This is a genomic window from Bacillus sp. AY2-1, assembly GCF_008368965.1.
Taxonomy (GTDB): Bacteria; Bacillota; Bacilli; order Bacillales; family Bacillaceae_G; genus Bacillus_A; species Bacillus_A thuringiensis_S.
Window position 1 is genome coordinate 1 of the sequence record NZ_QPEL01000105.1, and the last position, 40,912, is coordinate 40,912.

Sequence of the window (40,912 nt, forward strand, 5' to 3'; positions counted from 1 at the left end):
AGTTATATTTAGTTATAATTAGTTATAATTAGTTATATCAAAACGAAAGGGGATTTTTTTATGAATAAATTTACATTACGTTCTATTGGGGCACTTATACTTTCTTTCCTTCTTATATTTAGTGCTGCTTGTACAAGTGGGGAAAAGAATACAAAGTCAGCTGCTAAAGAAGATAAAACAGTTGAACTGACTATCTCAGCTGCTGCAAGCTTACAAGATGCATTAAAAGAAATTGAAAAACAATATAAAGAAAAAGAGCCAAATATCAAACTTTCTTTTAACTTCGGTGCTTCTGGAGCACTTCAACAACAAATTGAACAAGGTGCACCTGCTGATTTATTCTTCTCTGCAGCAGAAGATAAATTCCAAACCCTTGTAAAGAAAGGATTCATTAATGAAAAAGAAGGGAAAAATCTTCTTGGAAATGAACTAGTTCTAGTCATCCCTAAAGATAGTTCTCTTACAAAATTTCAAGATTTAAAAGATGAGAAAATCAAAAAAATTGCACTTGGTACACCTGAATCTGTACCTGCTGGAAAATATGCAAAGGCTTCTCTAACACACGAAAACCTTTGGAATGATGTTCAAAATAAAGTCGTATTTACAAAAGATGTTCGCCAAGTGTTAACATATGTAGAAACAGGGAATATCGATGCTGGTATCGTATACAAAACAGATGCTCTCATTTCAGATAAAGTAAAGATTGGTGAAACAGCAGCAGCTACTTCTCATGAGCCAATCCACTATCCTTTAGGTGTTATAAAGGAATCTAAACATAAGAAAGAGGCGACTTCATTTTATGAGTATTTGCAGTCAAAAGATGCACAATCTATCTTTAAGAAATATGGATTTACAGTCCTGTCGTAATTACTATGAGCATTGATGCTATTATATCGCCTGTCTTTCTATCTTTAAGAGTAGCTGCGTGTGCCACTATTCTCGTTACAATTTTAGGGACGATTGTCGGGCGAGCACTAGCTCGCTCCTCATGGCGATATAAAGTACTATTAGAAACCATATTTTTATTACCAATGGTACTTCCACCAACTGTTATCGGCTTCTTTCTCATTATCATCTTTGGAAACAACAGCCCGATCGGAAGGTGGGTTGAATCATTATTTCAGCAGTCTATTATGTTCACATCTACCGCTGCGATCATCGCTTCTACAGTTGTTGCATTTCCGCTTATGTACCAATCAGCGAAAACGGGATTTTCTATCGCAAATGTACAAATTGAAGAAAGTGCTCGTGACCTTGGCGCAAGTGAATATCAAGTTTTTCTGCACGTTACACTTCCGCTCGCATTTCCTGCATTACTAAGCGGGATGATTTTGAGCTTTGTCCGCGCGCTCGGTGAGTTTGGTGCTACACTCATGTTTGCCGGGAACATTCCTGGTAAAACACAGACAATCCCAACTGCAATTTACATGGCCATTGACGCAAGTAATATGCAACTCGCCTGGACACTTGTGGTTATCACTATTAGTATGTCACTCCTATTTCTGCTATGTATTCAGCTTATTAACAAAAGAATTACTAACCTTTAAAGCAGCTTTTTTGGAAGCTGCTTATTTATTTCTTAGGAAATAAATAAGTCGTTGGTAAATAACTGAATTTTACCTCTTATTGAAATATACATTTTATTTGAATTCACTTTCTAAAATAGGCAATTTCCTGTTATTATATGGAGGTGTTTCAAAAAATGAAGAAATGAAAACGCATTTATATCGTGAATTCTTCATCCTGTTTTAGCGATCGGTAATCTTCTACTCTATTAGTGGGGCATTACCGATCGTTAGAACGATATGTAATTATATTGGTATAGGAAACCGAAGGGAGTCTTGTAATGGACATTTTATTAGCGCTTCTTCCTGCAATTGCATGGGGAAACATCTTATTAGTAAGCGTAAAAATGGGCGGTGGTGCATATAGCCAAACGGTAGGTATGACAATCGGTGCTCTATTCTTCGCAACAATTATGTATGTATTTACTCAACCAGCTTTAACAATGACAGTCTTAATTGTTGGTTTTATTTCAGGTTTATTCTGGGCTTTAGGACAAGTAAACCAATTAAAAACAGTTGAAAAACTAGGTGTTTCAACTACCGTAACAATTTCTACTGGTATGCAACTTGTTGCAACTTCTATCTTTGGGGTTATCGCTTTCCGTGAATGGACTACTACGACAACAATTGTTCTGGGAACGATTGCAATCCTATTAATCGTAGTTGGTGTTGTATTCACATCACTAGATGATAAAGAAAATGCTCAGCCACCAGGACAATTGAAAAAAGGACTTCTTACTTTAATTGTTTCTACTTTCGGCTATCTTGTATATGTAATTATTATTCGTTGGTATAATATCGATGGTTGGTCTGCTATTTTACCACAAGCAGTTGGTATGTTTGTTGGTGCGGTTGTACTGACGTCTAAACATAAACCATTTAACAAATATGCAATTCGTAATGCTTTATCCGGTTTACTATGGGGAACGGGAAACTTATTCTTACTTCTTTCATTACCACGTGTCGGAGTAGCAACAAGCTTCCCATTATCTCAAACTGGAATCGTTATCTCAACATTCGGTGCAATTGTCTTCTTAGGTGAAAAGAAAACAAAACGTCAATTGATCTTTATTGCACTAGGCAGTGTTTTAATTATCGGCGGTGCTGTATTACTTGGTATGACAAAAGCATAATCTTATATTCTATCAGTAAACCCCTGAAGCATATATGCTTCAGGGGTTTTTCAATTCTAATTATTTTCTAGATATAATTATTTGTATGTTCTTGCCCCTTATAATTGCTCTTCCACTCTAGCAAACCAGCTACACATATAAAGAGATTAATAACAGCTAATATTAGTATGACGTAGAAACCAGTATAAGTAATAGCCCTTTCCTTTACCATGAATTTCCGCCTTCCCATTATCCATTCCATCTACGGTAAGTCTTTTCTTTTTACAAAATTCTCTTAAAGATGATATCGTTTTTATAACATATCTCTACTAGAAAGGAATAAAGGATATGCTAACTAAACATCGAATTTTATTTATTGGTGCCGGTCGTATGGCCGAAGCTATATTTTCCGGATTACTTAAAACAAGCAAAGAGTACATCGAAGAAATTATCGTCTCTAACCGAAGCAACGCAGAAAAACTAAAACAGTTACAACATCGATATAATGTGTCTACTGCAACAGATTGGAAGCAGCATGTTACATCTGTCGATACGGTTGTTTTAGCAATGCCACCTTCTGCTCATGAAGAGTTATTAGCTGAGCTATCTCCGTTAATATCAAATCAACTTGTCGTAACAGTAGCAGCTGGCATTGGACCATCTCATTTAGAAGCTAGACTCCCAAAAGGCACGCCTGTTGCTTGGATTATGCCTAATACAGCTGCTGAAATTGGAAAGTCTATCTCCTTATATACAATGGGACAATCAATAAAAGAGATGCATCAAGAAACCCTGCAACTGCTTTTAAGAGGTATTGGTACTTCGCAACTTTGTACTGAGGAAGAAGTTCATCAGCTTACTGCAGTTACTGGAAGTGCACCAGCCTTCCTTTATTACTTTGCTGAAAGCTTAATTGAAGCAACAAAAAGTTATGGAGTCGATGAAGAAACCGCAAAACATCTTGTCATTCAAATGATTTCTGGCTCTGCTTCTATGCTCGAACAAACGCAAGATCCAGCTAACCTCCGCGAACAAGTAACAACGCCAGGTGGTTCCACAGCTGAGGGTCTCAAAACTTTATATGAATATAATTTTTCAGAGGCAATTCAAAAAGCAGTAGAAGCAACAAACAAAAAAGCTAGGGGGAAATAATATGACTTTAACAAGTTTAAAGGACTATACAACATTACATAACGGTGTAAAAATGCCTTGGTTTGGTTTAGGTGTTTTTAAAGTAGAAGATGGTTCAGAAGTAATTGATTCTGTAAAAGCAGCAATTAAAAATGGCTACCGCAGCATCGATACTGCAGCAATCTATCAAAATGAAGAAGGCGTTGGACAAGCGATTCGTGAATCCGGTGTTTCACGTGAAGAATTATTTATTACCTCAAAAGTATGGAATAGCGATCAAGGATATGAAACAACACTTCAAGCATTTGAAACTACATTAGAGAAATTAGGTCTAGAATATTTAGATTTATATTTAGTACATTGGCCTGTAAAAGGGAAATATACCGAATCATGGAAAGCATTAGAAAAGCTTTATAAAGATGGCCGTGTTCGCGCTATCGGTGTGAGTAATTTCCACATTCACCACTTACAAGACGTATTTGAAATTGCTGAAATTAAGCCAATGGTCAACCAAGTGGAATACCACCCACGTTTAGCACAAGAAGAGTTACACGCTTTCTGTAAAGAACATAATATCCAGCTTGAAGCTTGGTCACCATTAATGCAAGGACAACTACTAGATAATCCAACGTTACAAGAAATTGCGACAAAATATAATAAATCAACTGCGCAAATTATTTTACGCTGGGATTTACAAAACGAAGTTGTAACAATCCCTAAATCAATTAAAGAACATCGCATTATTGAAAATGCAAACATCTTCGACTTTGAATTAAGTGCTGATGATATGAAAGCAATTCAAGCTTTAAATGAAGATCGTCGCGTTGGTCCAGATCCAGATAACTTTAACTTCTAAGCGAAAAACCACTGCCATATGCAGTGGTTTTTTCATTTGAGATAACTGAAAATTTAAACTATATTCCATTTGGTTGACACTTCATTGTTCAAGGTGTAAGATTTTGAATTATCAAAGAAACACAAAAATTAATAAAATTTATTCGTTTACTCATTGTATCAAGAGAGGTGGAGGGACTGGCCCTTTGAAACCTCGGCAGCAGGTTCATTTTGAATACTGTGCCACTTCCTGCAAGCTTTATGCTTGAAAGATAGAATGAGGGACTTCGTTTATATACGGGTGCATAACTTGTACGTAAAAATCCCTCTTTCTCAATATGAAAAGAGGGATTTTTTATTTTTCATTTCCCTCATCATCATCCAAACTTAATTATTTAGGAGGAAAATCAAATGAAAAAGAAGTTTGTACCCGGTATTGCATCAGTTGTAGGAGTAAGTATTTTATTAACTGGTTGCGGTAGTTATAAAAACGAAGCAAGCGGAGCAAATGCAAAAGACGAGGCACCTAGCAAACAGGTTTTAAATTTATCTTCACCTACTGAAATACGAACAATGGATACGGCCCGTGCTACAGATACTGATTCTGGTCAAGTAATGAGAAACGTATTTGAAGGTTTGTATAATCTTGGTGAAGGTAACAAACCTTTCCCTGGCGTTGCAAAATCTCATGAAGTAAGTGGCGATAAAACAAAATACACATTCCACCTGCGAGATTCAAAATGGTCAAACGGCACTCCTGTTACAGCGAAAGATTTTGTGTTCGCTTGGCAGAGAGCCGTAGATCCAGCAACAGCCTCTGAATATGCATTTCTATTCTTTGATATTAAAAATGCAACAAAAATTAACAACAAAGAACTTCCAGCCGACCAACTTGGTGTAAAAGCAGTTGATGACCATACGTTTGAGGTAGAATTGGAGCGTCCTGTTCCGTATTTTATTAGCTTAACAGCGTTCCCAACATTTCTACCAATTAACGAGGAATTCTTTAAAGCACAAGGTGATAAGTACGCTTTAGAAGATCATACAATCTTGTACAATGGAGCTTTTACACTAAGCGATTGGAAGCACGAACAAAGCTTTAAATTCAAGAAAAACCCTACCTATTGGGATAAAGATACTGTCAAACTAGAAGAAATCAATTTTAACGTCGTAAAAGAAAAATCAACAGAAGTAAATTTATTCGAGTCAAAACAATTAGATCGTATAAAACTAACATCTGACTTTGTCGATAAATATAAAAAGGATGCTAACTTTAAAGAACGTCCAAACGTAGGCGTACAATTTTTACGTATGAATCAACAAAACAAAGTGCTTCAAAATGTTTCTGCACGCCAAGCAATTGATCAAACAATTGATAGAAAATCCTTTGTAAATACGTTATTAAATGATGGATCTACACCAACATTTGGTCTCGTTCCAAAAAACTTTGCAAAAGGACCTGAAGGAAAAGACTTCCGTACTGCAAACGGCGATTTAACAAAAGTTGATACAAAATCTGCACAAAAGTTATGGAAAAAAGCTAAACAAGAGCTTGGTTCTGAAAAGATAACATTAGAATTATTAACGAGTGATGCTGACCTTGATAAGAAAACTGGTGAATTCTTAAAAGGGCAACTAGAAAAGAATTTAGATGGATTAACAGTAAATATAAAACCGCAACCGCGTAAGCAACAAGTTTCGCTTTTATTAAAAGGTGACTACGAAATCGGAATTGACGGCTGGAGCCCTGACTTTGCGGATCCAATTACATTCCTTGAGCTATTTACAACGAATAACCCTTATAACTTAGATCATTACTCTAATAAGGAATTCGATGAAACAATAGCAAAAGTGAAAACGACTTTAGCTGGTGATGAAAAAGCTCGCTGGGAAGCATTACTAGCATCCGAGAAAATATTATTTAAAGACTCTGTTATCGCTCCTCTTTACCAAAAAGGCGAATCTTATTTAGAACGTTCTTATGTGAAAGGAATTGTGCAAGTAGACTTTGCGGGTCAATTAAATTTCAAGTGGGCAAAAATTGAAAAATAAAGTAAAACCGTAATAAGTGAGGGTTCTTCATCCCCACTTATTATTAGCCCACACCAATTGTTTTTTTAGCAAAATATATTAAAAGCAGGTTCTCTCATACAAGAGAATCTACTTTTTTAATATATTATTCTAAGAAATTAACATTCTATTTTTATTATTGACATATAGTTCTTTCCAGTGTTAATATTCTAAATAATCAAAGAAACAAAATATTTCACCATCAAAATATAATGTCTACTACGTTGAAACATATAACGATAGATTATAGCTCAACATGTATATACATATAGAACACCTGATTACCTATAAACAAATATTTATAATAGGTTTTATCTCCTTCTATAGCTACTTCAAGACATGGACATTATGACGTTACGAACAACACATTTAGGGAGGAACGAACAATGAAGAAAAAAGTTGTACCTGTTGTTGCATCTGTTTTAGGGGCAAGTCTATTACTAACTGCTTGCGGGGGAAATAAAGATAATGCAGGCGGAGCGAAAGCAAACGATAAAGTACCTGATAAACAAGCAATTAACTTATCATTCGCTTCAGAAATCCCAACAATGGATGTTGCAAAAGCAACGGATGGGGAATCCATGAATGTAATGCGCAATGTTTTTGAAGGTTTATATGCAATGGGAGAAGATAATAAACCGATTCCTGGTGTTGCTGAGTCGGTTGACATTAGTCCCGATAAAACAAAATATACATTCCATCTGCGTGATTCAAAATGGTCAAACGGTACTCCTGTTACAGCAAAGGACTTCGTCTTTGCTTGGCAACGTGCCGTAAATCCTGATACAGCAGCTGAATACGCATTCTTATTCTTCGATGTACAGAATGCGAAACAAATAAACCAAAAACAATTACCAATTGATCAACTAGGGGTCAAAGCTGTTGATGACAAAACGTTAGAAGTACAACTAGACCGTCCTGTTCCTTACTTCTTAAGCTTAACGACATTCTCAACATTCTTGCCAATTAATGAAGAGTACTTAAAGTCTCAGGGCGATAAATACGGTTTAGAAACAAATCATTTAATTTACAACGGTGCTTTCACATTAGATAACTGGAAACACGAACAAAGTTTCCAATTGAAGAAAAACCCTAACTATTGGGATGCTAAAACGGTAAAATTAGAAGAAATCAACTTCAATGTCGTTAAAGATAAGTCTACAGAAGTGAACTTATATGATTCAGGACAAATTGATCGCGTTGCTTTAACTGCAGAGTTTGTTGATAAATATAAGAGCGATCCAAACTTCAAGGAACGCGCTGAAGTCGGCATTCAATTCTTACGACTAAATCAGAAAAATGAAACATTAAAAAATCAACATGCACGCCTTGCTATTAACGGCGCAATGAATAAAAAGGCTTATGTAGAAACAATTTTAAATAACGGTGCTATTCCAGCTGAAGGAATGGTTCCTGCGAAATTTGCAAAAAGTCCAGAAGGCAATGACTTCCGTAAAGAAAATGGAAATCTAGTCAAGGATGATGTGAAAACAGCGAAAGAAAACTGGAAAAAAGCAAAACAAGAACTTGGTACTGACAAAGTAACAATCGAACTATTAACAAGTGACAATGCTTTAGCTAAAAAGACTGGTGAATATTTAAAAGGTGAGTTAGAAAAGAACTTAGATGGGTTAACAGTGAATTTAAAACCGCAACCACGTAAACAACAGTTGAAACTACTATTAAGTGGTGACTATGAAATTGGTATTGATGGCTGGGGCCCTGACTTCGCTGATCCAATTACATTCTTAGATTTATTTACAACAGATAGTGCTTATAACTTCGATAAATACTCTAACAAAGAGTACGATGAGCTCATTCATAAAGTGAAAACAGATTTAGCTGGCGATGAAAAAGCACGCTTTGAAGCAATGAAGCAAGCTGAAAAAATTCTATTACAAGACGGCGCTGTCGCTCCTTTATACCAACAAGGTCGTTCTTACTTACAACGCTCTTTCATTAAAGGACTTGTAACGACTGACTTCGGCGGTGAATTTAACTATAAGTGGACAGAAGTTGCAAAATAACAAAAGTAAAAGGTATCCTACGAAGGATACCTTTTACTTTTATACAACTTTAACTACAGAGCTTCCGCTTCCCTTTACCATTCCTTTTATAGCTAAAGTCGTCACTGCTACTAATTGTGTAACCAATACAATAACTAATAATGAAATAATATTTCTCTCTAAACTAACTCCTCCGAATATTATTGTATAATAGCCATTTGCTGCATATGTTGCTTGAAATAATTCACCGATCGTTTGATACGTTTTAGAAAGCATTTCAGTACCTCCTCACAACTTCAATTTACCATATACATACAAATCATTTTTGATTTAAATTGCGGATGAGCCCTTGTGACTGCAGGATAATAATTTATTTTCAACACATACATAATTACATGTTTTTGGGAAAAACTTGTATAGAACGAATTTACATAAGGAGGAATTTATAATGAGAATTCTACTATCAGTTTTATTAGCTCTTATGCTAGTACCTGCATTAACAGGATGTAAAGCCCCTGCAAAAGAAGACACAACTTCTAATAAAAAGACGACTGAAGAAGCAAAAAATGAGGCTCCTGCAGATTTAAAACTAAACTTTAATGAATTTAGTTTAGATGCAGACTATCAAGATACGAAGAAAGACTACGAAGCTGATTATAAGAATGTAGCCGCTGATAAGAAAATGGAAGCAAAGCTTGAAGACCATAAAACAAATGCAAAGTTTACAGGTGACGAGGCTATTACAAAATTAAGCCCACTTCTACAAGAATTAAAATTTGATAAAGATACTCCTGACCAAGAAGTAATCGATCAAGTAGTGAACGTGTTTAAACTTGATAAAGACTACCAAAAATTCGATTTAGAAGTTGTCTTCTCTGATGGAACGAAAAAAGAATATAAAAGAGAAATAAAATAAAGAAGTAGGCGATTGCCTACTTCTTTATTTTTGCATATCTTAAATCTGGTTTAGATCCAACATAATATTGAAGTCCAGATACCGTTTGTTTTTGTAAATAGGAATCCGACGGGAATATAATTGGAATTAATGGTGAATCTGTAAACATAATATCTTCCGCTTTATGCAATAAGTCAAAACGCTTATCTTCATTTTGTTCAACTTCTGCTTCCTTCACTAAAGCATCAAATTCTTTATTATGCCATTTTGCATAATTGTTTGGACCATCACCTGCATATAAATCTAATTTAGTAATTGGATCTAATAAAGAACCGCCCCATCCCATATAAGCCAATTGGAAATCACTTTGCTTATATGTGTCGATGTAACTCTTCCACTCTTTATTTTCTAATTTAATATCTACGCCAAGATTTTTCTTAAACATTTCTTGCATTGCTTCTGCTACTTTTTTATGTTGTGTATCTGTAGTGAATTTTAATGTTACTTCAGGTAATGTAGACCAGCCTTGTTCTTTCATGCCTTCTTCTAATAATTTTTTCGCTTCTGCTGGATCAAATTTAACGTAACCACCTTTTTCTTTACGGAAATCACGCCCACTTTGTGTTTTTGCTCCTTCTGGAACGAATGCATTTGCTTCTTGTGCATTGTTTTTATACAGTTTTTCAACAATAAACTTACGATCAACTGCTAATGAGAATGCTTTACGTACTTTCGCATTTGTGAATGGCTCTTTTTCTACGTTAAACGAATAAATATAAGATGAAAATCCTGCAACACGTTTATATTCTTTATTTCCTTTTTCTTTTTCAATCATTTCTTGCGGTAAACCGCTTAGTAAATCTAATTCTTTTGATTTATATAATTGGTACGCTGTTTTAGAATCTGGAATAATACGAAACTCAATTTCTTTTAATGTTACCTTTTTATCATAGTATTCTTTATTTTTTTGTACTGTAATAGCCTGATTATGCTTCCATTCTTTTAATGTGAATGGCCCGTTCGTAATTAACTCTTTTGGATCTGTTTTTAATTTATTATTATCATCAATCGACTTTTTAGCTAATGGAATAAATAATGAGCTTGCTAATTTCTGTTTAATAGAAGCAACTGGATGTTCAAGAGTTACCTTTAATGTTTGAGGATCAACGACTTGAATACCAACTTGTCCTTCTTCACCTTTTCCAGTATTGTATGCCTCTGCCCCTTTAATAAAATACATTTCTGTTGCATTCATAGAACCCGTTTTCGGATTCAATAATCGCTTCCATGCAAATTCAAAATCATTTGCTGTAATAGCAGAACCATCTGACCATTTAATATCTTTCTTTAAATGAATTGTATACTCAGTTCCATCAGCATTTACTTCTTCTTTCTCTGCTAATTCATTTTGATATTTCCCATCACTATCTTGCGTATATAAGCTTGAGAATAAATGTCCAATTACATAACCTGACGTGCTATCTGTCGCAATAGCGGAATCAAGTGTATATGGATCGCTACCAATATTCGTTACTAATCGATCTCCTTCTCCCTTACCAGCACTCGCCTTTTGCGTCTCTTTCTTACCGCAAGCGACAGAAGTAATTGCTAAAACAGTCATAATGACAAACAGTAAAAACTTCTTCATCCTACATTCTCCTTTAACCTGAAATTTTTGGTGTTGATGCCAATAGTGTTTTTGTATAAGAATGTTGTGGATTACAGAACACTTCGTCCGTATTTCCAAATTCAACAAGTTCTCCTTTATATAAGACAGCCACTTTTTCACATAAATAGTGAACCATCGGCAAATCATGTGCGATAAATAAATATGTATAGCCTTGTTCCTTTTGAATCTTTTGCAGCAGATGTACAATTTGAATTTGCAATGAAACATCTAATGCTGAAATTGGTTCATCAAGAATCAATACTTCTGGCTCACACAATAACGCTCTTGCAATAGCAATTCGTTGACGTTGTCCTCCGCTAAATTCGTGCGGATAGCGATCGATATATCGTCTATCTAATCCCACACGTTCTAGCGCATCACCTGCTACTTTATCCTTTAATCCTTTATCACCTAAACCGAATGAAATATAACCCTCCGTTACGCTATCGCGTACTTTCCAGCGCGGATTTAATGCTGCTGTGGAATCTTGAAAAATGAACTGTACTTTCTGTAAAAAATCTCGCCTATGAGCTGATTTCAGCTTGTGAACGACTTGACCGTTATAATCAATTTCACCAGACGTTGGACTCTCAATCCCTGCTATGAGCTTTCCAAGTGTTGTTTTTCCTGAACCACTTTCACCAATAATGCCAAGTGTTGTTCCTTTCGGAATAGAAAGTGATATGTCTTTTAACGCTGTGATTTCTTTACTTTTACTTCCATACGTTTTCGTTACTTGCTTTATAGTAATTAAATCTGTCGTCATGAGGCATTCACCTTCTCTTTTGATTTCGCTTTATTATGCTCTAGAACATGTTGCCAACAATGTGAACTATGCTCCTTAGAATATGTGGTTCTCTCTGGAAAACGATGAATACATTCTTTTATCGCTACTGGACAACGATTTACAAAAGGACAACCAAAGCTATTTAATGTTTCAATGGAAGGTGTCGTTCCTTCTATAGCACGTAATACCTTTTCGGAATCATCCATATTCGGAATTGCTTGTAATAAACTTTTCGTATATGGATGTTTAGGAGAACCTATTACCTCCTGTATCGTTCCTTTTTCAACAACACGTCCCCCGTACATAACAACTACTCGATCAGCTACTTCACGTACAAGTGCCAAATCATGTGTAATTAATAAAATACTCGTATTTTGTTTTTCTTTTCTTTCTTTTAATAGCCCCATAATTTGTTTCTGAATCGTTACATCTAACGCTGTTGTCGGCTCGTCTGCAATTACAAGCTTTGGGTGACAAGCAAACGCAATTGCTAAACAAATACGCTGCCTCATACCTCCGCTTAATTGATGTGGGTACTGTTCAAAGCGTTTCTCTGCTTCATGTATCCCTAAACCCGTTAACAAGTTAATCGCAATTTCCTTTGCTTCTCTTTTCGATTTTTTCCCATGTTGCAAAACTACTTCTGTAATTTGTTTGCCTACCTTCATCGTTGGGTTTAAAGATGAAAGCGGATCTTGAAATATAAAGGAAATATCTTTTCCGCGAATTTGATTCCATTCTGACTCTTGTAAATTCGTTAATTCATTTGCTTGGAAAGCTATATTCCCATCATCGATATGAATAGATTCTTGATTTAATCCGACAATAGATTGTGCTGTAACACTTTTTCCTGAACCACTTTCTCCTACAAGTGCAACGATTTCACCTTCATTAATAGAAAAGGAAACATGCTTCATAATTGCTTGCTTACTATTCTCTTTTTCAACGGTCAATGTTACGTTTTCTAAAGATAAGAGCTGTGCCATGTTTTTTCTCCTTTCGATTCCGTTTGACGATTTTTGGATCAATCGCATCTTGCAAACCATCACCAATTGCATTAAATGCGAACATAATGAGTGCAATCATGATTGCCGGGAAAAATAGCTGCCACCATTCTCCGCTCAATAATGTCCCGAGTGCATCATTCGTCATCGTCCCCCAACTTGCCGCTGGTGATTGTACTCCAAGTCCTATAAAGCTTAAAAATGATTCTGAAAAAATAGCTGCTGGAATTGTAAATGATAAATTCACGATAATAATCCCTGTTAAATTCGGAATTAAATGCCCATATATAATTTTCATATGTGATGTACCTAATCGCTCTGCTGCAATAACAAACTCTCTTTGTTTTAAAGACAATACTTGTGCTCGAATGAGACGAGCCATTCCAATCCATCCCGTTAATGCAAGAGCGATAATAATGGTGAAAAGACCTGGTTTCATAACAATTAATAGTAAAATAACAATTAATAAATATGGGATGCCGTATAATACTTCAATTCCTCTTATAATCCACTCATCAATTAACGTTCCAAGGCGATTACGCCCTCTCACATATCCACTAAATCCACCAATCAGTACACCAAGCCCTATATCGAGGGCAGCTGCTACTAATCCAACTGTTAGTGAAATCTTCCCACCAGCCCAAGTACGTGCCCAAATATCTCTCCCTAGATCATCTGTTCCAAACCAATGTTCACTACTCGGCGGTAAATTTGTTGCCTCTTTTACTTGTTCACTCGCAGTAAATGAAGTTAAACTTTCGCCAATAAGCGAGAAAACAATAATTAGCAATAACGTCACTGTTCCTAAAACTGCGATTGGATTCGATATAAACTTACGAAACACTTCTTTCTTTCTGCTAATTGTTTGCTGATTTTTATTTATCGTTAATTCTTTTTTCTCTTCTTTCGTTAATAACTGTTCATTAATCTCATAAGCTCCCATTTAAATATCCCCCCTCCTTATGTAATAGAACGAATACGCGGATCAACAATGCGATGAATAATATCTGTAATGAAAATACAAGCAATTAATAATGCACTATAGAAAATCGTTGTTCCCATAATCACCGGATAGTCTCGGTTAAAAATACTATCTACAAAATATTTTCCTAGGCCAGGAATTGAAAAGATTTTTTCAATAACGAAAGTCCCTGTTAAGAGTCCAGCCATTAACGGTCCAACAAATGTAAGTACTGGAACAATCGCATTTCGAAGAGCGTGTCTTATAATAATCTTCTTAATTGGTATACCTTTTGCTCTTGCTAGCTTAATATAATCACTCTGCAGTACTTCGATCATATTAGAACGAACAAACCTTGTAATAACTGCGATTGGCCCTAACGCTAATGCAAAGGATGGCAATACCGTATGTTCGAATGTTCCCCAAGAGGCTACTGGTAAAAACTCAAATTGGATAGCGAATACTTGTATAAATAGTGGTGCTAAAATAAAACTTGGAATAGAAATACCTAAAATTGCGAGCAAACTCACACTATAGTCAATTACTCTCCCATGATATAGAGCAGCAAATGTCCCTGCCGCAATTCCTACTAACAATGAAATAACAAGTGCTTGTAGACCAATAATTGCTGATGGACCAAAGCCAGTTGTTATAATTTCTGATACACCTTGCCCGGTTGATTGAACCGATTCACCAAAATCAAAATGAACTACACCGTCTAAATAAGCAACATATTGATTCCATAACGGTTCATCAAGGTGATACTTCGCTCTCATGTTTTGGATCACTTCTTCAGGAAAGATTTTTGCATCTGATGAAAATGGATCTCCCGGAATAATATGCATAATTAGAAATGTCACTGTCGTAATAACCCATAGTGTGAACACCATAACCGATAATTTTTTAATTACATACACTTCAATAACCCCCTAAACACATGAATTTACCTTGTTTTATGAATGTACTTTTTCCATTACTCCCTTTTCTCTTTTTAGAATACAAAAAGCCTTGATCTTAAAAAATAAGATCAAGGCTTAACAAAAAAAGGCCCATCACTTATCTTTCAAGACTTGCTTGCTGGAATTAGCACGGTGTTCCTATTACAGAACCCGCTGCTGAGGTGTCATAGGGCCAGTCCCTCTACCTCTCTGGATAAGTAAATTGCTATATTATTATTTGGTTCAAATTGTATATTTCGAATTATAATTCTGAAAAATTGAAAAGTCAATCGAATTGGATAAATTTAGAAAAATCAGTTTTTAATTCATTTATCGAAATTACAGTTTTCGGCTTATCATAAAAAGAAATGATGTTAAAGGAGTTATAAGATGGCCCCCTTACTTCTTGCTACTATAGGATTACCCTTAACAATCGTTATACTTGTCATCATCGGCTCCTATAAACTCTTTATTAAAAAGAAACGTATTACTTCTTTTTATACTCCTTTCGATAATATTACCGGGCAAACTATTTCCGAATTTCACGAAGAACAGAAAATATTAGTATCTGAGGATGAAGACGGAGATGGCAAGAAGAAAAAATAACCTTGCACAGGCAAGGTTATTTTTTCGTTTCTGCTTGAAAACGTTTATAGTATGTCGATGCTGTTGCAAAGTTAATTTCTATATCACGAATCAACGATGAATCTTCTTCTTTAGCTAACTTCTGTAATTTTTTCATCGCTTGTTCTGATTCATTCAAGAAACCAACATATACCTCATGTTCTTGCTCTTTCGACTTCGGAACACGAATTTCTTTACGTATATGATCAATATCTTCTAACATGCTCGTTGTTACCTTTTGCACGTCTTCTTTATATGTTGCATTCGTTATTTCCTTACCGCCCTTTTCTTTTGCCACTTCAAATAACTGCAGTGCTTTATTAATTTCTTTATTCATTTTTATATCGTATTTTTCATGTACTGCAAGGTATTCTTTCATCTCTTCTGTTTGTTCAGTAGATTGCTCTACCTTTTCTTTCGGTTCTTTCGTATCTTTATTTCCATTACATCCTGCTAGAAGGATCATACTTCCCATTACAGCAATACCCAAAACCTTCTTCATCTCTTCTTCTCCTTTTATCTACAGCTATTACTCATTATAGTTTCTTTTATCTCCACTTGTTATTATACCGAGAACGCCCTACTTTTTACACTTAAGACGACATCGTAATATATATACCAACATGTTTGTCACAGTATCGTCACTTTATACAAATAACTTTTGCAATGCTTTACTACATCACCTTACAAAACTGTAAGCACACATAAAGAACAAACCATGCTAGACTTACATATGCATAACGCAAACATATGTAAGGTTTTAAGGAGAATCATCTATGTACAACACAATGCCTTTTATGGGAGAAGATATTCGTGTCCTTATTCGCGAAAAATCACTTCATATCGAAAATACAGAGAGCCTTCGCCGCGTATTAAAGAAGAAGCATGCTCCATTTAAGTTAGCTCAATATTTAAAACAACAACATACAAATCAATTTCATACCGTGCTAAATATATCGGATAAATCATTAACAATCGAAATCATCGGTCATGTCTACATTGGAAACTTTGCAGATACCTTAAAGGAAATCCCACGTATACCGAAGATTGCTCCTATTATCGTTAAAAAAGCGTATAAAATTACTGACCATACCGATATTATCGACTGTGGGGAAAAAGAAGTCGATAGTAATCGCTGGGTGTGGGATAAACTTGCTGTTTTATATGATACGATCATGAATAATATGTATGAGGTATTTCAAAGAAATGAAAAAAAGAACTGATTCAAACATTCCCTTTGAATCAGTTCTTTTTTGTTAAGCCTCTAAATTTTGTCTTTGTTGCAGTTCAAACTGCTTCTCACTTCTTCTGGCCATAAATAGATAACATAATACTGCCCCTACTTCACAAAGCGCAATAACAACACCCATCGGTAACGCTGTATTACTCCCACCAATACCTACTAGCGGAGCGACAAGCGCTCCTGAAATGAACTGTAATAAGCCTAATAAAGCTGACGCTGTTCCTGCAGCTTGCTTCTGATTTCTCATCGCTAATGAGAACCCAGTTGTTGATACAACCCCGACACTTGATACAACAAGGAATAACGAACATAAAACACCGATTAAACCTATTCCTAGTACGATTGTCAGTAGTAAAGATAGGCCACCAACAGCTGCGATAATAATACCAGCAACAAATAATGTCTTCTCATTCACTTTCCCCGCTAAACGACCCGTTACCTGACTAGCAATAATAATACCGATGCCGTTAATCGCAAAGAATAAACTAAATTGCTGTGGTGATGCTCCGTATATGTTCTGCAACACAAATGGTGAGCCCGAAATGTATGCAAACATTGCCGCTGTTACTAATCCTTGTGACAATGCATATCCCATAAACAGACGGTCCTTTAACAATTTTCCGTACGTCGCCAAAGTCCCTGACAAACCACCCGTTTCTCTTTCTTCAGGAGGTAATGTTTCACGCAATACAAAAGTAGCTGAGATTAACATGAATACGCTAATTGCTCCAAGAACGATGAAAACACCGCGCCACGTTGTAAACTGTAATAATTGCCCCCCAATAATCGGTGCCAAAATAGGTGCTGCTCCGTTTACTAACATAAGCAATGAGAAAAACTTCGTCATTTCAGAACCTGAGTACATATCACGTACCATCGCACGTGATATAACAATCCCGGCTGATCCTGAAGCTCCTTGTAGGAAGCGCAATAACACTAATGTCCAAATAGATGGCGCAACAGCACAAAGTAAAGAAGAAGCAACATAAATAATAAGAGCAATAATAAGTGGTTTGCGTCTTCCGTAAATGTCACTAATTGAGCCAACAAATAATTGTCCTACCGACAGCCCAAGCAGACAAGCTGTTAATGTAAGCTGCGCTAGGGATGCACCTGTTTGCAAGTCATCCGTTAACTTCGGTAATGAAGGCAAATACATATCAATAGATAATGGCCCAATCGCCGTAAGTGTTCCTAATACAAGAATCATCCATAACCTGTTTGCCTTTACAGGTTTATATATTTCATGATTAACTTCATTCACTTTTTCAATTCACCCTTTCCTATACACACTGAATCGTAACAATTATAGTTACATCATAAACATACGTCAAGTACAGCGCATTTTCCTCTTTCATAATGTAAAAAAAGCGATAGAAATTCTATCGCTTTACTTTTTCACATTGCTATTCGTAAATTTAGATACTGAGGCCATCGTCTCTCCTGTATCTAAATATGTAATTTGAATTGGGTCTCCTACTTCTGTAAACATAGCATACGGGAATTTCTTCACCGGTATCATAAATACCTTTTGTTCATTCTCTAAAAGTACGTACACGATTGTATTTTCACCTGATTTCTCTTTATATACACGTTGTACAATACCTTCTTTTTGCGCTTCTTTTCCTGTTGAGGTTGGTCTAAAGGTATCACCATTACCGCTCATTACGTTTTTATAATTCTCAAGCGCTTCTTTCTGCGAAGAACCTGTCGCAAATATTTTTGCATTAGCAGCATATACAACTGTATGTGCACGTACTAGGCCTCCATCATCAACAACCGGAATAATCCAAGCTGGTTTACCGTATACGTTATAAATGACAGGCATTGTCCCATGCCATTTCTCTCTCTTAAAGGAATTATCCACTACTTCTGTAGCTGCTGAACCATCCATAATCCCCTTCACTTCTTTTCCATTATAGTAATATAGCTTGCCTGTGCGTGCATCTACTAATGAATAGCCTAGGGCTGAATCTACTCCTTCTTTTGGAGAAGTAAAGTCTGTAAAATAATATAGTGTTCCATCTTTACCAAAGATCGGGGTCACGCCTTCTTTCGTTCCCCACTCAGTCGGAATCTTCATATCAGTTTGCGAGAATTTCGTATTCCAAAATCCGTGAATATATTTACCAAAGTACGTATTTAACGTAGATGCAGTCTCATGATTTAATACACCATCAACAAATTTAGGTGCCTTTCCTTTATCATACCTTTTCACTTCACCTGTTTGTGCGTCTACTACGACAACACCTTCTACCTCAAATCCAGATCTTCCTGAAATAAATTCACCATACGTCATTGTATAATATGGTTTCCCTTTATCATCAACCTCAAATTTAGGTTTTCCTTTAAAGATTAAATCTGGTTCTGCTTGCCTTACCACACGCTCTAAATTATTACCAAAAAACATGCTTGGCACATATTTCATTTTATAACCGAAGTGCAGTTTCGCTTCCGCATCAGGATTTGTACCTGACATCGTTACATACCCTGGAATTGTCTCAGCTTTACGCGCTTTAAAAAATCCTGAAACTTCAATCGGCGCTACATATAAAGCTTCGCCGTTTACCATTTGTGGCGTTAATTCTCCTAGCTCAAAATAAGCTACTTTCGGAATATCACCAAATACTTTTTTCATCTTATTCTCCGCTGTCTTTGGCGGCACTGTAAACGGCTGGTCATTTTCAGTAAATGGCTCTGAAATATCTTTCTCTACCTTAACAACAGAATCATATTTCTTTTGCGAGATTACTATATCGTGCAAATAACCAAAGTAACCGTAACTTGCGAGTAAAATAAACATTAGAAGTCCTTTTAACGTACCTTCTAATTTACCTATTTGATTTTGTGAAAATAAAACAAGCCCAATTAAAATTGCTACTGCAACAGAATAATGAGTAAGAATCGAATCTACTCGATCATCAATTAGCCAAAAGTATTCATAGATTGCAATACCTATCCAAAATAAAACAGGAATAACTAAAATAGATGATTTCTTACCCTTTACAACCTTCTTATCTCCCTTCTTATCCACTGCTCGAAGCTTACTACTACTTCTTGTCCATGGAATCAAAAACAAAGTAAGAATAGCTAAAACTACAAATTTCATCAAAGGCACTGTCCCCTTTTCTTTTGTATTCCCTTTTAGTATAACAAATAAAGGGTATTAAGGTGAAAATAGGAATAGTTATATTTTTTTACTACTTAATACAATCCCGCTTACTACATATAGAATAGATGCAATATAAAAAATTGTACCAATCGTAAAGAAATCTACTAAATATCCCGTGGCAATAACCGCTACTGCTCCGCCAATGGATGTCCACACATGGTATTTTCCAATCTCATAACCAGCCTTTTCCTGCGCAACCTTTCGTGCTAACGAAGTCTTCTCAGTATTACGCTGCACAGCACCTAAAACTCCCATTACAATTTGAAGAAGATACACATGCCATACTTCCGTGGCAATCGGAAAACAAAGCATTAAGATTGCCATGGACCAAGCGTATATTATTAATAATTTTTTATCACCTACTTGATCAGATACCTTTCCCACTAGTGGATATACAAGTGCTGATGTTAAAGCAAATAAGCCATACGCCCAGCCAAATTGCGAGAAGCTATTTCCAACGTTTCGAAGCAATAATATATAAAAAGGAAATACCATACTTCCTGCCATCATGATGATACTTTGCGAAGCTACAAATCTTCTATATGTCATTTCGTATACTCCCTATAAAATAAATTCACAAATCTCTCTTCTGAATCTACTTCCTTCTTTTTCTTGAGAAATTCTTCAATACGAGGATATGCCTTCTTTAACTGCTCTTTCGTTGGATAAGAATAATACGGCAAATAGTAACTACCGTTATGCTTTAAAGTAACATCAATCATCTTCCGAATGACATCTTCTGTTTTCTTTATCTCACTATCTGAGCGTCCCTGGTTAATTAAAAGAACCAGCGCAAACATATCATCTTTCGCATAGGACAAAACTGCATTTTCATTCTTTTCCACGTAACGAATCGTAATGTTGAGTAAATTAAACTCTTCTTCATTTAATACGTTACGTAAATCATCTATATACTCCGTGAAAGCATCTATAGGCACAAAGTATTCTTGTAACACTTCGGTCCTATTTGGATTTTCATATTCCATAAAAGCACTATCTGATCTCATAACATTATTACGCGTCTCATACTTTCCATCTGTACGTTCAAAATAACCTCTTTGTATATTCCAAAATGTATTCTTTCCCCAATCACTATAACGTGATAACCCAAGTAAAAATTTCGGTGCAGCTATAATATTTTCTTCCTTTAATTCACTGTACTCTTCTCTCATATTTTGATTTTGTGCCAAAGTATAATCTGTCACATACATCTCTTTTAAAAATGAATTTGGAGCAACAGAAATACGTGCTAAGTGCATACGAACATTCTCATCTCTTTTCACTTTCTCTTTGAAATAAGATGCGTATTCTTTATAATCTATCATTCTCGTGTGCATTTCATATAATTCATCATCTGTTAACTTCAGCGTCACATCTAAAATAACTCCAAATAAACCGTAACCACCAATGACATATGGAAATAACGCTGCATTTTCTTCTCTACTTACATTACGTACCGTGCCATCTGCCATTAACAATCTAAATGACTCTATTGTATCAATCAGTGCCTCATGACGAATATCACGCCCGTGTACATTTACACTTAATGAACCACCAACAGTAAAAATATTTTGAGACTGCATGACCTGTACCGCAAGGCCATATGGATTTATTTTCTTCTGAATATCATTCCACGTGACACCACTTTGAACTGTAACCCGCTTCTTCTCTGGATCAAATTCTAATATTTTATTATATCCTTTCATATCGAGCATCGTACCATTCGGATAATATGTCTGTCCTCCTTGGCTATGTTGCATACCTGCAATGGAAATTTTCTCTCCTGAAACTTTTGCATCTCGCACTAATTTTATTAACGAGTGCTCTTCCGTAGCACTTTCAACTCGTTTTATTTTTGTCGGAAGCAATTTACCTACATCACTCATAATAGGATGATCAATTTGTTTTTTATACGTATGTACAGACGTTGCAAGCAAAACCGTATATGCCGCAATGACCACTGCTATCTTTCTTTTTTTCAAAGGACACTCTCCTTATTAGCAACAAAAAGAGATACCCGTTCTTTCAGGTACCTCTCTTGACAGTGATTACTTTGCTGCTGGCAATTGTATTGGATCAAATTTATCATACGATGTAAACTTTGCATCCGTAATAATGTGCGCTTTATCTTCACCATTGCTACTCATAACCATATCTATCTTTGCTGATTCATATTTAAAATCTTTTGTAATAATATATTCCCCATCTATTTCTTCTATCTTTGCATTTTGGCCTTGTAGCATTTGTTTCTGCTTTTCATCCATACTAGCTAGCATACTCTCTGTCTCCTTCCCTTTTAATGCAAAATTCAGCTTATAATTATCTCCACTTTTCTCCATCTTCACTTTATTTAAAATTTCCGATGGAATCTCTAAATTATCTACCATTCCTTGAGTCGCATTCATTCCGTTAGCATTTAATTGTTCCTCTGGTACAGACATAACTTCACCCGAATTAGGATTTTTCACCTGACCAGCAATTTTTCCACCCACATCATAAACAATAACCTCTGTACCAGAAACATTCATTTCAGAACGAGAGTTTTTTTTCTTCGGCTCTAGTTGCATTTTAGCCTTCATTACATTCATCTCTGTTCCTTCAGCCTTTATTCCCACATCATATGTCATCGTTACATTTTCTTCGTTTTTAAAAGCTTCATTCGCTTTATTGAAAACATCCTTCGCTGTTAATTCCTTTTCTTTCTGCACAGCTTCTTTTTTCGGTTCATCAGTCTTTTTTGTTTCCTCATTACTACACCCTACTCCTAGACCGACTGCAAGTACTAAACTTGAAATTAAAATAAGTTTTTTCATAACGTCCCCTCCTTCCCAAAAATAATATCATCTCTTTTCCTATGAAATCTATATAATTCGTAATATTCTTCTTTAATTTTTTTCCTATATAGCAACATGTTTGAGAAAAAGTTTAAATATGATGTAAATAATAACAACTCATTTCAGGAGGTCATTATGAAAGCAATTATTTGCACAAAGTATGGACCACCTAATGTTCTCCAGATTCAAAATGTAGAAAAGCCTAAACCTAAAAAAAATGAAGTATTAGTTAAAATTCACGCAACAAGTGTATCGACTGGAGATTGTAGAATACGTGGCTTTAATAGCCCCCTCTTATTTTGGATTCCTATGCGGATCATATTAGGTTTCAGAAAACCGAGGAAACCTATACTTGGCGTAGAGTTATCCGGTGAAATCGAAGACATTGGAACAGATGTAACACAATTTAAAAAAGGAGATCCAGTTTTTGCATTAACAGAACTAAACCTTGGTGGTTATGCCGAATACACATGCGTGCATGAAAGTGGATTAATAGCATTAAAACCTACCAATGTGACATATGAAGAAGCTGCCGTTATTCCTTTTGGCGGAACTTCAGCATTGCACTTCCTTAGAAAAGGACAGATAAAAAAAGGGCAACGAGTACTTATATACGGCGCCTCTGGTTCAGTAGGGACAGCTGCCGTACAACTTGCTAAATACTTCGGGGCGACTGTCACAGCTATTTGTAGTAGTTCGAATTTCGATTTAGTTACAGCCTTAGGGGCAGACAACGTAATTGATTATATGAAAGAAGATTTTACTAAGCAGGGCCAGCACTACGATATTATATTTGATGCAGTTGGAAAATATAAAAAGTCTCTTTGTACAGATGCATTAATGCCTAATGGAAAATATGTATCTGTGAATGGAATGATGGCAAAGGTCAGTAAAGAAGATATGAACCTACTAAAACAACTAGCTGAAACAAAAAAGCTAAAACCTGTTATTGATAGAACTTACCGATTAGAAGAAGTTGTAGAAGCCCATACGTATGTAGAAATGGGCCATAAGAAAGGAAATGTTTCGATTACCTTAAAATAAAATATATTCTGAAAATATCATTGACAATTCTTTTTGTACGATTTACTATTAGTACCATATTCAAAACTACATACACATACTCTTATCAAGAGTGGCGGAGGGACTGGCCCGATGATGCCCGGCAACCGAGCTTATAACATATAAGCTAAGGTGCTAATTCCTGCAAAACGAGTTTTCGTTTTGGAAGATAAGAGAGGAATCTATTTCGTCTATTCGGCACCTCTCTTATTTTTGGGAGGTGCTTTTTATTTTGGAACGTATATGAAGGGGGATTTATAGATGAAAAAGGTATTATTAAGCATTGTAAGCGGAGCAGTATTATTATTAGGCGCATGTAGCGTGAGTTCAGATAAAGAGGTAAAAGCATTAGACGAGAAAAAGATTACTGTCGGTGTAACAGGTGGACCACATGAACAAATTTTTGAAAAGGTAAAAGAAGTTGCAGCAAAAGATGGTCTCGAAATTGATATAAAAGTATTTAATGATTATGTAGCGCCGAACGTATCTTTAGATGAAAAAAGCCTTGATGTAAATAGCTACCAAACAAAATCGTATTTAGATGTATTTAAAGCTGAACGCAATATGAAATTAGCTGAAGTATTTTCAACAGTAACATTCCCTATGGGCATATATTCTAAAAACATAAAAGATGTAAAAGACTTAAAAGAGGGCGATGCAATTGCTGTACCAAATGACCCAACGAATGAACTGCGAGCTTTAAAATTATTTGAAAAAGCAGGGGTTTTAAAAGTTGATCCGAAGGCTACAGAAAAAGCGACTGCGAAAGATGTAATTGAAAACCCGAAAAATTTAAAGATTGTTGAATTAGAAGCTTCTCAATTACCAACGCAACTAAGTGAAGTGAAAGCAGCTGCAATTAATACAAACTTTGCATTAGGTGCAAAATTAAGTCCAGCAAAAGATTCTATTTTCCGCGAAGGAAAAGATTCACCATATGTGAACTGGGTCGTTGTTCGTACTGAAAATAAAGATGATGCCGTTGTAAACAAATTAAAGAAAGCTTATCAATCTAAAGAAGTAAAAAAGTTTATCGAGAAAAAATTTGATGGTTCAGTTTTACCATCTTGGTAGGAGCTGACGATAATGATTGAATTAAAAAACATATCCAAAGTATTTACAACAAAAAAAGGGAATGTTGAGGCTCTTAAGTCTACTTCCCTTAAAGTAGAAAAAGGCGATGTATTTGGAATCATTGGGTATAGTGGCGCTGGTAAAAGCACATTGATTCGATGTGTAAATCTATTAGAAAAACCAACGACAGGAAATATCATTGTAAACGAACAAGACCTAACAACATTATCAACAAAAGAACTAGCAAAAGCGAGACAAAAAATCGGAATGATCTTTCAAGGATTCAATTTACTTAAAACTGTTACCGTCTATGAAAATATTGCATTACCGTTACGGCTTGCTGGCATTCCAAAAGCGGAAATTGAAAAAAGAGTAGAAAAATATTTACGCATCGTGGATCTTTTTAACCGTAAAGATGCTTATCCAAGCGAACTTTCTGGCGGTCAAAAACAGCGCGTTGCAATTGCACGTGCACTATCACATGAGCCTGAAGTGTTATTAAGTGACGAAGCAACGAGCGCTTTAGATCCAGAAACAACTGATTCTATTCTTGATTTGTTATTAAAGATTAACGAAGAAATTGGAATTACGATTTTACTCATTACACATGAAATGAATGTCATCCAACGTATATGCGACCGCGTTGCCGTTATGGAACATGGATCTGTAGTCGAAAGCGGGACTGTGAAAGATATTTTCACAAATCCACAACATGTAACAACGAAGAAATTTGTAAATAGCGCATTTGCAGCGAAAATTCCAGAAGAGGTACAGAAAGAACTACAAAGTACTGGAGAAATTGTAACACTTTCTTTTATAGGAAGTTCTTCAGGAGAACCAGCACTAGCTGTCGCCACAAAACGTTTCCAAGTATATCCAAATATTTTATCTGGTAATATTACACAGTTAAAACATGAGGCATATGGGAAACTTGTCGTTCATATGCAAGGTGAAAAAAATGAAGTAAACCGTGCTTTAGCATTCTTACAAGAGAAAGGTATCATCGTAGAGGGAGGGAAAACAGACTATGGAAAACAAGTCCTTTTTGGATGAATGGAGTAAAGTCATATGGGAAGCCACAATCCAAACCTTTCAAATGACATCTATTTCATTACTCATCTCGATCCTTATTGCACTGCCACTTAGTGTAACACTTGTTTTAACAAGACCTGGTGGACAGCACGAAAATAAAATCATTTATCCTATTCTTAATACAATTATTAATATAATTCGCTCTCTTCCATTTATCATTCTATTATTCTTCATCTTACCTTTTACAAAGTTTCTAATGGGAACATCCATTGGCGTGCAAGGTGTGATCGTACCGCTTGTCGTCTTCACAGCTCCTTATATCGCACGTTTAATGGAGACAGCCTTACTAGAAGTAGATCGCGGTGTTATTGAGGCCTATCAAGCAATGGGTATCTCTACTATTAAAATCATTTGGCACGTCATGGTGAAAGAAGCTCGTCCCTCCCTTGTACTTGGATTAACAATTGCAACAATTGGCTTAATTGGCGCAACAGCAATGGCTGGACTCGTAGGTGCTGGAGGGCTAGGGGACTTGGCATACCGCTTCGGACATTTACGCTATGAACCTGAAGTAATGTATGCAACAGTCTTTATTTTAATTATCCTCGTTCAAGGATTACAGTCTTTAGGGAATGGTGTTGCACGAAGATTGAAGAAAGATTAAAAAAGAAGGCATCTCACCAGGGTGAGATGCCTTCTTTTTTTATCTTTTAAATCCACCTTCTGAATGAATAACTTGCCCAGTAATCCACTCAGCTTCTTCACTTACTAAAAATTTAATGAGTCTAGCTGCATCCTTTGGCTCACCAATTCTGCCAAAAGGAAACATCGGCTTTAACCCTTGTGTTATCTCTTCAGTCATCCATCCTGTATCGGTTGGTCCTGGATTAATTGCATTCACTGTTATTCCTAAATGAGCTACCTCTGCTGACAATGTACTAGTAAGAGCATCAATAGCTCCCTTCGTTGTCGCATAAGCTAGTTCTCCTGCCATAGGACCTTGAAATTGTCCCGAAGTAATATTAACAATTCTACCACCAGATTTCTTATCAAATCCTCGGGCAAATTGACTACTTAACAATGTAGTCGCACGAATATTCACCATATAATGCTTATCTAATTCTTCAGCATTCAACGTAGAGAAATCATTATTCGTAGAATATGCTGCATTATTAATTAATATATGAGGGTACCCTAATTGTTCAGTAACTTTATTTATAAGCTCTTTCGGTGCATCATTCCGAGTTAAATCTAACTCCATGCTCGATACTCTAACACCGTTTTGCAATAGCTCTTCTTTTAATTGTATTTGTTCATTTTTATCGACGCCCCAAGGCATCTCTTTATCGTAAGCTGTCCAATACGTAAAAAACATATCGTATCCTGCTTCAGCTAATTCTTTACAAATCGCTGCCCCAATACCATCTAGACGACTTACCCCTGTAACAACTGCTACTTTATTTTTTAATTGATTCATCATATACTCCTCCAAGTTTAAAGGGCGCATACTTTATATAAGAGATATAAAATTTCCCACAAAAAAAGACAGATACATAAAATAGGCATCTATCCTTACAAAAGGGATGTACAAGCCAAATATGCAGTCCTTGGATGATTTACAGATAGCTAAATAAACCCTCACTTATGAGAGAAAAATTCATCTATCTAATTTCTAATCATTACAAGTTCATCCACATATTAAGTCTTTGTCCCCTTTACATATATCTCTATTCTTAGTTTACCAAAACAGATAAAATGTTACAAAAAATAAAACAATTACTCACAACCTATCCTTGTTCACATTCTCTTCATTGTGAATATTTTCACATTGAATATATAATAAACTTGTAAATACAATATTGGAGGGATTTCAATGATTATTAATTTTTTAAGAACTGATAAACGTGCTACTTTCATATTATTACTTTTACGTCTTTACATAGGATATACATGGCTCGCTGCTGGGATAGGCAAAGTCTTCGGACAATCTTTTGACGCAAGTGGTTTTCTAAAGGGTGCTATTGCTCAAGCATCAGGTGACCACCCTGCAGTACAAAGTTGGTGGGCAGATTTTCTTCAACATTTTGTCCTTCCAAACGCAGACCTATTTAGCTTTTTAGTTCAATGGGGAGAAATTTTAGTAGGTCTAGGTTTAATTTTAGGCGGATTAACAAAAACAGCTGCATTTTTCGGAATCATAATGAATCTTTCATTTTTATTAAGTGGAACTGTTAGTGTAAACCCAAACCTGCTTATTTTGACTATATTCATTTTAGTTGCAGGGCAGAACGCTGGACGTATTGGATTAGATGGCTATATTCTCCCTAAACTTTTCCATAAAAACAACCACGGAACATATAAATTAAGTAAAACTGCGTAGTAACAGTTTACTTTTAAAATATAAATAAGAAAAAGAGCCTGAGTATAGGCTCTTTTTCTTATTTATCCTAATTTAAACTTTTAACGAGCCACGAAAACCTCTGGCAGCATAGTAAGAGTCTGCTCCATTGTGGTACACGAAAACATGCCCGAAGCGATAATCGCAAAATAGAGCACCACCGAGTTCTCGAATATCTGAAGGTGTTTGTACCCAGCTTGATGATTTCATGTCAAAATCCCCAAGTTTTTGCAATTCCCGATATTGTTCTTCAGTTAATAGTTCAATGCCCATAGCATTTGCAACATCAATAACGTTATTTTCTGGTTTATGTTTTTTTCTTGATTCTAACGCTTCAAGATCATAACAAAGACTCCTGCGGCCTTTAGGACTCTCCTTTGAACAATCATAGAAAGTATACTCGTCCTTTTCTTCATCATAACCAACAACATCCGGCTCACCGCCAGTTACTTCCATTTCATTAAGTGACCACAATTTTTCATTATTAGTAGTCAGCTTCGCTTCAACTTTAGCCCATTCAAGACCTTCATGGCGGTTCATGTTTTTCTCAAAACGAGCTTTCAATACTTTCAATAACTCTTCACGTTTTTCTACTAGTAAGTCATTTTTATTTCCTGTCATATTAATCCTCCCTGATATGTGTACGGATAGTAGTTTAAGTATATATTTTATAATAAATCATCTCAATATGAAGAGCGTTTCAAGCTTATGTCTTTTACAAACATCCATTATAAAGTCCTAAAACCCTCTACACTCTCTCCAAGAATATAGTGTGAAAACCACATCAAATTCTGCTTCATAATAGCTACATTCATTCCCGGCTGATTAGGACTATATGCCATTCCTTTAAATATAATTAATTCTGTATCAACTTCCATATCCTTTAATCCTTGATATAGATCATATGCATTTGTAATTGGAATTCTTGCATCCTTTTCCCCATGTTGAATTAAGGTAGGCGTACAAGCTGATTTAATATACGTCATAGGTGATGTCTTCGTATATATCTCTCGATCATTCCATGGGGTATTTCCTAAATACATTCTAATAAAATAAGGGATATCTGTATTTACATAATGAGTACTCCAGTTCGTGATTCCGCCTCCAACTGAAATAGCTTTAAACCTGCTACTAAATGTAGAACAGAAAGCTGATATATATCCTCCGTTACTCCATCCCATAACTCCTACTTTATCATTATCTACAATCCCTTGATCAACTAGTTTATCCACCCCTGATATAACATCATCATAGTCAGCGATTCCCTGTTTTCTATAGTTTGCTTTTAAAAATTCATTACCATAACCAGAACTTCCTCTGTAGTTTGGCTCTAAAACGATAAAGCCTTTTTCGATAAACTGTTCAATCGGATATTTCTCATTGAAGCAGTCTGAAAATATCGGAAAGGATGCCCAAGCCGGACCGCCGTGAATTACTACTAATAAAGGATATTTTTTATTTACGTCAAACTCTACTGGCGTTGATAAAACACCTTCTATTTCAAGACCATCACTACTTTTCCATGAGATGATTTCCCTGTTACTTTTAAGTTTCCCTTTGAAAAAGTTATTTTCATCCGTTATTTTTTTATCGTCTAAATAGATTTCAAAGGTTTCATTTGTTATAGCCTTATTATAGGATATATGTTTTCCATCCTTTGTTATAGAAGCATCCATTATAAAGCCATCTACTTTTTCGCTTAATGCTTCTACAGTACCACCTTCAGCTAGTAATCCAATACGATAATTCGTTTTATCCTGCCATCTAATTAAAATTCCTTTAGCTGTCCACTGTAATGGCATAACAGTACTATCAAAATCTGTTACAGGTTGAATTACCTCTCCTGTATTTATATCATATACCTCTAACGTACTGTCTTGTATATGGTTTCTATAGTAATCCTTCTCTCTTATGCTTGCTGTGTAACATATTTTACTGCCTTCAGGAGAAAAGCAGACGCTACCGCCCAACAACTTATCCACATTCAGCTTTTGTAGCTCTCTAGCTTTAGTATGGAGTATGTATAAATCTCCATTTATATAATCCGCCATATTTGAGCTTGGTGTCGCCATAAACACAATCTTCTTCCCATCATTTGAAATATCAAATTCATGGATATGAAAATCCTTACCATCAGTTAATTGATAAACAACTCTTTTCTCGTGTTCATATGTATCACTTTGTATCACCTTTTCTATTTCAATGTAATATAAACAATTATTCTGGTGTTCCTTACCTATATGTTGAAACTCTCCATATAGATCCCTACGCTTCTTTATCTCCACACATTCTTTTGACTGCGTAACATAATAAAGACCCTTGCCAGTAGGACCCCATTTGAATGTACTGACTCCTTCTTTCTCATCAGTAATTTGAACCCCTTCATAACCATCTAGTGACTTAACAAAGATCTGATTTTTCCCATTACCAACGGGGCTAAGATATGCTATATCCCTAGAATTTGGAGACCATAATGGGCATGTACTTTCTATATCTCCATTTATCAATAAACAACTCTGTCCCTTTTCTTTTCCATATATCCATACATGATTCCTATATGTATTGTCTTTCCAGTTAGCCGTCTTCTTAACAAACGCTACGTTTTTACCATCATCACTTATGTTTGTACTTGATAAGGTTGGTAATGAAATAATCTCTTCTATACTTAGATATGTTTTTTTATTCACTTTCATCAATATCCCCCCTTGAAATGTCCATAAATCTCTCGTCTCTTTTTGTCGTAATAAAGGAGATTTTTCACAGATACTTAAAATGATAACGGAAAATTCAGATAAATAAAAGTAAAACATTAATCTATAGGGTTCTATCCACTTACCAATTCTAGATGTTCTTTTTCGGCACAAAAACACCCCTTTAGATAAAATATCTAAAGGGGTGCAAATTTGTAAATTTATTTTAAAGCTATAACTATATTTATTAACCTACCAATCTCCTACTCAACAGTAACAGATTTAGCTAAGTTACGTGGCTTATCAACGTCACACTCGCGGTGAAGTGCTGCGTAGTATGAGATAAGTTGTAATGGAATAACTGCTACTAGCGGTGCTAGTGCTTCATGGACAGCTGGTAATACGAAGCTGTCACCTTCCATTTCTAAGCCTTTCATTGAGATGATACATGGGTTAGCACCGCGTGCTACTACTTCTTTCACGTTACCACGAATTCCAAGGTTTACGTGCTCTTGTGTAGCAAGTGCGATAACTGGTGTACCATTTTCGATTAAAGCGATTGTACCGTGTTTTAACTCTCCTCCAGCGAATCCTTCTGCTTGGATGTAAGAGATTTCTTTTAGTTTTAACGCACCTTCTAATCCTACGTAGAAGTCTACGCTACGTCCGATGAAGAAACAGTTACGCGTTGTTGCTAAAAATTGTTTTGCTAATGCGTCCATTTCTTCTTTTTGATCACAAAGTTCTATCATTGCATTTGCTACAAGTCCTAGTTCGTGTGTTAAATCGAAATCAAGAACTTCACCTTTTGCTTTAGCAATATCAGCTGCTAAAATTGAAAGTACTGCAAGCTGTGCTGTGTAAGCTTTCGTTGATGCAACTGCAATTTCTGGTCCAGCGTATAATGGAAGTGTATAATCAGCTTCACGAGAAAGAGTAGAACCAGGCACGTTTGTAATTGTTAATGCTTTATGACCCATTTCATTTGTTTGTACAAGTACTGCACGGCTATCAGCTGTTTCACCACTTTGTGAAATGTAAATGAAGAATGGTCTTTCTGTTAATAATGGCATGTTGTAAGAGAATTCACTTGCTACATGTACTTCAACTGGCATTTTTGCAAACTTCTCGATAAATTGTTTTCCAACAAGACCTGCATGATAACTCGTTCCACATGCAATGATGTAAATACGATCGCTATCTAAAATCGCATTGCGGATGTCTTGATTTAATTCAATTTCGCCATTTTCATCTTGATACTTTTGAATTATATTACGGATTACAAGTGGTTGCTCATCGATTTCTTTAAGCATGAAGTGAGGATATGTTCCCTTTTCAATATCACTTGCGTCTAATTCCGCTGTAAAAGGTGCACGTTCAATCGTTTCACCTTGTAAGTTTTTAATTGTAATACTTTCTTTCGTTACGATTACGATTTCTTTATCCATTAACTCAATAAATTGATCTGTAACTTGTAACATCGCCATAGCGTCGCTTGCCACAACATTAAAGTTGTCACCAACACCTACTAATAGCGGGCTTTTGTTTTTAGCAACATAAATCATGTTTGGATTTTCAGCATCAAGTAATCCGATTGCATAAGAGCCATGTAAAAGAGATAGCGTATTACGGAACGCTTCTTCTACACTTAATCCTGTGCTCACTTGTTGTTCCATAAGCTGTACGATAATCTCTGTATCTGTTTCACTTACGAACGTTACATCTTGTAAATATTCCTTTTTCACTAATTCATAGTTTTCAATTACACCGTTATGAACTAGTGTAAAGCGTTTTGATGTACTTTGATGCGGATGCGCGTTTACTTTACTTGGAACACCGTGTGTAGCCCAGCGTGTATGTCCGATACCTACGCTTGCTGCTACGTTCTCATCTACGATTTCACGAAGTTTTGCGATACGGCCTTTTTCTTTGTATACAACAACACCGTTCTCTGCTTGTACTGCAATACCTGCTGAATCATATCCACGATATTCTAGCTTTTCTAAACCTTTTAATAAAATTTCCTTTGCATCTTGCTCTCCAATAAATCCTACGATTCCACACATGTTTAGTCGCCGTTACAAATGCTTACACTGCTCTGCGAACATGTAACGACATAGTCCGATACCATTTTTATTTATACTAAAAAACGGATTACATATTGCTAGCCCTGTAAGCTTGTAACGGCTTTCACCTTCCTCTCGATTGGGTTTAAGTCCGTATATACTTATACAGCTAGTTTTCATCCGTTCCTCTTCTCTCATCACACTTTCACCTTTGTCCACTAAGTCACCTTAATGATTTAAGTAAAAGTTTGCGGTTGTGATGAACAACCGGGAGTCATCCGCCGAAATCTCGATAAACCCCACCTCGTCAACTACACTATTTGTAGTTCTGGCGCTTTTATAATTTACAATATTTCCTTTGAGAAAAAGAACAAGACCATCTTATAACAAACATGGATAAACCGTCAATGAAATTTTTTTCATCGTCTATAAAACATATGAAAAAGGAGCACTTATTGTGCCCCTTTTTCATATAAATTCAGCTAATTATTCAGCGCCAACTTCAGCTTTCACAACTTCTACAATGCGATGTACAAATGCATCACAAACTTCTTGTGTTGGTGCTTCTGCCATTACACGAATAAGTGGCTCTGTTCCAGATGGACGAACAAGAATACGGCCATCACCGTTCATTTCTTCCTCTACAACACGAATAATTTCTTTAATTTTTTCATTTTCTAATGCTAATTTTTTATCTGTTACACGAACGTTTACTAGCAATTGTGGGAATTTCGTCATTTCTCCTGCAAGCTCAGATAATGGTTTTTTCGTCATTTTCATGATGTTTACAAGTTGAAGTGCACTTAACATTCCGTCACCAGTTGTAATGTAATCAAGTAAGATAATATGGCCTGATTGTTCTCCACCTAAGTTGTAACCACCGCGTTTCATCTCTTCCATTACGTAGCGGTCACCAACTGCTGTTTTATCGCTTGTAATATTGTTTGCTTCAAGTGCTTTGTAGAAACCTAAATTACTCATAACAGTTGAAACAACTGTATTATGTTTTAATTGACCAGTTTCTTTCATGTATTTCGCACAAATAAACATAATTTGATCACCGTCAACGATGTTTCCTTTTTCGTCTACAGCAATTAAACGGTCGCCATCGCCATCAAAAGCAAGTCCGATGTCAGCACCTTTTTCTTTTACTAATTCAGCCAATACTTCTGGATGTGTAGATCCTACACCTTCGTTAATATTCATACCGTTCGGTGAAGTCCCCATTGTTGAAATATCAGCTTCTAAATCTGCAAATAAGTATGGAGCTAAAGAAGATGTGGCACCATGTGCACAATCTAAAGCGATATGTAGGCCAGAGAAGTCTTCTTCAACAGTTTGTTTAATGTATTGTAAATATTTTTGTCCACCTTCAAAGTAATCGCTCACTTGTCCAAGGTTAGTACCTGTTGGACGTGGTAGTTCATCAACTTCTTTGTCTAATAAAGCTTCAATTTCAGCTTCTTGCTCATCTGTTAATTTAAAGCCGTCTGAACCAAAGAATTTAATACCGTTATCTTGTACTGGATTATGAGATGCAGAAATCATAACACCCGCTTGTGCGTCTAGTGCTTTTGTTAAATAAGCAACACCCGGTGTAGAAATAACGCCAAGGCGCATTACTTCTGCTCCAGTTGATAATAGACCTGCTACTAAAGCTCCTTCTAACATATGGCCAGATACACGTGTATCACGACCGATAATTACTTTTGGACGATCTGTATCTTTTGTTAATACATAACCACCAAAACGCCCAATTTTGAAAGCTAATTCAGGTGTTAACTCCTTATTTGCAACTCCGCGTACTCCATCTGTACCAAAATATTTACCCATTATGATTCGCTCCTTTTTCTTGCTCTTTTTGATTATGGTTATCTACTGTTGGTTCTTGACTAGTTTCTTTATCTTTATCTTGATTTTGGTTTTGATTATTTTCCTGTTCCGTTTCCTTTTCTGGATCGGGTTCAGGATTTTTTGGCTTCTCATTTTGATTTTCTTGATTGGTGTTTGAATCCGGTTGTTGACCGTTACCCTGTACTTCTTTATCTGGTTTTTCTTTCTTTACAATAGTAACTTTAGCACTTTTTTGTTTTGGCTCTATTGAAATATTACCAGGACCACTCACTTGAATAGAAATATCTTTCGTCCCTGAAGATACATTTTGCAGATTAATTACCGCTGTTATTTGAGCAGCTGTTATTTTATCTACTATACTTGCTTCTCCTGAAATATCAACACTTATCTTTTCATCTTGCGGCGAAATTAGCTGAGCCGTAACATCTTTAGAAAGTCCATTTTTTTGGATTGGGATACCATCAATCGTTTTTGTTTTCGTTTGTTTTGTTTTTTGTACTCCCACCGAAACCTTCACTTGATTCGGTTTTGCACTTGTTACACCCTTGGGTAATAAAACAGAGGCATCGAATGTTGTAGACTCTGTCAATTGACTAAAATCTACTTCGACCCCCTCTAGCGATTGTATATTATCCAAAATATCTTTTGGACCAGCTATCGTTACTTCTCTCGGCTCGACACTGATATTTGTAACTGCCAACCCTTCTGCTAAACTCCCCTTCTTCGTATACGTTACAGGAACAGTTTTTTCAGTATTATTGGCTGTAGTTTGCGTTGCCACATTCAACGTTACACTAATCTTAGATGGACTTGTTCTTACATTTAAACGTTTTCCTTCTTTATTGTATAATGTAACTTCGGGCGTTTTTGTAACAGTTTTATTAACACCTTTTAAATCAACATACGCTTTGGCAGATGAAATGCTTTCAATTTCTTCTTTCGTCCCAACTACCTCAACAGTATCCGGTTTAAGGCTTGATTTTTCGAGAGTAGCCCCCGCTGGCATCTGATCCTCATTTGATAATTTCAAATCTACATGAACATATTTTCTCGCCTTTTCATGAAGAGTAACTTTAATTGTTGATGGCTGAACTGTTCCTTTCACATCATCTGGAAGCCCGTTCGTTTTTAAAGAAATCTCATAAGTTCCTTTTGGACTATCTCGCAAATCAATTGGTATGTCAAATTGTTTTTTTGCTTTTACTGTAGCAACTGATGCTTTTGGGCCTTCTAACTTCACCTTAACGCCCTCTGCTGGAATACCACTTACAATATATTTCTCCTCATCATACTTAAGGTTAATCGCATAATTAGTTAATGTTTCTTTCGTATCATTTGCAAAAGGTAATATACCTGATGTCGTATTTTTTTCAGTTAACGTCGCTGACATAAAAAGCATACACGCCAATAGTAATGAGATCCCTTTTAAAAACCAATGATTTTCCATTAACTTATCCATGACGCTTTCTCCTCCAATTCCATAAAGACGAAGAAGTCGTTTTTTCGTTCCCACTAAATTCAGCTAATAACATATCCTTCAGCTGTTCTGTCTTCAAATCACGATGCAACTTACCATTTTTCGTTAAAGAAATTTGACCAGTTTCTTCAGACACAACTACTGTAATACTATCAGTAACTTCACTAACTCCCATTGCAGCACGATGTCTAGTTCCTAATTCTTTAGAAATAAACGGACTTTCTGATAATGGAAGATAGCATGCTGCTGCTTTAATTGTACTTCCTTGCATAATTACCGCTCCGTCATGAAGAGGTGTATTTGGAATGAAAATATTAATAAGTAATTCCGATGATACGTTTGCATTCAGCGGAATACCCGTTTCCACATAATCACCCATACCGGTCTCTTTTGACAAAGTAATTAATGCACCAATTCTACGTTTCCCCATATATTCGGTTGCTTTTGCTATCGCTGTTGCAACCATTTCAGGTTCATCATCCTCATGCGGTCCACCACGCGAAAATAAACTCCCGCGCCCTAGCTGCTCAAGTGCTCTTCGCAATTCTGGCTGAAAGATAATAATAACGGCTAAAAATCCCCATGTTAATACTTGTTCAGTTAGCCAAGATAACGTATGCAATTCAAGGAAAATACTAATCATCTTAACGACAATGATAACTGTAATCCCTTTTAAAAGTTGAACAGCTTTCGTCCCTCGGATTATGAGAATCAGCTTATATATAATAAACCATACAATGGCAATATCTAATGCCGTACTAAGATATTTCAAAATGGTCGTATCTTCAAAAGGCATGCTATCCCTTCCTCCTACTTACGAGCAATTCTATCCATATATTGAAATATTGTTTTATGCTCTATCTGTATGTATTTCCAACAACTAGTTAATTATACCATACATGAAACAAACGACAATTACAAACAACCCCCTTTAGCTCAAATTGGTAAGATGTCAAACATTTTTATCTTACAGTATAATATAAATCATTATTATACGCCTATTTTCAAATAAAAAAAGCAACTTCTCAGTTGCTTTTCTTACATTTATTTTAGTTTTTCACCGAATAAAGAACCCATTAAAGCAACTGCTGTTGTTGCCGTTCTATTTCTCTCATCTAAAATCGTATTTACCTCAACAAATTCAGCAGATGTGATAATATCAGCTTCCGCTAACATTTCCATCGCCAAGTGGCTTTCACGATAAGATAGACCACCAATTACAGGCGTTCCAACACCTGGTGCATCATGAGGATCAAGACCATCTAAATCTAATGATAAGTGTACACCATCAGTATGAGATAAATATGCGATTGTTTCTTCCATAACAGCCGTCATCCCCATACGATCAATTTCATGCATCGAGAACACTTTAATACCTTCATTGCGAATGAAGTCTTTTTCTCCTTCATCTAATGCACGCGCACCGATAATTACAACATTCTCTTTTTTCACCTTTGGATATGCTCCGTATAAATCTACAAGTGAAGAATGTCCATAACCTAAACTTGCTGCAAGTGACATACCGTGAATATTTCCAGATGGTGAAGTTTCCTCTGTATTTAAATCACCGTGTGCATCATACCAAATAACACCTAAGTTTTTATAATGTTTGGCTACACCAGCTAATGTACCGATAGCAATACTATGGTCACCACCTAATACAAGTGGAAAACGACCTTCTTCTATAATATGATCCACCTTACTTGCTAATTCATTACATACAGTTGCAACTTGTGTAAGGTTTCTTAATTTTGTATTTTCATCTACCTCTTTTTCTCTCTCTATACATATATCTCCCATATCTTTAACGTCATATCCAATTTCTTCAATTCTTTCAATTACCCCTGCATAACGGATCGCGCTCGGTCCCATATCAACTCCACGACGCATCTGTCCTAAATCCATTGGAACTCCAATAACTGAAATTTCTTTTTTCATAGATAGTATCCCCCTTTTATGCCTTCACTAAATATTTTAAATCTTTTATATAGTCTGACTCAACTCGACATTTTTTTGTATGGATATACAATTTATTCACTTATATTCACGTTGAAAATCAAATTTCAAGACTATTCTATGTATAAAGTTAACTTAATGAAACAATCGCAATCACTATTATCAAATAATAATAATAAAACACTCCTACATTTAGAAGTGTTTTTCTGACGCTATTTTCCATACTGCTGCAATATTCTTCGTTGTCATTTCAATATTTTCTTCTGCTACTCTATATGCTTCTTCTAGTGTCATCGGTCTTGTTGTAATACTAAATACCGCATCTATTCCTTTCTCGTAAACAGCTAGATAATCAGATGATACAGACCCTCCAATAGCAATTACAGGCACAGAAAAACGTTTCGCACGCCCCGCAACACCAACAGGAGCCTTCCCATATGCAGTTTGTTCATCTATTCTACCTTCACCAGTTATAATGAGATCTGCATCTTCTATATGTTTATCGAAATTTGTATAATTCAATACAATTTCAACGCCCCTTCGCAAGTCTCCCTTTAACACTGAAATAACAGCCGCTCCCATTCCTCCTGCTGCCCCTGCACCAGGTATTTCAGATACATCAAAAGATACATATCGTTTAAGGATATTCGCGTAATGTTTTAAATTCTCATCTAGCTCTTTCATCATCTCTACATTCGCACCCTTTTGTCTCCCAAATACGAAAGATGCCCCCTGCATTCCGACTAATGTATTATCCACATCACAGGCCGCTTCTATCTTTACTCCCTTTAAGCGTGGGTCCAGTTGTGAAAAATCAATAGCACCAATTGAATGTAATGTGCCTCCAGATGGATCTATTACTTCACCCTTGTCATTTATAAATCTTACTCCTAAAGCTGCTAACATACCTGCCCCACCATCATTTGTAGCACTTCCTCCAAGTCCTAAAATTATGTACCCCACTCCTTGATCTAGCGCATGTAATATAAGTTCTCCTGTTCCTTTTGTCGTTGTAATAAGTGGGTTGCGCTTTTCAACTGGAACGTGCTGTAATCCTGATGCTGCTGCCATTTCAATAAACGCTGTCTTTTTATCTTTAGAAATGCCATAAAAAGCTTGTACACCTTCTCTAAGCGGTCCTGTCACACTAATTGATATAATTCTCCCCCCTGTAGCATCAACAAGTGATTCAACCGTCCCTTCTCCTCCATCTCCAATTGGTATTTTCACATACTCTGCATTAGGAAAAATCGCTCTAAAACCTCTTTCAATAGCTCCACATACTTCTATAGCTTTTAGGCTTTCTTTATATGAATCAGATGCAATAACAACTTTCACAATTATCCCCCCATCCCTTATTTTTACGTTTTCTTCATACTAAACGATAAATATAAAAGTTGTCTTTTTAAACACAAAGAAGCTTACATCGTATGATGTAAGATTTTCTATTTAGGTGGAGCCTAGCGGGATCGAACCGCTGACCTCCTGCGTGCAAGGCAGGCGCTCTCCCAGCTGAGCTAAGGCCCCTTAGTAATAACGGGAAGACGGGATTCGAACCCGCGACCCCACCTTGGCAAGGTTGTACTCTACCACTGAACTACTTCCGCGAAAATGGTGAGCCATGAAGGATTCGAACCTTCGACCCTCTGATTAAAAGTCAGATGCTCTACCAACTGAGCTAATGGCTCGTAAATGGCTGGGCTAGCTGGATTCGAACCAGCGCATGACGGAGTCAAAGTCCGTTGCCTTACCGCTTGGCTATAGCCCATTAATATTTACTAGTATGGTTATCTTCTCAAAAAAATAAACCCTTTCAGGTTATTTTAAAGAAAATGGTGGAGGGGGGCAGATTCGAACTGCCGAACCCGAAGGAGCGGATTTACAGTCCGCCGCGTTTAGCCACTTCGCTACCCCTCCGACATTTAAACATATATGGTGGAGGATGACGGGATCGAACCGCCGACCCCCTGCTTGTAAGGCAGGTGCTCTCCCAGCTGAGCTAATCCTCCAAAAGTGGTGACCCGTACGGGATTCGAACCCGTGTTACCGCCGTGAAAGGGCGGTGTCTTAACCACTTGACCAACGGGCCAAAAATTTAAAAACTTTTCCAAGCTTCCAACCGGGCTTGAACCGGTGACCTCTTCCTTACCATGGAAGTACTCTACCAGCTGAGCTATGGAAGCATAATGGCTCCGCAGGTAGGAATCGAACCTACGACCGATCGGTTAACAGCCGATAGCTCTACCGCTGAGCTACTGCGGAACAATACAAGCCTGGCAACGTCCTACTCTCACAGGGACAAGGTCCCAACTACCATCGGCGCTAGAGAGCTTAACTTCCGTGTTCGGTATGGGAACGGGTGTGACCTCTCTGCCATCATTACCAGACTTTTATCATTAGGCATATTCCTTCAAAACTAGTAAAAGGAATTTTAAATATATATTCCTTCAAAACTAGA

38 protein-coding genes, 9 tRNA genes, 1 rRNA gene and 3 riboswitches are annotated in these 40,912 nt (G+C 36.2%); of the genes, 15 read left to right on the plus strand and 33 right to left on the minus strand.

The features are described 5' to 3' along the window. The first annotated feature begins 60 nt into the window (after positions 1 to 60). The 3 genes from modA (at position 61) to DN403_RS22565 (ending at position 2,698) form a co-directional block, all read left to right on the plus strand. Positions 61 to 867 (plus strand): molybdate ABC transporter substrate-binding protein, encoded by an 807-nt coding sequence (gene modA, locus DN403_RS22555; RefSeq protein WP_001032237.1) that lies wholly within the window; start codon positions 61 to 63, stop codon positions 865 to 867. Positions 868 to 872: 5 nt separating this feature from the next. Next, positions 873 to 1,547 (plus strand): molybdate ABC transporter permease subunit, encoded by a 675-nt coding sequence (gene modB / locus DN403_RS22560; protein WP_000020519.1) that lies wholly within the window; start codon positions 873 to 875, stop codon positions 1,545 to 1,547. 299 nt (positions 1,548 to 1,846) lie between these two features. Then, positions 1,847 to 2,698, plus strand: coding sequence for a GRP family sugar transporter (locus DN403_RS22565; RefSeq protein WP_000353549.1), 852 nt, complete (start codon positions 1,847 to 1,849; stop codon positions 2,696 to 2,698). Between the two features lie 67 nt (positions 2,699 to 2,765). Here the strand turns inward: DN403_RS22565 and DN403_RS31275 are convergent, their stop codons facing one another. Then, positions 2,766 to 2,909 carry a hypothetical protein gene (locus DN403_RS31275; RefSeq protein ID WP_000237933.1) on the minus strand — a complete coding sequence of 48 codons (144 nt, stop codon included), beginning with the start codon at positions 2,907 to 2,909 and terminating at the stop codon, positions 2,766 to 2,768. 116 nt (positions 2,910 to 3,025) lie between these two features. Between DN403_RS31275 and proC the strand changes: the two genes are divergently transcribed. From proC to DN403_RS22585, 4 genes are all read left to right on the plus strand, one after another. After that, positions 3,026 to 3,829, plus strand: coding sequence for a pyrroline-5-carboxylate reductase (gene proC, locus DN403_RS22570; RefSeq protein WP_149185758.1), 804 nt, complete (start codon positions 3,026 to 3,028; stop codon positions 3,827 to 3,829). Position 3,830: 1 nt separating this feature from the next. Further along, positions 3,831 to 4,664, plus strand: a complete 834-nt coding sequence (locus tag DN403_RS22575; protein ID WP_000176912.1) for an aldo/keto reductase — start codon at positions 3,831 to 3,833, stop codon at positions 4,662 to 4,664. A gap of 152 nt (positions 4,665 to 4,816) precedes the next feature. Next, positions 4,817 to 4,921: riboswitch (SAM riboswitch) on the plus strand. A gap of 132 nt (positions 4,922 to 5,053) precedes the next feature. After that, complete coding sequence (locus DN403_RS22580) at positions 5,054 to 6,694, plus strand: peptide ABC transporter substrate-binding protein (RefSeq protein WP_000726447.1); 1,641 nt, start codon at positions 5,054 to 5,056, stop codon at positions 6,692 to 6,694. A 404-nt stretch (positions 6,695 to 7,098) separates the two neighbouring features. Then, positions 7,099 to 8,739 (plus strand): peptide ABC transporter substrate-binding protein, encoded by a 1,641-nt coding sequence (locus DN403_RS22585; protein WP_000731063.1) that lies wholly within the window; start codon positions 7,099 to 7,101, stop codon positions 8,737 to 8,739. Between the two features lie 39 nt (positions 8,740 to 8,778). Here the strand turns inward: DN403_RS22585 and DN403_RS22590 are convergent, their stop codons facing one another. Further along, the gene (locus DN403_RS22590; RefSeq protein ID WP_149185759.1) at positions 8,779 to 8,994 is read right to left on the minus strand and encodes a hypothetical protein; all 216 of its coding nucleotides are present in this window, start codon (positions 8,992 to 8,994) and stop codon (positions 8,779 to 8,781) included. A 172-nt stretch (positions 8,995 to 9,166) separates the two neighbouring features. Here DN403_RS22590 and DN403_RS22595 point away from each other — a divergent pair, with 172 nt between their 5' ends. Beyond that, complete coding sequence (locus tag DN403_RS22595; protein WP_001221557.1) at positions 9,167 to 9,634, plus strand: YusW family protein; 468 nt, start codon at positions 9,167 to 9,169, stop codon at positions 9,632 to 9,634. A 16-nt stretch (positions 9,635 to 9,650) separates the two neighbouring features. Here the strand turns inward: DN403_RS22595 and DN403_RS22600 are convergent, their stop codons facing one another. From DN403_RS22600 to DN403_RS22620, 5 genes are read right to left on the minus strand one after another with little or no spacing between them, the layout of a single operon-like run. Beyond that, positions 9,651 to 11,261 carry a peptide ABC transporter substrate-binding protein gene (locus DN403_RS22600; RefSeq protein ID WP_000714110.1) on the minus strand — a complete coding sequence of 537 codons (1,611 nt, stop codon included), beginning with the start codon at positions 11,259 to 11,261 and terminating at the stop codon, positions 9,651 to 9,653. Positions 11,262 to 11,274: 13 nt separating this feature from the next. Next, entirely contained in the window at positions 11,275 to 12,048 is a 774-nt protein-coding gene (locus DN403_RS22605; protein ID WP_000205646.1) for an ABC transporter ATP-binding protein, read from the minus strand. Beyond that, entirely contained in the window at positions 12,045 to 13,055 is a 1,011-nt protein-coding gene (locus tag DN403_RS22610) for an ABC transporter ATP-binding protein (protein WP_000057890.1), read from the minus strand. The genes DN403_RS22605 and DN403_RS22610 overlap by 4 nt, the downstream gene beginning before the upstream one ends. Next, entirely contained in the window at positions 13,012 to 14,016 is a 1,005-nt protein-coding gene (locus tag DN403_RS22615) for an ABC transporter permease (protein WP_000501537.1), read from the minus strand. The genes DN403_RS22610 and DN403_RS22615 overlap by 44 nt, the downstream gene beginning before the upstream one ends. Positions 14,017 to 14,033: 17 nt before the next feature. Beyond that, complete coding sequence (locus DN403_RS22620) at positions 14,034 to 14,951, minus strand: ABC transporter permease (protein ID WP_000289326.1); 918 nt, start codon at positions 14,949 to 14,951, stop codon at positions 14,034 to 14,036. Positions 14,952 to 15,087: 136 nt separating this feature from the next. Next, positions 15,088 to 15,193, minus strand: a riboswitch (SAM riboswitch). Positions 15,194 to 15,362: 169 nt separating this feature from the next. On the opposite strand from DN403_RS22620, the gene DN403_RS22625 reads away from it, so the two are divergent. Further along, positions 15,363 to 15,578, plus strand: coding sequence for a DUF3951 domain-containing protein (locus DN403_RS22625; RefSeq protein WP_000035364.1), 216 nt, complete (start codon positions 15,363 to 15,365; stop codon positions 15,576 to 15,578). Between the two features lie 16 nt (positions 15,579 to 15,594). On the opposite strand, the gene DN403_RS22630 is transcribed toward DN403_RS22625, so the two are convergent. Then, complete coding sequence (locus DN403_RS22630; RefSeq protein ID WP_000756523.1) at positions 15,595 to 16,098, minus strand: hypothetical protein; 504 nt, start codon at positions 16,096 to 16,098, stop codon at positions 15,595 to 15,597. Positions 16,099 to 16,372: 274 nt separating this feature from the next. Between DN403_RS22630 and DN403_RS22635 the strand changes: the two genes are divergently transcribed. Beyond that, positions 16,373 to 16,819 carry a hypothetical protein gene (locus tag DN403_RS22635; protein WP_000282869.1) on the plus strand — a complete coding sequence of 149 codons (447 nt, stop codon included), beginning with the start codon at positions 16,373 to 16,375 and terminating at the stop codon, positions 16,817 to 16,819. 33 nt (positions 16,820 to 16,852) lie between these two features. Here DN403_RS22635 and DN403_RS22640 read toward each other — a convergent pair whose 3' ends face one another. The 5 genes from DN403_RS22640 to DN403_RS22660 form a co-directional block, all read right to left on the minus strand. After that, on the minus strand, positions 16,853 to 18,112 hold the full coding sequence (locus DN403_RS22640) for a multidrug effflux MFS transporter (RefSeq protein ID WP_223266695.1): 1,260 nt from the start codon (positions 18,110 to 18,112) through the stop codon (positions 16,853 to 16,855). A gap of 117 nt (positions 18,113 to 18,229) precedes the next feature. Further along, positions 18,230 to 19,948 (minus strand): DUF3981 domain-containing protein, encoded by a 1,719-nt coding sequence (locus DN403_RS22645; protein WP_149185760.1) that lies wholly within the window; start codon positions 19,946 to 19,948, stop codon positions 18,230 to 18,232. Positions 19,949 to 20,026: 78 nt separating this feature from the next. Further along, positions 20,027 to 20,560, minus strand: a complete 534-nt coding sequence (locus DN403_RS22650; RefSeq protein WP_000222368.1) for an MFS transporter — start codon at positions 20,558 to 20,560, stop codon at positions 20,027 to 20,029. Continuing rightward, the gene (locus DN403_RS22655; protein ID WP_016078963.1) at positions 20,557 to 21,993 is read right to left on the minus strand and encodes an FAD-binding oxidoreductase; all 1,437 of its coding nucleotides are present in this window, start codon (positions 21,991 to 21,993) and stop codon (positions 20,557 to 20,559) included. The genes DN403_RS22650 and DN403_RS22655 overlap by 4 nt, the downstream gene beginning before the upstream one ends. 66 nt (positions 21,994 to 22,059) lie before the next feature. Then, positions 22,060 to 22,824: a DUF6612 family protein gene (locus DN403_RS22660; protein WP_000733610.1), complete on the minus strand. Its 765-nt coding sequence runs from the start codon at positions 22,822 to 22,824 to the stop codon at positions 22,060 to 22,062. Between the two features lie 156 nt (positions 22,825 to 22,980). Here DN403_RS22660 and DN403_RS22665 point away from each other — a divergent pair, with 156 nt between their 5' ends. The 4 genes from DN403_RS22665 to DN403_RS22680 all read left to right on the plus strand — a co-directional run bounded on the left by DN403_RS22665 (position 22,981) and on the right by DN403_RS22680 (position 26,677). Continuing rightward, on the plus strand, positions 22,981 to 23,889 hold the full coding sequence (locus DN403_RS22665; RefSeq protein ID WP_000643849.1) for an NAD(P)-dependent alcohol dehydrogenase: 909 nt from the start codon (positions 22,981 to 22,983) through the stop codon (positions 23,887 to 23,889). A gap of 79 nt (positions 23,890 to 23,968) precedes the next feature. Further along, positions 23,969 to 24,083, plus strand: a riboswitch (SAM riboswitch). Between the two features lie 85 nt (positions 24,084 to 24,168). Then, positions 24,169 to 24,981, plus strand: coding sequence for a MetQ/NlpA family ABC transporter substrate-binding protein (locus DN403_RS22670; protein WP_016078962.1), 813 nt, complete (start codon positions 24,169 to 24,171; stop codon positions 24,979 to 24,981). Positions 24,982 to 24,993: 12 nt separating this feature from the next. Further along, positions 24,994 to 26,034, plus strand: a complete 1,041-nt coding sequence (locus DN403_RS22675) for a methionine ABC transporter ATP-binding protein (RefSeq protein ID WP_000571305.1) — start codon at positions 24,994 to 24,996, stop codon at positions 26,032 to 26,034. After that, on the plus strand, positions 26,009 to 26,677 hold the full coding sequence (locus tag DN403_RS22680) for a methionine ABC transporter permease (RefSeq protein WP_000428878.1): 669 nt from the start codon (positions 26,009 to 26,011) through the stop codon (positions 26,675 to 26,677). Before DN403_RS22675 ends, DN403_RS22680 begins: the two co-directional genes overlap by 26 nt. 39 nt (positions 26,678 to 26,716) lie before the next feature. On the opposite strand, the gene DN403_RS22685 is transcribed toward DN403_RS22680, so the two are convergent. Further along, positions 26,717 to 27,493, minus strand: coding sequence for an SDR family oxidoreductase (locus DN403_RS22685; RefSeq protein WP_002083983.1), 777 nt, complete (start codon positions 27,491 to 27,493; stop codon positions 26,717 to 26,719). A 393-nt stretch (positions 27,494 to 27,886) separates the two neighbouring features. Between DN403_RS22685 and DN403_RS22690 the strand changes: the two genes are divergently transcribed. After that, the gene (locus DN403_RS22690) at positions 27,887 to 28,393 is read left to right on the plus strand and encodes a DoxX family membrane protein (protein WP_000586148.1); all 507 of its coding nucleotides are present in this window, start codon (positions 27,887 to 27,889) and stop codon (positions 28,391 to 28,393) included. Positions 28,394 to 28,465: 72 nt separating this feature from the next. On the opposite strand, the gene DN403_RS22695 is transcribed toward DN403_RS22690, so the two are convergent. The 19 genes from DN403_RS22695 to rrf all read right to left on the minus strand — a co-directional run bounded on the left by DN403_RS22695 (position 28,466) and on the right by rrf (position 40,841). Further along, positions 28,466 to 29,032, minus strand: a complete 567-nt coding sequence (locus tag DN403_RS22695) for a DUF4256 domain-containing protein (RefSeq protein WP_000147385.1) — start codon at positions 29,030 to 29,032, stop codon at positions 28,466 to 28,468. A 107-nt stretch (positions 29,033 to 29,139) separates the two neighbouring features. After that, complete coding sequence (locus DN403_RS22700; RefSeq protein WP_000867580.1) at positions 29,140 to 31,104, minus strand: S9 family peptidase; 1,965 nt, start codon at positions 31,102 to 31,104, stop codon at positions 29,140 to 29,142. A gap of 260 nt (positions 31,105 to 31,364) precedes the next feature. Next, the gene (glmS, locus tag DN403_RS22705; protein WP_000334155.1) at positions 31,365 to 33,167 is read right to left on the minus strand and encodes a glutamine--fructose-6-phosphate transaminase (isomerizing); all 1,803 of its coding nucleotides are present in this window, start codon (positions 33,165 to 33,167) and stop codon (positions 31,365 to 31,367) included. A gap of 12 nt (positions 33,168 to 33,179) precedes the next feature. After that, positions 33,180 to 33,365 (minus strand): hypothetical protein, encoded by a 186-nt coding sequence (locus tag DN403_RS22710; RefSeq protein ID WP_001206405.1) that lies wholly within the window; start codon positions 33,363 to 33,365, stop codon positions 33,180 to 33,182. Between the two features lie 288 nt (positions 33,366 to 33,653). Then, complete coding sequence (gene glmM, locus DN403_RS22715) at positions 33,654 to 35,000, minus strand: phosphoglucosamine mutase (protein WP_000521478.1); 1,347 nt, start codon at positions 34,998 to 35,000, stop codon at positions 33,654 to 33,656. Further along, a complete protein-coding gene (locus DN403_RS22720) occupies positions 34,993 to 36,480 on the minus strand; it encodes a CdaR family protein (RefSeq protein ID WP_000359605.1) in 1,488 nt (495 codons plus the stop codon). Before DN403_RS22720 ends, glmM begins: the two co-directional genes overlap by 8 nt. Then, entirely contained in the window at positions 36,473 to 37,294 is an 822-nt protein-coding gene (gene cdaA / locus DN403_RS22725; protein WP_001115692.1) for a diadenylate cyclase CdaA, read from the minus strand. Before cdaA ends, DN403_RS22720 begins: the two co-directional genes overlap by 8 nt. A 248-nt stretch (positions 37,295 to 37,542) precedes the next feature. Further along, a complete protein-coding gene (gene rocF / locus DN403_RS22730; RefSeq protein ID WP_000711565.1) occupies positions 37,543 to 38,436 on the minus strand; it encodes an arginase in 894 nt (297 codons plus the stop codon). Between the two features lie 210 nt (positions 38,437 to 38,646). Continuing rightward, complete coding sequence (locus tag DN403_RS22735) at positions 38,647 to 39,792, minus strand: glycerate kinase (protein ID WP_000869595.1); 1,146 nt, start codon at positions 39,790 to 39,792, stop codon at positions 38,647 to 38,649. Between the two features lie 116 nt (positions 39,793 to 39,908). Beyond that, positions 39,909 to 39,981: transfer RNA gene (locus tag DN403_RS22740), tRNA-Ala, on the minus strand. 9 nt (positions 39,982 to 39,990) lie between these two features. After that, positions 39,991 to 40,062: transfer RNA gene (locus DN403_RS22745), tRNA-Gly, on the minus strand. Between the two features lie 4 nt (positions 40,063 to 40,066). Next, positions 40,067 to 40,142, minus strand: a tRNA-Lys gene (locus tag DN403_RS22750). A gap of 5 nt (positions 40,143 to 40,147) precedes the next feature. Next, positions 40,148 to 40,222 (minus strand) — tRNA-Gln (locus DN403_RS22755). Positions 40,223 to 40,287: 65 nt separating this feature from the next. Continuing rightward, a tRNA-Tyr gene (locus tag DN403_RS22760) sits at positions 40,288 to 40,371 on the minus strand. A gap of 16 nt (positions 40,372 to 40,387) precedes the next feature. Continuing rightward, positions 40,388 to 40,463, minus strand: a tRNA-Val gene (locus tag DN403_RS22765). Positions 40,464 to 40,468: 5 nt separating this feature from the next. Then, positions 40,469 to 40,543 (minus strand) — tRNA-Glu (locus DN403_RS22770). Positions 40,544 to 40,564: 21 nt separating this feature from the next. Next, positions 40,565 to 40,637: transfer RNA gene (locus DN403_RS22775), tRNA-Thr, on the minus strand. 4 nt (positions 40,638 to 40,641) lie between these two features. Continuing rightward, positions 40,642 to 40,716 (minus strand) — tRNA-Asn (locus DN403_RS22780). Positions 40,717 to 40,725: 9 nt separating this feature from the next. Then, positions 40,726 to 40,841, minus strand: a 5S ribosomal RNA gene (gene rrf / locus DN403_RS22785). Between the last annotated feature and the right edge of the window lie 71 nt (positions 40,842 to 40,912).

Bases quoted from the DNA above. Each gene is read 5' to 3' on its own strand.
- modA (WP_001032237.1), top strand. From the start codon at position 61: ATGAATAAATTTACATTACGTTCTATTGGGGCACTTATACTTTCTTTC.
- modB (WP_000020519.1), top strand. From the start codon at position 873: ATGAGCATTGATGCTATTATATCGCCTGTCTTTCTATCTTTAAGAGTA.
- DN403_RS22565 (WP_000353549.1), top strand. From the start codon at position 1,847: ATGGACATTTTATTAGCGCTTCTTCCTGCAATTGCATGGGGAAACATC.
- DN403_RS31275 (WP_000237933.1), bottom strand. From the start codon at position 2,909: ATGGTAAAGGAAAGGGCTATTACTTATACTGGTTTCTACGTCATACTA.
- proC (WP_149185758.1), top strand. From the start codon at position 3,026: ATGCTAACTAAACATCGAATTTTATTTATTGGTGCCGGTCGTATGGCC.
- DN403_RS22575 (WP_000176912.1), top strand. From the start codon at position 3,831: ATGACTTTAACAAGTTTAAAGGACTATACAACATTACATAACGGTGTA.
- DN403_RS22580 (WP_000726447.1), top strand. From the start codon at position 5,054: ATGAAAAAGAAGTTTGTACCCGGTATTGCATCAGTTGTAGGAGTAAGT.
- DN403_RS22585 (WP_000731063.1), top strand. From the start codon at position 7,099: ATGAAGAAAAAAGTTGTACCTGTTGTTGCATCTGTTTTAGGGGCAAGT.
- DN403_RS22590 (WP_149185759.1), bottom strand. From the start codon at position 8,994: ATGCTTTCTAAAACGTATCAAACGATCGGTGAATTATTTCAAGCAACA.
- DN403_RS22595 (WP_001221557.1), top strand. From the start codon at position 9,167: ATGAGAATTCTACTATCAGTTTTATTAGCTCTTATGCTAGTACCTGCA.
- DN403_RS22600 (WP_000714110.1), bottom strand. From the start codon at position 11,261: ATGAAGAAGTTTTTACTGTTTGTCATTATGACTGTTTTAGCAATTACT.
- DN403_RS22605 (WP_000205646.1), bottom strand. From the start codon at position 12,048: ATGACGACAGATTTAATTACTATAAAGCAAGTAACGAAAACGTATGGA.
- DN403_RS22610 (WP_000057890.1), bottom strand. From the start codon at position 13,055: ATGGCACAGCTCTTATCTTTAGAAAACGTAACATTGACCGTTGAAAAA.
- DN403_RS22615 (WP_000501537.1), bottom strand. From the start codon at position 14,016: ATGGGAGCTTATGAGATTAATGAACAGTTATTAACGAAAGAAGAGAAA.
- DN403_RS22625 (WP_000035364.1), top strand. From the start codon at position 15,363: ATGGCCCCCTTACTTCTTGCTACTATAGGATTACCCTTAACAATCGTT.
- DN403_RS22630 (WP_000756523.1), bottom strand. From the start codon at position 16,098: ATGAAGAAGGTTTTGGGTATTGCTGTAATGGGAAGTATGATCCTTCTA.
- DN403_RS22635 (WP_000282869.1), top strand. From the start codon at position 16,373: ATGTACAACACAATGCCTTTTATGGGAGAAGATATTCGTGTCCTTATT.
- DN403_RS22645 (WP_149185760.1), bottom strand. From the start codon at position 19,948: ATGAAATTTGTAGTTTTAGCTATTCTTACTTTGTTTTTGATTCCATGG.
- DN403_RS22650 (WP_000222368.1), bottom strand. From the start codon at position 20,560: ATGACATATAGAAGATTTGTAGCTTCGCAAAGTATCATCATGATGGCA.
- DN403_RS22660 (WP_000733610.1), bottom strand. From the start codon at position 22,824: ATGAAAAAACTTATTTTAATTTCAAGTTTAGTACTTGCAGTCGGTCTA.
- DN403_RS22665 (WP_000643849.1), top strand. From the start codon at position 22,981: ATGAAAGCAATTATTTGCACAAAGTATGGACCACCTAATGTTCTCCAG.
- DN403_RS22670 (WP_016078962.1), top strand. From the start codon at position 24,169: ATGAAAAAGGTATTATTAAGCATTGTAAGCGGAGCAGTATTATTATTA.
- DN403_RS22675 (WP_000571305.1), top strand. From the start codon at position 24,994: ATGATTGAATTAAAAAACATATCCAAAGTATTTACAACAAAAAAAGGG.
- DN403_RS22680 (WP_000428878.1), top strand. From the start codon at position 26,009: ATGGAAAACAAGTCCTTTTTGGATGAATGGAGTAAAGTCATATGGGAA.
- DN403_RS22685 (WP_002083983.1), bottom strand. From the start codon at position 27,493: ATGATGAATCAATTAAAAAATAAAGTAGCAGTTGTTACAGGGGTAAGT.
- DN403_RS22690 (WP_000586148.1), top strand. From the start codon at position 27,887: ATGATTATTAATTTTTTAAGAACTGATAAACGTGCTACTTTCATATTA.
- DN403_RS22695 (WP_000147385.1), bottom strand. From the start codon at position 29,032: ATGACAGGAAATAAAAATGACTTACTAGTAGAAAAACGTGAAGAGTTA.
- DN403_RS22700 (WP_000867580.1), bottom strand. From the start codon at position 31,104: ATGAAAGTGAATAAAAAAACATATCTAAGTATAGAAGAGATTATTTCA.
- glmS (WP_000334155.1), bottom strand. From the start codon at position 33,167: ATGTGTGGAATCGTAGGATTTATTGGAGAGCAAGATGCAAAGGAAATT.
- DN403_RS22710 (WP_001206405.1), bottom strand. From the start codon at position 33,365: ATGAGAGAAGAGGAACGGATGAAAACTAGCTGTATAAGTATATACGGA.
- glmM (WP_000521478.1), bottom strand. From the start codon at position 35,000: ATGGGTAAATATTTTGGTACAGATGGAGTACGCGGAGTTGCAAATAAG.
- DN403_RS22720 (WP_000359605.1), bottom strand. From the start codon at position 36,480: ATGGATAAGTTAATGGAAAATCATTGGTTTTTAAAAGGGATCTCATTA.
- cdaA (WP_001115692.1), bottom strand. From the start codon at position 37,294: ATGCCTTTTGAAGATACGACCATTTTGAAATATCTTAGTACGGCATTA.
- rocF (WP_000711565.1), bottom strand. From the start codon at position 38,436: ATGAAAAAAGAAATTTCAGTTATTGGAGTTCCAATGGATTTAGGACAG.